Genomic DNA, 57,671 nt, shown 5'->3' with positions numbered 1-57,671 from the left:
GCGGCGCTGTGCCAGCCTCTACTCTTGTTTTGCGGCATGTGATGGGTGCGCAATCCGGGAGAAAATCCACTGCGCTTTCAATCGAGCAGCCGCAAGCAGTAAATGCCTAAATGTTGAGTCAGCGCTTTAGGTGAGTGGAAAACGAGAGCGGCTGCTCGAGTGCTCCTGAAATTCCGCATCCAAGTAGATAGCCATGCCGTCCACAGAAGTCGCACTTCCTGAAAAAACCACAGCGACGAGAGCGCCTGCTCAAAAATTTCGCTGGATTCTGTTGGCTGTTTCAATTTGCGCGGTTGCATTCCTCATCATCATGGCCATGAAGTGGCCGTTTACCAGAGAAGCCATGACCAAACGGCTGGAGCGCGCATCGTCCGCGCAGGTGGAGATGCGCGGGTTCCACAGCACGTATTTCCCTTTCCCAGGATGTGTTGCTGAGGACGTTGTATTTCGGCAGAAAACTTCCGCCCCGGGACAAAAGCCGTCCGAACCCATCATTACGATCCGCAAGCTAACCATTGAAAGCACCTTCTCCGGGCTGTTGAGCAAGCCGGGAAGGATTAGAAGAATCATTGCCGATGGTCTGCGCATCCACGTGCCCCATGAGGGTGCAAACCTGCACAGTGAAGAGAGCTCAGGCAACGATCAGACCATTATTGAAGAGCTTCGCGCGGACAACGCTCTGCTTGAACTGGCGACCGGCCAGAACGGCGAGAACAAACTCGTCTTCCAGATTCATCATGCCCTTTTCCATGAGATTGGAGGACGCAACGCAGTTCCCTTCCAGGTGTCACTGCGTCTTCCCGTGCCGCCGGGAGAAGTGGAATCCAGCGGCTCCATAGGTCCATGGAGAGACCAAAAAGGAACGGTGCGCAGCACGGCAATTTCAGGTAAATACGTGCTGACCCGGGCCGATCTTGGCGTTTTCAAGGCGCTGGGCGGAATTGTTTCTTCACGCGGTGAATTCTCAGGCAATCTGGAAAAGTTAAACTTGGCCGGAATGACGGACACACCGGACTTTGAAGTGAAAGAGAGCGGACATCCGTTTCACCTGAGTACCCAATTTCGTGGCGTGCTCGACATGAAAAATGGCGATCTGTTTCTGCCTTCGCTTGAGGCCAGACTGGGCAACACCAATTTGCTCGCCCATGGCAGCGTTTCCGGCAAGCCAAAGATCGTCACCCTTGACGTGACTCACGGCCAGGGAGAGATTCAGGACTTGATACTTCTCTTCTCTGACGCCAGGACTTCACCTCTTGTTGGCCCGGTTGTATTCCAAACTCACGCTGTGCTTCCACCGGAGCACAGGCCGTTCAAAGAGCGGGTGCGCCTGAATGGAAATTTCAGCATCGCCCGTGCGCGCTTCACGTCCACGAATACGCAGAAAGATGTTGACCAACTGAGTGAACGTGCTGAAGGGAAAAAAGACAAACAGAAGGATTACGACCAGGACGACGACGAAAATGGTTTTGAGCGTGTGCTCACTGACCTGAAAGGTGACGTAGTAATGAAAGACGGGGTGGCGACGTTTTCACCCGTCTCCTTCGCCGTGCCCGGCGCTGAGGCTGATATGAAAGGCACGTACAATCTGCTCAATAAGCGCATTGCCCTAGGAGGCAAAATGCGCATGCTCGCGACCGTTTCACAGGCCTCTACCGGAGCGAAATCAATCTTCCTGAAAATACTTGATCCTTTTTACAAGAAAAAGAAAAAAGGCGCGGGCGCGGAAGTGCCGATCAGAATGACCGGCACTTACGGCCACACGCATTTCTCAGTGGGGCTCAAGTAACCGCCCGAGTAGCTTTTACCGGGGCTTCAGGTCCTGCACCATGTCAACGTTCACCACGTCAATAAATCGCGGCGTTCCCGGAGGCATCTTGCTGGGATCCGTGAAGTCAAGGTCGAAAGAGTAATTACGGCCCGGCGGGTTATAGACCATGTTGCAGCATTTAAACGCGCCCACACCGTATTGCGAGAAATAGAGGCTCACGAGCGAACCCTCATAGTTTGAAGTCTGGCCGCCCCATTCTTCCAGGTAGCGCAGAAAGTTGTGGACGCCGCCATCGGTGCCAAAATCGTTACCGGCGCCGGAAGGACGCGGGAACGGAATACTCTTTCCGGAGGCGATTGCCACTCGATATGACGTTGTGCAGGCCTGCCTGCCCGTTCCGTTGCCGGCTGGACTGGCCAAAGAAGCGGTGGCTGGACAACTTGCGGTTCCCGCCGCGGTGCGCGGATTGAACATGCTCTGCTCATTGCTCCAGTTCTTTGAAAGCAGAGTCACTGTATCCGCGATGACCGCTGACGATGCATGCGGATCGCCGAAACCGGCGGCATCGCTCGCGTTGTAGTTACCCAGAATATAAGCAGGTTCTTCACTGGCGACGGTAAACCCGCCGGCGTTGGCGAGAAAGTTAATGGGCAGGTTCCCCAGTGTGCCGTTTTCAATCACAATGGCGTGGCGCGCGCCGCTCACACGATTCATGCGGCCCACGGTGGAGCAATCCAGCGCCGCGGTGGGATCGCCATTCGATACCGCAAAAGCATTGCCAAGGTTCCCGGCGCCATAGGTCTGCAGCTTGCCGTCGCCGTTTACATCTTCGCCGGCATCAAGAGAGCTATTGGAAGCGCCCGTGCCGCTGCTGGGATTAATGAAATCCTCATAGCCATAGTCGCCATGTTTGACGGTAATGGTTGCCGTGGGATCAGGATCAGCCAGCATGCCGCGATGGTCCGAATAATACAGGATGTATCCGTTCTGGCTCGCGGATTCCACGCTCTTACCGTTCGTTCCTATCGTGCCGACCAGCCATTTTTTGAGGTTGCCCACGTCGATCTCAGTGGAGGTCATAATTCCGCCAACAGAGCACGTGGTTCCCGTGAGTGGATTTTCGCGGCGCTCACCTTCACGCGTATCATAGAAATTCAACGGTGCCCACCAGTATTTCGTAGGCCCTGTTGTCAGCAAGGTTCCCCTGGAACTGCCAGGGTTTTCTCTGCGCTGTTGCAGAATCATGATGGCGTTGGGGTTCTCTGTGTTCGCCCGGCCATGTTCGGAATCAGGGGTCTGCAGTCCGCGCGAAAAGCCGAGGTCGAGCCATTCCTGGGTAACGTTCTGGTAGGTGCCGTCTGCCTTGCGAAACTCCACACGAACCCATCCGCCCAGAATGGACCAATCGCCAGTGGCTCCAGCAGGACGCTTCCAGTGATTGTCTACTGTGTCATTGGCCGCGCCAATGCAGCCAGCGGCAAAACACGTATTGGGTGTATCCAGTGAAAGATCGCCCGCCTCTGCTCCACCGGGCAGGTCTGCTGCTGTATCAGCAAACAGTACCCTGATTTGCGCCTGCGAGTACAAACGTGAGGAGCCCAGATTGCCGGTTGGATCTTCACCCGGCAACGGTTCACGGATGATCTCAATGGGCGCGCCATCAGCCACAAACGGCAAAGTCAATTGCGCGGCGTGGTGAACCAGATTGCCGAAGTACGTGCTCTGCGAAAACGTGTCCCATCCCGACGTGGGAGAACTGCCCTTGCCGCCAACCAGGCTGCCCTCAGTCACGGCCAGCGGACGACAGGAATTTGTGGGAGTGCCGCAACCGTTGGGCGCGGTCGGCACGTCGACTGTTCCGGTATAGTTTCCGCTCGTCGTCAGGCCGTTTACCAGTGTTTGACGAATGACTTCCCCATGGGCTGTAAGCTTGTCATGGAAAGTAAGCGTCGAACCGTTTCCCTCTGCCAGGTAAAGGTCGCCGTTGGTGTGGACACGTCCGCCGAAATCAAAATTCGGTCCGGCAAAATAACTCAGGTCACTATCTGAAAAAACGCCAAACTGAAATACGGGAATCTGCGCCACTTCAACGTCGCGCGTCATGTGCGCCTGGGCGCCGGAAACGCGCGTTGCAGTCACATCCAGGTTGATGGGTATGATCTGCGCGGAAAGGCCGGCAAAGTCGCCTGCGCTGATGGTCTGAACGTGGCTTTGCGGGCTGCCGTCAGCATTCGCCACCACGTTGAAAACGTACTTGTACCCAACGTCGGGGAGGACTGGCTTATCATTGCCTAGACCAGCGATGGTGGCGGCTGACGGTGATTTGGTTTTCTCGTAGAGCGCTCCCAGATCAGCCGTCATTTTTTCCATGCCGGCTTCCGCATCGTAATATGCCAGGTTACCTTCCTGGTCAGAGCCGCCAATGCGCTTTTCCGTCCGCACGGTGTATGACAGGGTTATCGCCATGGCTGAAAGCAGGACGAGAAACAGCAGCACGCCGATTAAAGCAAAGCCCTTTTCACGAGTTTTTCCAGACATCACCATACCTGCTCCTGACTTGTAAACGAACTCACTTGTACCGGTCGCGAAAACTCAAGTTCCGCGGACTTACGGCTGCGGCCAAAGTAAGATGACTCAAGGATTTCGTTGGTCCCACCTTGCGCGTTGAACGCAGATTCAGCACGACATTTACTTTTCGAACGAGACCCGGCGTGCCATTTGCGGTCTTGCTGTTAGTGATCAATGTGCTCGACGAGTTGTTTGCCGTATCGTCATACACGTCATACGTGACCTGCAGATTTTCTACGCCATCCATGACTGGGACCGGCTGCTGGCCGTTGACCTGTCGCATGAGTTGCCAGTTGTCATCGTCATTGCCAAAGGTGCCATCCGGGCCGGCATTTTGTTGCAGGTAATAGCTGATCACAAGAATTCGGGCAGCTGTTGTTGGCGGATATTTGTTCCCCGGACCCGGGTCCTGCAGCGCGGCAATATTTCCATTGGCTGCGTTGGGCTGATTGATGTTGAGCGGATCAGAATTGCCGAACACCAGAGTGTTGCTGTTGGCGAGCACATTGGTCACCATGCCGATGGCGCTGCCATGCACATTGCTGAGAATAATCAGATCGCCGATATTGACGCCGGCAACGTTCGCGAGATCAATCTGCGATCCTGCGGGCGTGATGTTGGAAGCCGTACCCAGGTTTAAAGTCCGGTCAAGATAAACAGTTGTGAGGGCATCCGGCGTGCCTTGCTGAACGTTGCCGTCATTTGGGTCGGGCAGCACGGGATACATGTGGTTCCCTGGGAAGAAGTGATTCCTGAGGAAGCAAACTCCTCCCGCACAAGCCAACAGTGATTTCGTGGAGTTGGCGCCGGTGGGCAGCTGAACACCGCCGACGGGCATTCCGGTTCCCGATAGGCTGAGATCTTTAAGGATGCTGTTGATTGCCGCGCGGCCATCCTGCTGCATTTCAGAGCGCACCGTGACCAGATCTGTGATCTGAAGCGCCTTGATAACCAAGCTGCTTCCAGCGGCGAGAACGATGCTTGCCACCAGCATCGCCACGAGCGCTTCCATCAGCGACAAACCTTGTTGGCCTTTTTTTATTTTGCTCATGATCTGCTTCCTAACGGTACTTGGAGATATAAGCGCTGATCTGGTATTGCCTTGTCCCGTACTGCGGGACCGTGTACTTCACCGTGACGGTGATCAGCCGCAAGTTGTTGTTCACCGTAGTCGTTCCAGTGAGAAAGACCGGGGACAAGATGATGCGGCGCTGGAAGTTGTTCAACGGCTGGCGAATATCATCCACCGTCCCCAGGATGCCGTCCGGGCCAGGAAGCATGATCGCGTCGATCTGCGAGCCGGCGCTGTTGCTGTCATCGTCCGTGTTGGCGATCCCGTCGGCTCCCGGCGGATCGTAGATCGGCGCAAAATCATCCAGGAATATGCCGCCATTGGCCTTGTTGTTGATCTGGCTGAAGTCAATCTGCGCCGAATCGCGCGCGCTGAAAACGCTTTCTAGTCCTTCTTTGGCCTTCGCCCGGGCAACCAAATCTTCTTGTGACATCTGCAGATTGCTCAACGAATACGCGAACAGAGAGAGCACGCTGAGAAGTCCCGTGGCCAGCACAATGGCGGCAACCATTGCTTCCATCAGGGTGAAGCCCCGCTCTTGACGGGCCTTGCGGCTTACTCCCATATCACACCTCCACCCGGCTTCGGTCCCAGTCTCCAGCCACGAATACGGCCGGTGGTGCCCAGGAGCGTGATCGCGCGTGCCCCCGTCAATTCATTAGGCCGAGCGACATAGATTACGCCGTCATTCGTCCGGCCGGCTGCGTCTAATGCGGAGCCATCAGGCTGGAAAAAAATTGTGGTGCCGCTTCCACCAGCGGCCCGGTCAAAATCGATTGCGACATTCCCGTTGCCAAGATTGTCCGGTGTAGGCGTGGGCGGAGTTGGCATTCCCGCCACAATTGTGTACTGGACATCCGGCGGCAAGGTGATGGTTTCCGTCTGCACCGGAGTACCATCGGCAAATGCTTGCGTGACCGATATTGTGCCGGGAGCTGTAAAATCCACACGGCAAACAGTCCGCTTGTCAATGGCAACCTGACGCGCAAAGCGCAGCTGGTCCAACGTGTTCTGGTAAGCGGTTTCCACGTGCGAACCCCGCACCGCGCCCGCAACGTTCATGACCGCCACGGCCCCGCCAGCCATAAGAATTGCCACTGTGACCAGAAGTTCGGTCAAGCTAAAGCCGCCCTGAGATTTGCTGATACGCACCAGGTTCTCTCCTTGCGATTCGTCGAGCCGAAATGGTTTAACTACATTTTGTAAAGAGAAAGCTGTTAAAGCCTGTGGGGAGATATCTAGAAGTTACTTTGACCTCAAAGGAGCGTCAATTGCCGCAAGGACACTGCAAATGCAAAGTTGGGCCATGTACTTTAGGTAGAAATAGTGTTTGTAGCGGCGCAAACTACAGAAGTTACGAGACTTAAGCTAGAAGTCGCCCAGCTGTCGATCGCCCGGTGTTTGAGTCGGTCGAGGACTTTGCTGGAAAGGTCCGCGGCCAGACTTTGAGGAGACAGGCCGTCGGATCAAGGCCGGCTGAACTTGCTCGTTCGCATTGCCAGCTTCACGCCGCTCCGCTGATAAGGAAAAGACTATCCCAGATACTTCAGGAAATCTTTCGGCGTGCTCTTATCGAAGCCCGGAAATACTTTGGTTAGATTCTTATTGCCAAGATGGTTAGCCACGGCTTCACTGAGAATCTGCCGGAAGTCTGTCGTTACGGCCAAATCGCGCTCTTCATAAAGTTGTTCTTGCTGCAGGCCGGGCCAGCGGCCATAGATCCTGCCGCCTTTTACCGGGCCGCCAAGAACAAACATCACATTGGCGTGACCGTGGTCGGTGCCGCGATTTCCATTTTCACGCGCCGTGCGTCCGAACTCTGACATCGTGACGATTACTGTGCCTTCCGCAAGGTCTCCCAAGTCGGTCCACAGCGCGGCAATCGACTGCGAAAATTCGCGCGTAAGATTGGCGATCTGTCCTTGCACGTTGCCTTCATTTACATGGTGGTCCCATCCTCCGATGTCGGCGAATGCCACCTCAACGCCCAGATTCGCTTTGACCAGTTGCGCTACCTGGCGAAGGCTGTCACCAAAGCGGCCGTTGGGATAGTTTGCGCCGGCGGCGGGCGAATATTTTTCCGGATCGGCAGAGCGCAGCATCTTTACCGCTTCAAATGTCTCGTTGCCCGTGCCATGCAACACTGAATCGACGGACTGCTCATACATGGCTTCAAAAGTATTGCTGGCCACGCTGGCTTTCGGCCCACGTCCGCCCACGGCAAATGCGCGAATGTTATCCATGGCGACTGCCGGGACCGAGCCGCTGAGCGTGCGCGGAAGCGCGCCGCCCATGGCCACGGCACGGAAAGGAGATGCATCAGCCTCCTTCACGCCTGCAATCGCCCGATTCAGCCAGCCGTCTTCAGTGGACTTTACCCCGGGAGTGCCTGATTCCATGTAATCCTGCGCATCAAAATGCGAGCGTGTGTTGTCCGGCGAGCCCGCCGCATGCACGATGGCGAGATGCTTTTGGTCCCACAGCGGCTTGAATGCGGACATCGACGGATGCAAACCGAAGAAGCCGTCGAGGTCGAGCACGCTTTGCCGAGGAATAGCGATGCTCGGGCGCATGTTGTAATACGCCTGTTCGCCATAAGGCACCACGATGTTCAAGCCGTCAGCCGCGCCGCGCTGAAAGAGCACGATCAGGCGCTTTGCGCCCGGAGCAGCGGTTTCCGCGGCATACACTGCGCGCGTAAGGAAACCGGGCACAACGCTGGTGCCCACAATGGCCAGCGCGCCGTTCTTCAAAAAAACTCTACGAGTGATCGACATGACGTTGCTCCTCAGCTTTCGGCTTTGGGATATCAGCCTTTGGCCCTTAGACTTTAGCCAGTTCTGTTCTGCTTGCCTTCAGCTAATCGTGCTTGCTCCTGCTTGCCTTTAGCCAATCCTGCACCTATCGAAAAAACAAAAGCTAACGGCTATTGCTAATGGCTAACTGCTTACCTTCTCTGAAATTCTGGCGAGCCCATAATCAGCCCGGCAATCGCGCCATAGTTTGATCTCTTATCCGCGTCGTCCAGTTTGCGCTGGGAAATCTGCGGATCGCCCAACTGTTTCTGTATCACTGCATGGGTCTGCGACGAAACATCACCCGCAAGTATTGATTGCTCCAGTAATGCGAGCGCCGATTGTGGATCAGCCGGTGCAGGGCCGGGGATCAGGGCTTGCGGATCGAGCGATGTTCCCGGCAGCCTGCCTGAGGCAAGTTGCAGCGCAAAGTTCATGCGGTTCAACAGCGCTGACGAGTTGACCCACGTTTCCGCCTTCATGGAATAACCCGTGGGCGGCTGCATCGCATAGAGCGGCATGCCCATGCGATTGAGGATGGCAACAAGTGGGAGCGCATTCTGGATGTCCGCGCCGGAGGCGCGCGCCGCGGAGGCCACAAACTCAAACGGCGTTTTCATCTTGGCGCGGTAGGCATCGGCGGCCCAGAATTCAGGCGAGTGGAACATGGTGCGCAACACTTCGCGTATGTCCCCATCCTTCTTCAAAAACGTTTCCGCCATGCGGTCCACCAGGGCTTGCGGCGGATTGTCGGAAACAAACCGCATCGCCAGCTTGCGCGAAATAAATTTGGCCGTCGAAGGATGATGTGCCAGCACGTCCAGCATCTCCTCGCCTTCTTTTTCACCGCTCTCGCCGATCTTGCGTCCCAGGACATATTTAGGCCCGGGCTCATGCGCACGCTCATTAAATTTAAATTCGCCGCCCAACTGCGGCCGCTCAATGGTCCACCCTGTAAGCACCTTGGCCAGTTCCGTAACGTCTTTTTGCGTATAGCCGCCATCCACGCCAAGCGTGTGCAGTTCCATGATTTCACGCGCGTAATTTTCGTTCAGTCCGCTTGGACGGTTCTTCGCTTGCGGCCTTGGCCGCGCAAAACGCCCGCGAGGTCCCCGGAAACGTCCGGGGCCATATAGCGCGAGCTCAGAATTCGGTCCCACGCTCTGCCAGTTGTCCAGATAAAAAAGCATGGCGGGACTCTTTGCTGTCGCGGCCAGAATATCTTTGAATTTACCCAGCGCGTGCGGACGGATCACGTCACGCTCATAAGCGCTCACCATGTAGCGGTCCGGCCCTTTACCGATGAAGACGTTGAAGTGGTTGAACCAGAAATCCGTCATCACCTCGTCAAGCTGGCGGTTGCTGTAGATGGCACGCAGCAGCTTAGCTTCAGCTAGTTCGCCCAGCACTGCCTGTGGCTGGATCATCGCTTCCACGGTCTCGCGCTGCTCTGGCTTCATGTCATCCACTAGCTGCATGGCGCGCGGGCCTTTGTAAGTCTTGGCCAGATCCAGGCGTTCTTCGACTGGCATTTTCAGGATGGCTTTATAACGGTCGTCAGGCGGCAACTTTAATAGACGATCTGTATCCAGGTCGGCATACATCGCGTCTTCACGCTTGCGCTGATCTGCGGTGGGCAAAGGCTCATTGCCAGCGGACATATCCTGTGATGCGTCTTTTTGATCGCCAACGCTTTGTGTAACTATGGCCGGTTGTGCTTTCGCCGCGGACATTTCAGGATCGCCCACAGCGGCATTGCCCATGGCGACTTTGTCTTGTTTATTCTGCTGGCGCTGCTGATAGGCTGCCATGCGCGACTCATAAACCGCTTTCTTTGCGGGATCGCGCGGCATGGACATGCGCCCGTTCTCAATCGCTTTCAGCACCGGTGGCGGAGGGAAATTTTCCACCATCTCCTTGGTGCTCATCTTCAGCGTACGGAAAGGCTCCAGCCGCGATTCCAGCGCGGCATCATCAATTTTTTCCGGATGCAGCTGTTCGTCAAACCATTTTTCCAGCCCTTCAGCCCGCACGCGTTCAACATCGGCGGGACGCACGCCAAAGGTAAAACGGTTGAGCGCGTGGACGATGCGCTTGTCGTCTTCCATAGGCGCCGCAGCGACGGAATCAGCATGTTTTGCTTTGGATTTCTTGTCGCCGGCAAACAGCACAGCGGTGGAGATCAGCACAATGAGGCCCAGCAGAATCAATTGCTTGCGCGCAGCGGGCATAGATGCTCCAGGAACTCTTCTTAGTCAGGAAATATTAACCCTACGGTAAGCAAAAGTTGTGAAGAAAGAAAGATTACGACAGGGTGACCCGCCCGCGCGTCATGCGGTTTTTCTAAAATCCCGACCCTGAGCTTGCCGAAGAGGAGGGGGACCCTATAGTCTGCAAAATCTATCACTCATGAACGCATATAACCTAAGAACAATAAATTACATGCTCACATCGTCAGGGGAAACAATTTTTATGAGGGTAGGGTTCCCTCGCTTCGCTCGGGATTACAGAAAACTACGACAGCGTTACCCGCCCGCGCGTCATGCGGCGATGCAGCTCGGAAACCATGTGATCGATATCCGGAGGCGAAATGTTGCAGGCCACACTGGGGTCAAGAAACATCTTCCGTGTGCGGGTTTCCCCGGCCGACGCCCACGGGCGCGGCGGCGAGACATGGCTTACAGCATCGCGACGCAGTTGCACCAGCAGAGCTTGAACAACTTCGCCATCCAGCTTGGCCGGCGCCAGCCAGCTCAATTGCGCGGCAGCCTCACCCAGGGCAAGCTTCTTGCGATACGGGCGCTCGCTCAACATGGCGTCAAATGTGTCCGCCACCGCCACGATCTTTACCGGCAATGAAACTTCGTCATTATGAAGGCGATCAGGATAGCCGGAGCCATCGGCGCGTTCATGATGTGAGCGCACTACTTCAGGGATCTTGGGCCACGGGAACTGCACAGTGGAAACAATGCGATGGCCCTGCACGGTGTGGTCTGCCATTTCCTGGAATTCGCCGGGCTCCAGCGCGCCGGGTTTGCTCAGTAGGTGTTTATCCACCGTCACCATGCCAATGTTGTGCAGGTAGCCGGCGGCGCGCATCTCGCTGGCCTCAGCGGCGCTCATGCCCAGTGATTCCGCTATGCCTGCCGCGTAGCGGCCCACGCGCAAAGAATGGCCGTGCATCTGTACGGCTTTCACATCAATCGTTGCGGCAAAAGCTGCCAAAGCGTCGTCCCAGAAAGAGTGGACAGAAGCGATCAATTTCAGATTGTCGGCCGTACGCTCTTCCAGTGACATCATTAACTGGTGGTTGTACATGGCCAGCGCGATAAACGGGGCCAGGTCGCCAATCTGCTTCAGCACCTCCGGCGTGTACTCCGCTCCGGCTTCACGCTCGCCCAGCAGCAGCGCGCCAATCAACTTGCCATGGACCTTCAACGGCGCAATGCACCGGAACCATACGCTGGAGATATTTCCCGTGGAACTTAAGAAGGTGTCACAGCGCTCGCGCGAAATTCTTTGTGGCCCGGTGACGTTGGTCAGGGCATGCACATGCTTGGAAAGCAGTGGGAAGACGGCGGTTTGGGGGAACACGACAAAGCCTTGCGCCGCGATGGACGCCAGCATGGCCGGTTTTTCCTGGAAGCGAAATAGCGCGCCTGAGCCGGCCCGTATTGCCGCCATTACCACTTCCAGCGCGCCATTGGCGGTCTGGGAAAGGTCTCGCTCACCCGTGAGCACGGGACCCAGTTCGGCCAGGACCTGGGAAGCGAGCAGCGGAGGCCTGCTAGTAAAAAAGGAGTCGGCCAATTTTTCGAGCGGCGCGATCTTCCAGAGCACCTTAGCGTAGCAGCTTAATTCCCAATCAGAAAGGTCTAAGTATCGGGATGGTTAACAGGAAAGGCTTTGCAGGCTTACTTTCTCCAGGAAGCCATAGATTTGGAACTAAAAACACTACACAGTTTGCCCGCAAGTCCAATCTGCTGTCGCGTTCTGCCTTTGGCACCATGTACGGAGACAGCTATGACGTTTGCGCGAATGGAATGCCTGATGCTGCTAGACTGCACCGCTCTAGTATTTGGCCAGGTGAGAAAGAGTACGCCGCCAATCTCGGTGGAAGAAGTCTTTAATAGGTCCGTTGACGGGTCTGAACGAGCGACCTTGGCGCTGGCAGAGAAAATGCCCGATTGTCGTTATAACTTTGTGCCTACCCGCGGCGAGTTCAAGGGCGTCCGCACGTTTGCTAAATTAGCAACGCACATCGCAGTCGCAAACTACCAGATGGGCGCCGCCTTGCTGCGAGAAACAGTGCCGATCGAACCCGGCCCGCACAACAATGGCCCCGATTCGCTTCGCAGCAAGGCCGACGTGGTGCAGTTTTTGCGGGAATCGTTTGTCTATCTGCACAAGGCAATGGCCACGGTCAACGAACACAATCTTATGGGGGTGGTGGAGCTGCCTGGAGGCGGCCGGGCACCTCGTCTTTCCATTGTGACCGCGGCTATCGCGCACCCGTGGGATATCTATGGGCAAATGATTGAATACCTGCGGATGAATGGCATTGATCCAGAAAGGAGCTGATCTGATCCGTCAAATGCCAGCTTTGCCGTAGTGCGTTTGAACAGGACCTGAGAAGCTGCTGTTGGTGTCTAAAGCATGAAGCGGCGACAAACAATCGCTCAATCTCTGCAGAAATTTGCTGGAATGATCTGACTCGAATGAAGCCAACTCCAACCTTTGTCCTTTGCGCTGTATTGTTCCTTTTGCTGTCTTTGCCTGCAATGGCACAGGCTGACAAGGCAGCGAACGCGAGAGAGTACCAGCCGCCAGACCTGCATTACCAGCTTGCCACTAAAGATGGCCGACTCATATTTCATTTAGGCGAGATCATTGAATTGGAAGAAGCCTACTCCGCCGAAGTGCCAGATAAATATCTTCTCCTCAGCCAGCCAAAGAAAGTCAACGGCCACGCCGCCCAAATGACCATTGAACCGAACCATGGTGTAATCGATCGGGTCCTGGATGAAGGCGTGCGCAGCGTTGAATCCATTATGCATGCGAACTGTGGTGGTGTTGGTGGTGGGATCGGGAGCGGCTGCGCCGATTGTGATACACAGTCGCGACTTTCATCTTCTCCGATAAAGATTCCGTTCAATTTGACGCGTCAATTCCAGATCACTCAACCTGGACACTACTTTCTTCAGACAAAGGCCGCAAACGTGGTTTTGGCGCCTACAGCGGAGCAACTGAATTCCCCGATCACTCTCACGTCCAACATTCTTGAAATCGAAGTCGTCGAAGACCCTCTATGGTCCAGGGAGACTCTTGCGGCAGCAATCGAACAGTTCGAAAAAGCAGAAGCAAAATATGTTTCTCACGGATGGGACAAATTGGCCATGAGTCAGATGGGTACCGAGGGAATCGGTGAACGCATAAATCTGGAAGGCGAGATGCAAGAGGCCGCTGAAAAGATGAAACTCTTGGATACCGAGGAGTCTCTTGCTGAAATCGTTCGACGTTATGATGGAGCCAACATCGGCTGGGATTATTACCGTTATATCCTCTACGATGGAATTATTCAGTCCAAACACAACTCTCTAGCCATTGATTTGCTGTCAGAAAGAATGCTGCAACCTGACTTCTGGGTGTCCGAGAGAGTAGTCGACCAGCTGACAGCGATGAAAGTCCAAAGTGAGTTTCCAGCGGCGTTTGATCGCAACGATTCTTCTTATAGGAAACAGTTTTATCCGGAAGCACGGAGAATCTTGCACGACTACGTCCTCGCTGTAGGAAAGAGTTTGGCCGAGAAAGATTCCAATGCTTACGCGCCCAGCTTGAATGTATTCAACCTCTATGCCCCGCAGGATTTTTGCACTGGCCATCCTCTTATTTCCAGAAGCGAGATGCAGGGGATCAACCAGCAAATCCGCGTGTACGAAGAGAGTTCAAAGTAGAAATTGCTCTGCCAGAAAACGAGAAAACACGGAGGCCCCGTTACCTACCTCCGTGTTCCTCTGTGCTATCTGTGGTTAAGTCTTTAGTTGCCCCGGCTCGCCGGCGGAACAATTCCATTCATGCGCAGGTATTCGACCATCTGGCCGTATTCGTCGGCGTCATGAATGACCGCTCCCGAAGCTACGAGCAGCCGCGGCTGTGTGCCCCGGAAAGAGGGCACCTGGTCAAGCGCATTTTGCGGTGTGATCATTTTGGCGGCCCGATGTCCCACAGCAAACGAGTCTTTCAGGAATTGGATGATCTCGGCTTTGGTTTTCAGCTCATCGGGGCCATTTCCACCCTTGATGTTTTCCGGCATCTTTTCTCCGGTCACGCGGCTCCAGAAGAAATAGTTGGCTGCGGCTGTGTGCTTTATCAGCTGAGCGAAGGTGCGGACGTCTTTGTAAGTGGCGTTAGGAATATTCAGGCTGGCCGGAGTGAAGTCAAACTTGTCCGCCGGCATGGCTTCCGCTGCGTCCACTACGTTCTTCTCGTATTGGCTTACCTGGCGGTCGACTAACGCGGAGAGACTGGTAATAGGCGCGGGTGTGGCTTGCGCTTGCGGCGCAGGTGAGGCAGCAGGGGCGGCTGGCTTTGTTCCGCCTTGGGCAAACGCGCTCACGGCAAAGATCATGATAGCCAGAAGACAAAACACTCTCATCTGTTTCATTTTGAAACTCCTCATATATGCAATCTCAAGCGACGAAGAAAGATATCACGGGCTTGGCCTCTGTGCTACCAAAGCAGAAACCACAAAGGACCCGAAGCAACACAAAGGGGCAACTTTAGTACGCGCGGCGCCCGAATTTAGATTTGAAATATCAAACTTTAAATCTCCCGATTTCATCGGGCTGTTTGGCATTCGTAAACACGGTCACTAAAAATATCTTTTAGCGCACCTACCTTCGTGTTCCCGTCCTTTGTGGTTAAGAGACTTAGTTGCCACCCCGGCTGGCTGGCGGAATGATGCCGTTCATGCGCAGGTATTCCACCATCTGCCCATAGTGATCAAAGGCGTGGCCCACGGCAAACGTGGCGCAGAAGAGCTTCGTTGTCTGTCCTTGTCCAAACGGGCTGGGAACCTGGGCAATCACATTTTCCGCGGTTAAAGACTTCGCCGCTTTGTGCCCAACCGCGAAAGAGTCTTTCAAATACTTCACAATCTCGGCTTTCGTCTTTAGCTCGGAAGGGCCGTTGTCTTCCTTGGACTCGATTGGCGACTTGTCGCCGGTAATCGCGCCCCACAGCAGATAGTTGGTGGCGGCTACGTGCCTTACCTCCTCGGCAAACGTCTTCACGGTCTTATATTCACTGCCGGGGATGTTGAGGGTGATGGGAGTGAAATTGAACTTGTCGTCGGGCATAGCCTCTGCCGCGCCCACAAATTCTCTTTCGAGGTTGCTGATTTCCTGGTCAACAACGGATGCGATGGTTGGAGGCGCAGTCTTCTTGGCCTGTGCATTGGGCTTAGCTGCCGGTTTGGCCGCCTGCGCAAACGCGCTCATGGCAAAGCAGGCCAGCGCGAGCAAACAGAAAATTCTAAGATGTTTCATGTTGTTCTCCTCTTTCTCTCATTTATGCATTGGTGGATTGCTGTAAACGATACCACGGCGAGAGCAGCAAGCCGGCAGTCAGAGCAATGGCCGCGAAAGTAAGCGTGAAGTGCACTCCCGCGCTGGACGCCACAGCTCCCCAAACCGCGCTGCCCAAAGCCAATCCGCCCTGCAGGACCAGCACGTACATTGAAATTACGCGCGCCCGAACCCAGTGCGGAGCGGCCGTCTGTGCGGCGAGGTTCAGCGTCGCGAGAATACTGATCCATGCCAACCCTGCTGCCGCGGAAAATGCCGATGCGACTGCGAGCGAAGGCGAACGCACCAGCCCACAAAGCGCAACGGCAAAAACTAATGTTGCGTAGGCGATGACTGCATCGGGCGAGAGCAGCCGCCTCGCGACGGCAAGAACTCCCGTCCCGCCGAGCGCGCCCAGTCCAAAGAAAGCCAGCATTGCGCCAAAGCCTTCCGCGCCAAACTTGCTGGCAATCAGCGGAAGCAATGCCCAGAACACGCTGGCAAAAATGGAAAACAGCAGCGTGCGCACCAGCACGGTGCGAATACGCGGATCCCGCCGTGCGTAACGCAACCCGATGCCGATTTCTCCCATGAACGTGGCGGCCCCATTGCGCGGCTTCGCTTGTGCGGGCTTCCAGTGATAGAGAAATAGAATCACGCCAAAGAATGAAACCGCGTTGAGCAGAAAAGCCCAGCCTGATCCGGTAGTGCCGCAACAGATGGTGGCAATTAACAAACCACCCAGCGCGGGACCAATGGCGCGGGCGATATTGAAGCCCGCAGAGTTGAGCGCCACCGCAGATGCAAGTTGGTTTGGTGGAACAAGGTCGGGAGTGAGTGCTTGCCATGCAGGATCGTTCATCACCGCGCCCACGCCCAGCAGGAAAGTAAAGACCAGGAGAATTTGCGGTGTCACGGTTCCCGTGAGCGTCATGATTCCCAAAACGGTAGCGGCCGCCACCATGGACGCCTGGGTAAAAAGCAGGAACTTGCGGCGATCAAAAATATCCGCCAGCGCGCCGGCCGGCAACGCGATCAACAGCACCGGCAAACTAACGGCTACCTGCACCAGGGCAACCCACATTGGAGAACTTGTGAGCGAAGTCATGAGCCAACCGGTGGCCACGTTCTGCATCCAGCTTCCGGTGTAAGAAATCACGGCGGCAATCCACAGGCTGCGGAAGAGCGGCTCACGCAGAGGCGAGAGAACGGAATCATGGATCGCTACAGGCTGAACTGAAACCGGACTTTCCATGGGTATAGCGGGCCTCGTGGGGCTGGCGGACATGACAAATCATTGGACTGCTTCTCCCACAGGATCGTGAGCAGGCTGCCCGGAAAACGGCCATTCCTTGCGCTGCCAGGAACGCACCAGGAAGAGAATGATCCCAACAAAGGCGATTGCCGCGCCAAAGCGAATTTCTTTCAGATTGGGACGGGCGTAAAGGATATAGACAAAGCCCAGCGCTGCCAGCAACGCGGGAATGGGATAAAGATACATGCGGAAAGGACGCGGGAATTCCGGATGTCGCGAGCGCAACAGCAGGAGCCCGAATACCTGCATAAGAAATTGCACCATAATGCGGATCACCACCAGCGCCGCGATCAGGTCCTGCAGGCGCAGCATGCAGAATACGGTGGTAACCAATCCCAGTGTCAGCAATGAGCGGTGCGGAAAATGATGTTTGGGATGCAGCTTGGCATAGGCCCGAAAGAAGTTGCCATCTTCAGCGGCGGCGTAAGGCACGCGCGAATAGCCAAGCATGAGCGAAAAAACGGAAGCGAACGCCGTCCACATGATGAGGAACGTGCCGAACATTCCCCACCACGTCCCAAATGTGCGTTGCAGCAGCGTGGAGGCGATGTAATAACGCGCTTCATTGGCGCCTATCTGGTCCAACTCCTGCCATGGCAGCACGCCCAATATGCTGATGTTCATCACCAGATAGAGTGCGCCGACAATCACAATGGAAAGCAGGATGGCACGGGGAATGTTGCGCTCCGGGCGCTTGATCTCCGCTCCCAGAAAACACACGTTGTAATAGCCCCAGTAATCATAAGTAGCCAACAGCATGGCCGCGCCCAGGCCGGTGATAAAGCCGGAAGAGAAATTAAACGCGCCGGGGGCAAACGTGAAAGCGCGCGCGCTATTAAAGTGGCTCAAGCCGGCCACGATCACCAACAGGATTGCGCCGAGCACGCCCACGGAAAGATAACGAGCAAGCTGTCCAATGACTGATACGCGACGATACAGAAGCCATAACGCGAGCAGACAACTTCCCATCGCAACAAACGTGCCATGAGTAATAAAGAGGCGAAATTCCAAAGCGCCCATCGGCCCCAATCCCAATGAAACTGTGTGATCGGCGACCACGTGCGCAAGAGACGGCCAAACAAATTCTGCGTAGCGCGCAATTCCCAGACAGCCGGAAGCAATAGAGAGCGGCGCACTGAAGATCAGCTGCCAGACGAAGAGGAATGACATCAGGCGGCCGAGCCGTTTTGCGCCGTAGCTTTCTTTTAGATATTGATATGATCCACCCGCCTGCGGCATGGATGCGCCGAGTTCCGCCCAGACCAGACCGTCACACATGGCCAGCCCCGCGCCCAGCACCCAACCCAGCATCGCTTGCGGGCCATGCATAGCATGAATAATGAGTGGGATCGTAACAAATGGCCCCACTCCGATCATGTCAATGATGTTGAGCGCCGTGGCTTCGCGCAGATTGACTTCGCGCGCCAGACCCGGCTGCGGCGGAGGACTCATTGCAACTCCTGTGTCGTTTCGTTCTGATAGAAAAGGTACAGTTCGAATACCGCAAGAGCGAGCCAGCCAGTGCCAAATATCCACAGGCGGCCAGCTAGCCAGCCATTCAAAGGATTCATGAGTGCTTTAACGAGGTAAAAAAGGGCCAGCAGAAAGAACAACAAAGATAAATAAAAACGTTGCCAGCGAGGGATGCTCAATGATTCCTTGTCCAACCTCCTTTTAAGAAGGATGAGCAGAAAACACGCGATGTATGCAATGGAAAAAACAGACGGATATTTTGCGGCAGCCATGGCGAAATAGAGGGCAGCCGCGGAAAGAACAACTACTCCGAACATGCTAACCGTGTCACGGATCTTTCGCGTGGTCATGCGTGGTACATACTCCTGAAATCGTGCATCGACAGCCTTACTTTTCCTGATGTCCCGCGCTGACCAGGTTCACAAACAGACGTATTGCTCCGGGAACTCCCGCAGGAAGCTGGCGAGAAAATCCATACGCGGAGAAAATGTAAATGCCTTTGCCAAAGTGTGCCAGCAACAGGCCGCCTTTTTGCGGCGGCTCGCCCGGGTCATTGCAGGCTAGCAGCGGCTTGAATTGCGGATCCCATTGAGACATGAAGTAAAGTCCGCGCTCCTGCACCCAGCCGTCAAAGTCTTTTTGGGTGATCTTGTTCGGCCAGTTAAAGACGCGCTCTTCCGGCGCAAGAATTTCCACCGGCTGCTCTTCCACTGAGACACGCACATTGGCCTCGGTCGCGGGGTATGGCGTGTAATGTCCTTCATTGAACGCGCCGGTGCTCTGGTTGTACTGGACGATGAGCGTTCCGCCGTTGTTCACATAGTCCAGCAGGCGGCGGTTGTGTTCGCGCACATCGGTCCGTGTGTCATAGGCACGAATGCCAACGATGATTGTTCCGTAGCGGCTGAGATCGCCCGAGGCTAGCTCCTGCGGCGTGATGATCGCGGTGTTCAATCCAACGCTTTGCAGCACGGAAGGAATTTCGTCGCCAGTGCCCATGATGTAGCCGACCCTGAGCTGCCCCGGCAGCTTTACGTCAACCGCTTGCACGTTTTCAGTCGCGGGTCGATAGGCGGGGTAGGAATCAAGATCGGGGCGAGTGATGATCTTGAAGCCTTCAGCATACTGTTTGCCGTTGTATTCCGCGCGCGCTGTGACCTTGTATGTGCCTTCATGCAGGTTCTGCGGCGTGATCTGGAACGCGTAATTATTCATGTCGCCATCATGATCCAGGTCGACGGCAATTTCGGCTGGTTCAACCTTCCAACCTTGCGGCGTATCTAGTTTAAGCTTGGCATGGATCGCGCTTTGCACATTGCTGCGGACGCTCACACCAATCTGCGATTTTCCCGTCCCGCCAACCGGAGCGACGACGACCGGCGATGTCAGCAACACGGAGATCGGCGGGCCAACCGCCAGAGGCCGCTCTGACTGGCCCAGCGTGGGATCAATGAATTTGATCTTGGCGACGGCAGAGATTTGGCTCGGCGCCGGCTTGTTGCCGTCCATTATCGAGAAATTTGCGAGGGCGTGTACTGGGTAAGGCGGCCAGGGCATGGTAAGCATGCACAAATTGCTGATGGTGTAGACCGTTTCCGTCTCCGGATCAGCGCGGGTGAAGTAGGGTTTTGTGTAGCGGGCATTCTCCGGAACGGTGATCCTAAACTGAACCGCGGCAACTTCGCCTGGCGTCAAAGTGGGCCGCGCATTTGAAGCAGGCGTGACCTGTTCGCTCTTCCAGCCCTCCGCTACCTCCACGCGAAAATCCTGGGGCGCGATCACTGTTTTGCCGCGATTGTATAGGCGCGCAGTCATGGTGAATGTCTGTCCGGGGACGGCCAGAGGCATAGTCTGCTCCATGCGGGGAAAGTAGGAAGGCCCCGGCGGCGGACCGGGAGGATCCACGGAGACTTCAAAGGAGATGCCCAGCGCCTCATTGGCGGCATCGCGGAACTGATTCTGTTTGGTCCAAAGCGCGATCTCAAGCGCGCGTTTGGCGGCGGGCGAGAGTCCCCGCTCACTGCTTATTTCGTTGATCAAATGTTCCGTCTCCGCTTTACCGCCAAGCAGGTCCGGCGCGCAGGCCGAAGGGTCTTGCAACGAAAGAGCTTTACTGGCTGCCTCGATATGTTTCTGCAAAGACTCTAGCGCTGGCCGCAGGAACGGAACCTTCGATTCCTCCGCGCCAAGCCGCGAAGCGAGCCCGACCAGCGAAGTGTCGATGCCATCAAAGAAATCTGCTTCATGCGCCGCCGGCTTGGGCAGCGTGGAATCCGTGAGCTTGTAATAGGTATAGCGCGGGCCTGGAGGGACGCGGATGCCGCCGGTGCCCTGTGACGTCTGGTGCGACAGGCCTTCCAGCGCAAACTGCGTGTACGACATGCCGAGCAGCGGAGAGTACTCTCCGATGTTGAGCTTGACCGTGTAGTCGTCGTCAGCCACATTGCCGCCCTGGAACATGCGCGGCGGATTGCCAACATAAAGCTTCTTTGCCTGCCAGGGCAGAAGGCCTTCTTTGATTTGATCGGGGAATTTGTTGGGGTCGGCGGCAGCCCGGAAAGCCTCCACGGTGAGAATAGCCGAAGCCTGGTGATGGCCATGACCATCGCGCGGCGTGCCGCTGAAGCGCGCGATCAGCACGTCCGGCCGGAAGGTGCGAACGGCGCGCACGAGATCGCCCAAGGCGATGTCATGCCCGTGCCACTTGTTGAAGGTCTCATCGGCGGTCTTGGAGAAGCCGAAGTCGGTCACGTGGCTGAAGCGCTGCTCCACGCCGTAATACTTGTCAGCTTCAAGAAGTTCCAATGTCCGCAGGATGCCGAGCTCATCAGAGCTTTCCGTGCCGAATTTATTCTGGCCGCCTTCGCCCCGCGTGACGGTAAAGAGCAAAACGCTCGCGCCTTTGCCGCGAGCTTCGAGCGTCAGCAGGCCGCCGTCTTCATCGTCCGGATGGGCGACTACCTGCATGATGCGCGCCGTGGTCTTGAGCTTGGTGAGCAACTGTGCCAGATGGAGCGAGCCCAGGTCTTCCGGCAGCGGACGTGTGTCTGAATGAAGGGTGGAAGCAAGAAGGAAAAGCAGGCAGGCACAAGCCAGGGCCTGGCGGATGAGCTTTAAGCGCATGGCGACCATTGTCTCTGTTAGAGGGCATTTCCGGCAAACCGGGTGCAATTTTGTGGCGGGCAAAGAAGCTCGTGCGCCAAGAAAGCCCACATCGTGGGTACCAAAAAAATGATTCAATCGTCTATGGAGAAGGGTATGGGTGCGAGTTATGGCCGGCTTACCGATGGGCTGGCCGCAATTGCGCCAGGAGGAACAAAATGACGATGCAGGCAACAGCACTGGGCACAGAGCCCCGCAATCTCTGGCGCAGCACAGGCGCGATAATTCTGGGATTTCTTGGCGTAGTTGTTCTTTCGCTTGGTACAGACGAGGTACTGCATTTGCTCAAAATCTATCCACCGTGGGGACAGCCGATGTTTGAACCGCGATTAAACCTTCTGACATTGTCGTATCGGATGGTTTACTCGGTGCTCGGGAGCTATATTGCGGCAAAGTTTGCCCCGCGCAATCCCATGCGTCACGCGCTGATTCTGGGAGCTATAGGATTCGTTTTGAGCGTGTCCGGAGCGATATTTGTCCTCACTCACACAAATATAGGCCCTGTCTGGTATCCGGTCTCACTGGTGGTCACCGCTTTGCCGTGTGCCTGGCTTGGTGGGGTTCCTGTATCAGAAGAAGTAGCTTCGCGGGGGTGTGCTGCCGGTATCAAAATAAGAATCGAAATAAAACAGGAGGGCCCTTCACATGTCAAAAATCACTCCCTTTCTCTGGTTTGATGGCCAGGCCGAAGAAGCGATGAATCTTTATATCTCGATTTTCAAGAATTCAAAGGTGGTAACAGTCGCACGCTATGGCGATGCCGGTCCAGGGCCAAAGGGCAGCGTAATGACAGCAGCATTTCAACTGGATGGCCAGGATTTTGTCGCCCTCAACGGCGGGCCGCAATACAAATTTACGCCGGCCATTTCATTCGTGGTGAACTGCGAAGCGCAGCAGGAAGTGGACGAGTTGTGGGAGAAGCTTTCGGCCGGCGGACGAACAGACCGGTGCGGGTGGCTGCAAGATAAATTCGGCGTGTCCTGGCAAATTGTGCCGACGATCCTGAGCAAGCTGTTGCAAGATAAAGACCCGGCAAAAGCAAAGCGAGTAATGCAGGCAATGCTGCAGATGGACAAGATTGATATAGAAAAGCTGAAGCAGGCGGCTGAGAAGGGATAAGTTAGAGCATTATAGGATTTCCCGGATTTTGCGCGCCAGTTCATCGAACTCGTAGGGCTTTTCCATGAAGGCTTCCGGCCCGGAAGGGTCGCTATCTTCAAATGCCCGATCGGCGAAGCCGGAAACATACAGGACCTTCATATCAGGCCGCTGGGTTTTAAGTTGCTGGGCCAGCTCATTACCGTTCATACCTGGCATGAGGACGTCAGTAAGAAGCAGGTCAATCTTATGCGTATATCGGCTGGAAATCTCCAGCGCCTTGAGCGGGAGGTTCGCCGTCAACAGGTGATAACCCAGGCCGCTCAGGAACTCTCGCGCCAGTTCCAGCAGAGGTTCGTGGTCTTCCACCAGCAGAATGGTTTCTGTTCCGCGTAGCGATTCAATGTCCTTCCTGGGAGCCACCGTCAACTCACTTGGCGCGTCCGGTTGAACGCGAGGCAGAAATACATGAAACGTGGTTCCCTTGCCGGGCTCGCTTTGCACACTGACGCCACCGCCGCTTTGCAGCACAATTCCATACATTGACGCCAAGCCCAAACCGGTTCCCTGGCCAAATTCACGCGTGCTGAAGAACGGCTCGAACAGCCGCGCTTTCACCTCCGGCATCATCCCCTCTCCTGTATCGCTCACAGAGAGCAAAACATAATTGCCCGGCATGAGATTGGGATATTGGGGCGCGCTCTCGTCATCGACGTCAACGGTGGAGACGGCAAAAGTCATCTTGCCACCCTCCGGCATTGCGGCCTGCGCATTGGAAGCCAGAATGGCCATGATCTGTTCAATCTGTGCAGGATCAGCCTTGATCCATGCAGGTTCGGCAGCCGGCAGCGTGATTATCTGGATGGTGTCTTCCAGCAATTTCGAAGCTATCTCACAGTTATCCTTGACGACAGCATTCATGTCCAGGAAGCGAAGCGTAAGCACCTGCCGTCGCCCAAATGCCAGTAACTGGCGCGTCAATGCGGCTGCACGCTTGGCTGAAGTCGAAATTTTTGCCACGTAATCCCTGGACGATGCAGATTCCAGCGACGGCAGCAAAAGCTCAGAATAGCCAAGGATCATGCTGAGCAGATTGTTGAACTCATGCGCCACGCCACCGGCAAGCCGTCCCAGCGCTTCAAGTTTTTCCGCCTGCCGCAGGCGCTCCTGGGAAAGCTTGAGCATTGCTTCCATATGAGTGCGCTGGCTTACGTCACGCACAATCGCGATCACGCTTTCCGCGCCGTGGGAGCTGTTTGGGCTCAGGCTGATTTCAACAGGGAGAAGCGTGCCGTCTTTTCTCTGGACTTCCAATTCCAGTCCCGGTCCCATGGGGCGCACCTTTGGATTTCCAGCATAGCCCGCGCGATATCGAGTGTGAACAGACCGCTTGCTTTCCGGAACAAGCATTTCGATCGTCTGGCCCATGAGTTCGGCGCGTGTATACCCAAAGATCTGCTCCGCGGCTGCGTTGACCAGAGTGATGCGCCCATTAGAGTTAACTTCAAGAATGGCGTCCGGCGCGGCTTCCAGCAGGCGGCCAAACCTATCTTCATTCGAACGCAGCGGCGGGGCCGGTTCGACACCAATACACACTTCGGGATTTGCTTTGGGCAAGGGCATGTCTAAGCTAGCTTTTCTTTAGAGTGCATCTGGAACCACCAAAAGAGATGTGACGGATGTCACAGGAGAGAGGCTGGGTTTCGAGGTTATCGCTACTCAATGGGACATGGCTTAGAACTTCAGGGACGCGCGTGGGAACGTGGAGTTCCCGCGGTCGCCGCAAATACAGTGCAGAAACTATATTGTTTGCCCACTTAATGTGGGCGCTGGCCACCCATGGCAGCGGCATCGAACTTGCGATATCCGGCCGGGACCTTGAAGAGCGCGGGATCCTGCGCACCTTCTTTGATGTTGGTGAATTCAGTAGTCATGCCGCCGGCGGTCTGGCTCTTGATGGGAAAATGTAACTTCTGGTCGATCCAAAAAGTTTCCTTGTTGCCAGTCTTGTCCGTGGATTCCCACTTGTCGGAGGAGCGGCCATTGACCGTCTCAGTTCCCATTTTTTTACAGGTAACGTCCTGCCGTCCGGCGCAGGGATCGCTGTTCAAATCCCTCAAATTGGGCATGCGTTGCATCATGGGACTCTTGGCGTCAGCGGGAAATTCCATGTACATTTGCGCATCCGGCATCAGCATGTAGGCCATTTTGCTGTCGCCATCCATAATCATGCTCATTTTGCCGCCAAAGGGGCCGCCCTGGCGCTGGGCCGTTTCAGCGATGTCCACACGCATCTTGGGAAGCGACATGAAAAATTTGCCTTTCATACCAGCGTTGCCAGTGGACGAAGTGGTTGACATGTCGGCGGAAAAGGGCTGCGGCATCTGGGCCAGAGCGGAAACGCTCCATAACACCAGGACGCAGGCGGCGAAAGTGACAGAGAGCCTCTGTTTCACGGTTGTGTTTCTCCTGACAACAAAAAGTGTTAAGGCCTTCTTATACACCAAAATCCGCAATTAGCAACCAGCGTGCTGCAGAATGCAAGATCGTATCGAATCGCTATGAAGAAGCATTGATAAGCCGAGCCATTTATGCTGTGGTAGTCGGCTTTATCCCCATGTCAATCAACTTTAATTCGAAGTTCCTGCAGTGTTCCATGGGTTTGCTATTTTTGTGCTGGATGATCTGCGGCCTTGCCGCGTGCGCGCAGGAAAAAGAACCCACCACAGACTCAGTTTTTGCCGATGCACCTTTTGATAAATGGGCGGCACAGGGAAACCACCAGGACATGGCGTGGCAGGTGCAAACGTCCGCCGACCGGCTTTCTTTCCATCAACGGCTGATTGCCACGATCCAAGTCCAGGTGCCGGGGCCGGAGTTGTTGAAGCGCAGCCATGATGACCACATCACTCTGCTGGTGGAAGTGAGGAACGGTCAAGGCGTGTCTGTCAGAAATTTTGGCCTGCTGGAGCTGAATAACCTGAAGCCGGAGATGAAGCGCAGTGACGTTGAATTCTCCTGGCAGGCCTTTGCGGTGCCGGGGCAGTATGAACTTTCCGTGGCGCTATGGGACAAGAAATCTGGCGAGCACAATTTTCTGCATCGTCTTTTTCATGTGGATGCCTACCGCAACGATCCGTTGCCGGAGATGTGGCGCGGACTTCCGGCTTTCGAATTCTGGTCAACCAAGCGCGACGGCCCGGATTACATGTTTCATGCCGACATCGAGGGGCGGCCAAATCTGTCGCTGGCCACGCGGCGACCAATAGACATGGAAGTGCTGTTTGACATGACGCCTTCGGCGGAAATTTTTCGTGGTAGCTATGGTCAATACAATCGCTATCTTGGCGCGGCCCTGCCCACGTTCAAGCTTTTCAATCAGATCAAGCTTAAAAACGGTTCCCGCGACGCTGCGGCGCTAGACCTGGTGCAGCGCCACATTGTTTTTGAACAGAATGACGGCAAAGATCTTGACTGGGCAACTTTGCGCAAGACCCTTTCTCCCGACAGCGGACCGGGAACAGTGAGCGTAAAGGACCTGCAAAACAAGCAACAGAGTCCGGTGTATCTGCGGGACGAGATCGTGCGCAGGCTGAAAGCCGGGTCGGAACAAGCGAGCAAATCTGGGGAAAGACCATTGCATGTCTTCATTTTGCTGGGAAGCCCGATGGATTTTTATACGTTTCCCAAGCTGCCGGAAATTGAAACCGGAGAAGAGAAGGATTGTGTCATTTACTATCTGCAATTTGAATTCACGCAGAGAGAAGGAGTCACTGGCGCGATCGGTAACGTGGAGAAGATGTTGAAGCCACTGAAGATACGGAGCTTTGAGGTGAGATCGGCGGACGATGTAAGAAGGGTGCTGGGCAAAATGTTGGAAGATCTGAGCAGGCTATAGCAGAAGACCAGACAATGTTTGGCAGTGACGCTCTGCATGTCGCAGTCCACGCGATTCTTAATACGTCACGTCCCTGGATCGAAAAAGGGCAATCCTTCACTGTGTAAATGGATCAACATTCGATCTTGATTCATAGTGCCGCAAATAAATGTCATGCAGCGCCGCCGATGCGTCATAAACCCTTCCTCGCGTTTCGCCTTTTGCGACTAATAAGCCAAGATCGACCAGGATTCTTAAGTCCCGGCTCGCAACCTGTTCGGATACTCCTGTCGAGTTCCTGTAGTGCGTGCGCCTGATGCGAAAACCAGATGCGGCATCGAACAACGCCGGAATCGACCTCTCATGGATGCCTTTTGTGACTACAAGTTGCTCAATTTCAGTCCAGACGCGCTGAGACATCCGGCTGCGCTGAAGAAGCCATGACGCCTGCCGAAAATGGGCGACGAGATTGAATCGAATCCAGGGCCGGCAGTCGTTTTCCGGATGAAACGCTCCCTTACCGACTTCTGCAAGAACGTCATAATAGTCCTGCGTGTACCTGCCCAGATATTCTTCGATACTGCAAAAAGGCGGTTCGATGATTTGCTCCCTTCCCAAAATCAAGGTTTGCAGGCAGCGGGCCATTCTGCCATTGCCGTCTGAAAATGGATGGATCATTACCAAATTCAGGTGACCCATCGCTGCACGTATCATTACCGGCACGTCAGACGTTTCATTCAGGGATGTAACGAGTTCCTGCATGAGCCTTGGCACCAACTCAGCGTCCGGCCCTTCATAGATATTTTGCTGCTTTCGTTCGTCACGGACATAAATGACGCCAGGCCGATACCTGCCCGGCTTCTTCCCCAGGTCATGCTGAATCATCATGAAGTGCAAACTGCGGATTAAGCCCTCACTGTAAGAAAAATGCGGATCATCGGCGAGTTGCAGAGCGTACGTCATTGCGTTTCTATATCCCACCGTAGCCTGCCATGTTGTTCTTTCAGCCGAGAGAGGCTCGTCATCGTCCACTGCGGCAAGGGCATCGTCCCTGGTGACATTGATACCTTCAATGCTATTGGAGTGCCTGATATTCCGGGCCAGAGTAGCTCGCCGAAGAGCCCCAAACCAGCGCCCCGGGGAGCTGATTGAATATTTTAGGGATTGGCGCATTGCCTTTATCTTTTCAAGCACTTCCAACTCTGATGCCAGCAACGCTGGAGCTCTAAAAATCATATAACGACCTTGTACATCAACATGATAATAATATATTATTATTATGTTATAACAATATAATGATTAAATTATTGTATTTTCGGTAAATCGCCACTTTCGAAAACTGAATCGGGATGAAGCGATTGTCGAGAAATGGAAAAGCAGTTAGGGGTCGCCCTTAGGCTCTCACTAGGAAACAAATGAAGGCAAAATATCGAGGGCTCTTAAGAAAAAATATGCTCGTCTAAAAGCGATTGAAATTTGGCTTTCATTGTTTGCAACGCAAAGTGGTCTCACAAAAGACAGATTGAAAATTGCAAAGCGCGCAAAGCAGCAGCCATCCGCCTTGCCAATACCCGCAACTTGCGCGATAATAACAACTTGCCCAGCATGTCCGGGCGTCAATCAGGAAAGGATTCAGTGCAACTGTGCTAATGATTCGATTGGCGCGCATTGGTGCGCGCAAGCAGCCGTATTACCGTGTGGTGGTGATTGATAAGGAGTGCGCCCGCAATGGTCGCTCTGTGGAAGTGGTGGGACTTTACAATCCCCGGACCAATCCCACTACAATCGACTTGAAACGTGACCGTATTGATTATTGGGTCTCAAAGGGCGCGCAGCTTTCTGATACCGTGGGGCGTCTGCTCACCAAAGCAAAAGCCGCACCGGCGCCGGCGGCCTGAGGCAAGAAGCAAGAGTCAGTTCTTTTCCGGGACACAGTCAGAGAAGTTTGGGCCCCAAGCTTAGCTAGGTGAAGGACTCCCCCATGACGGAAACGGGCGGCGATATGCGTATGCTCGTGGAGCAGATTGCTCAGGCTCTTGTAGACGCTCCAGAACAAGTTCAAGTGACCCCGGTTGAAGATGGCGACGCCACGATCCTGGAATTGCGCGTGGCGGCAACGGACCTGGGCAAGGTGATCGGCCGGCAGGGACGCACGGCCAAATCAATCCGCACGCTATTGGGCGCGGCCAGCATGAAGTACAAGAAACGCTACATGCTGGAGATTATTGAAGACGAAGACGACGAGGAAACTGGCCCGGCGGAATAGCTTTGCTGATCTTTCTGCCCTGATTGGGCCCGGCAGCGCGGATGACTGAAGAAGCTGAGTTCGTCACGATTGCCCGGGTGGCCAAAACGCAGGGACGCCACGGCGAAGTTGCCGCAACCTTGCTCACCGATTTCCCCGAGCTGTTTGAATCGCGCAGGAAACTTTTTGCGCTTGGCGACAGGGGGAAGCTAAGCGGCGCGGCTGAGCTGAAGCGGCGAAAGCTTGACCTGGACGAGCACTGGTTCCACAAAGGCATGGTGGTGCTCAAGTTTGCCGGCGTGGATTCCATCAGCGATGCGGAAACGCTGGTGGGAAGCGAGATCCAGATCCCACGCAGCGAACGCGCTGCACTGGGCAACGACGAGTTTTACGTAAGCGATCTAGCAGGCTGCACCGTAACGGATTCCGGCCGCGAGATCGGACGGATTAAAGATGTCCAGTTTGGCAGCGGAGAAGCGCCGCTGCTGGTGATCCAGGGCGAGAAGGAATACCTGGTCCCATTTGCTGCTGCTTACATTGAAAAGATTGCGCTGGAGCAGAAGCGCCTGGAGATGAAGCTTCCGGAAGGACTGCTTGAGCTGGATGCGCCGCTGAACCAGGAAGAAAAACAGCGGCAGCATGAGAAGTCTTGATCGGGTCCGCACAAATGAAGTTCGAGATCGTAACTATTTTTCCGGACTTTTTTAGCGGGCCGCTGGATTACGGCATTGTGCGCAGGGCGCGCGAAGCCTCGTTCATTGAAATAAAAATTCACGACCTGCGGGCCTTTACCACGGACCGGCACAAGACGGTGGATGACCGCCCGTTTGGCGGTGGTGAAGGAATGGTGTTGAAGCCGGAACCGCTGTTTGAATGCGTAGAGTCGTTGAAACTGGCGACGCGCGATCAACGACTGGCGGGCGAGGCGAAAGAGACTGTGGTGTTGCTCTCTCCACAAGGCCGGATTTTTACGCAGGCAGTGGCGGAAGAGATGGCCGCGCTGGAGCGGATTATTTTGATCTGCGGGCGCTATGAAGGCGTGGACGAGCGGGTGGCCGAGAGCCTGGCGGACCAGGAAATTTCCATTGGCGACTACGTTCTGAGTGGCGGCGAGTTGGGCGCGGCGGTGATGATTGACACCATCACGCGGCTGGTTCCGGGAGCACTGGGAAACGCGGCGTCGGCACGGCAGGAAAGTTTTAGCGGGGCTTCTTTTAGTAACCCCCAAAAAGCCGGCGTTGATGGGCCGGACAGCACATGCGGATCGGGCGGGTTGCTGGATTATCCGCATTACACGCGGCCGGCGGAGTTTCGCGGGATGGCGGTGCCGGAAGTTTTGATCGGCGGCAACCATGAGCAGATACGCAAGTGGCGTCGCGGCAAGGCGCTGGAAAAGACATTGCGTAATCGTCCGGACCTGCTGGAACGGCAGCCGCTGAGCGAGGAAGACAAAAAGTTTCTAGCTGAAGTCGGCAAGAAGAGCAAATAGCAACTGGCAATCAGCAAATAGCAACTGCATGGATCAACGAAGTTCGCTATTTGCCATTTGCTAGCTACTAATTGCTAAAATTAAAAGAAGAGATAAAGAAGGAATACGATCATGTCACAGCACCCAATAATGGAAAAACTCGCTGCCAAGCTGCAGCGCAAGGACATTCCTGACGTAAAGCCGGGCGACAGCGTCCGCGTTCAGGTCAAGATCAAAGAAGGCGACAAAGAGCGCGTACAGGCGTTTGAAGGCACCGTAATTTCCATGCGCAGCGGCCCGCAAGGCAGCTTTACCGTGCGCAAAGTCAGCTTTGGCCAGGGCGTGGAGCGTATCTTCCCGTTCAACTCCAAGGTGTTGGATAAAGTTGAGGTCGTGCGTTCCAACCAGGTGCGCCGCGCCAAACTATTTTACCTGCGCGCACTCAAAGGCAAGGCTGCACGCCTGCGTGAAGTCGATCATCGTGCCGTGGCCGCAAAGGCTGAAGCCGCTGAAACTGCCGCGCAAGCCGAATAATTTTCTTACACGCTCCAGGCTGCGGGAAGAAATTTTCCGCAGCTTTTTCTTTTTCCACTGTCGGCTGGGGCATAATGGACCACAGACCTTCTCGAGTTCACTGATCCTCATGGCTGATTCTGTTTCCACTCGTAGCGTCCCGTCTAAACTTTTTGAGGGAGCGTACTACTCCGTCACCGATAGCGAGGGTTTCAGCATCGCCAAAGTGCTGAAGCTGGAGCCGGAGATCGTTCACGTAAGGATCTACCAGCAGTATTTCCAACAGCGCCCGCGCTCGATTGATCCTGGCGCACTCGCTGTGGGAACCATCCGCGATAGAGACCGTCTTGGCATAGGACATTTGCCCCTTCGGTTGGCAACTTTTATCAATCATGAGCCCATGTTCCTGACGCATGCGGAAGTGAAACCCGAAGAGCTACAGGGTTACAATTTGTGGAAAGAAACCGCTGACGGAAGTGTCTTCGAATAAAATGTCCGCCGCTCCCCAACCCGCGCGCGTGAAGCGCAAGAAGCGCGTCATCCCGGTGAATCCGGCCACGGGACTGCCGTTTTCCAAGGGCACCATGAAGATGCGGCTGCTCAAGCGGCTCAAATGCACACAGAAATTTGAGAAACTGGCGTGGGAATCAGGCGCGCGCCTTGTTGCCGGCGTGGATGAAGTTGGCCGCGGCTGCCTGTTTGGTCCCGTCGTGGCAGGTGCGGTGATTCTCGAACCCGGCTATCGCATCAAAGGCCTGCGCGATTCCAAACTGATTGACCAGAAGACCCGCGAGACGCTGGCCGAGCGAATTAAGCAACATGCCATCGCTTACGCCGTAGCAGCCGTGGACGTGGCGCGGATCGACCAAATCAATATTTATTGGGCCTCACTGCTTGCCATGCGAGAAGCCGTGGCGCAGCTTTCTCCCGGCCCTGACCATCTTCTGGTGGACGCCGTCCGCGTGAACTGGGAGTGTCCTCAGACCAAGATCATCCATGGCGACGCGCTTTCCATCTCGATTGCCGCCGCTTCCATCATTGCCAAAGTCCATCGCGACGAAATGATTCGCCGCTGGTCGCCGGTGTATCCCGAGTATGATCTGGCGTCAAACAAGGGCTACCGCTCGCCCAAACACCTTGCCGCACTCAATGAGCTTGGTCCCACGCCGCTGCACCGTCTGTCATTTGCTCCGGTATGGATGTGCCAGGGCAGCCAGCAGGAAGCTTTTGAGTTTGAGGACGATGAACTGACGGAGGATGATGAGGCTCTGGCCGTCGATGGCGACTGAAACCCATAATTCCTTCTGAATTGGTGGAGTTGAGGAAGATGGGTGAAGAGAATGGAAGAATAGTCTGGAAATCGGACCCACGAGCGCAGGACACGGCAAACAGAGACGGCCCGGACCGTCTCTTGGATCTTCATCTTCTCCGAAGAAACTACCTTCTACTAGGCAGATCGAAAGAGCACTGCGATCACGGCCGGTTCGGTTGTACGTCGAGGATACCGCCCGTAGTACCTTCAATTTCCCTCCCTCCTGGTTCGGTGAAGAAGCAGCGGAAGTGATAGACGCCTCCTACAGTCAGCTTGCGCTCCTGAGAATCGAGCATTTCTATCGTGTTGTCATTGAAAGGAGAGAGGAACACTACACGGACTCTACCTTCACGACCTTTGAAGCAGATGGTTGTATCTTTTTCAATGATTGTTCCTTCTTCAACGGTACCGGGCGTCGCAGTAACCACTCCTGTTTCAGGATCGTAATCAAGCACGATCTCTATCACGTCGGACGACCCAGTGCCGGATCCGTTTGCAATCAGGGTTGGGGATACCATTTGGCCATTCCTCCTTAGTTATTTTGGTGCCATCAATTGTTTAAAGCGAGAATCCTGCCGAAAATCCGCCAGGTCTGGATGATGTTCTAACGCAATTCTCGCTTCCGGGGTGGCACGTGAGGCGACTTTGAAGGCCATCTCCCTGTTTCCCAGGGCTTCATAGGTTAATATCGCGTTCCGAATGAGTTGGTTGTCATTTGTGGGAACTTGCAACGCCTGACCTATTTCCTGTTCTGCATCGCTCTTTTGACCAAGTCTGGCCTGGGCATACGCCTTAAATGCCCGGATAGATCCACTGGAAGGGTTAATCTGAAGATTCGCTGATGTCAAACTAAGAGCTCTCTTATAAGCTGCGATTGATTCCTTAGCATGGCCTAGTCTACGTTGAGAATCGCCGAGGTTAATCCAATACAAATGGCTTGCCGGCTGCAGCGCCACAGCCTGCTGATAAAGGGGCAGGGCTTCAGCGTCGCGCCCCAGATAGACCAGTGTGGCCCCCAGGTTGTTTAGGTTAAATGGAGTCTCTTTCAGTTGTACCGCCGCCCTGAAAGCGGTCTCGGCTTCCGCATATTTGCCCAGCTCCGTCAATATGGAGCCCAGGTTGCTATAACCATCCAGATCGTTTACCGAGTGTTCTACTTCTTTCCTGTATTGCTGCGCGGCTTCGGCAAACTTGCCCTGGTAATAGTAAAAGCCTCCAAGATATTGATAGGGTTTGTAGTAGCCGGGATCGAGCTGGATTGCCTTATGGTAAGCTTCCAGCGCCTTGTCAAAGGTGCCCTGCATTTCGTAAGCGAACCCGGCCCGCAGCCATGCTTCCGCATTACTCGGATCGACCTCCAGCGCGCGGCGGCTATCTTCCAATGCTTGCGCGTTCCTGCCCAAAGCAATATTCAGGCCCGCGGACGCAGTCCGTACCCGGGGCGAATCCGGGTCCAGCATCTCACCGGCCAGCAAATAAGTTCGAGCAGCCTCCTGCGCTTGGCTGCTTTTCTCCACACTGTATTTTGCGATATAGGCATCCGCCAGCCCGGCAAAGGGCAAGGGTGAATGGCGGTCTGCGGCGGCAGCTTGCTGGAATTGCGCGATCGCCTGGTCATAGCTAAAGCGGCCCTGGCGAAGATAGTTGCGGCCGCTTTCATAGGCTGCTTTGGCGACCGGCGAGACCGCCTCTAGTCCTGCTGCTCGGGGCAGGTGCAGAGACCAACCCTGCAAGGCCACCGGGCAAGTCTTCCACGTCGGATTGAGCGAAGTGTCCGGAATAATGGCGAACCTCAGCATGGGTATTTGCGTCAACCACGGCTGCTTCTACGGCAACGCCATTGCTATCGCGGTGCAGTTCAAGCTGCAGAGCATGCGTTGCGTGCAGGATACTTCCCGCTTGCCCGGGAGTTGTAACACCCCGCATGGCAGCAGCTTCAGATGAGATCAAACGAAACTTTGGTTTACTCCCTGGCTCCCGGGCAAGCCTCTCAGTGACGTCATGCAAAACGCCCTGGCCAAAATTTTGCAGATCTGCTGTGCTCTGGACGGGAAGAATTGCCAAGCTGACGTCCGCAGGCCGGAAGTATTCATAGATTGGCTGCCACAGGAAAGCGCCGGTAGCAAGGAGTACCAGCGCCGCGATGGCAACCCAAGGCCGGCGGTAGAAAGGCTTACGGTCAAGAACAGCAAGGACTTTTTCGGCGGAAGGTCTTTTTTCTGGAAGGGTTGCAAGGCAGGGGCGAATAGCATCAGCCCAAATTCGCGGCAACTTCTTAATAGGCTTGCCGGGGACAGCATACAATTGCGCGTCGTCATGACTGTTGGCGGCTTGGGTGAATGGCTTTGATCCGGTCACCATCTCATGGAGAATTACTCCGAGCGCATAAATATCCGAGGCGGGCGATGCGGTGCCGTCCTGCTTCAATTCAGGCGCCATGTAGCTGGGAGTACCGCCGATGAGATCAGTGTTTCCATCCTGGTCAGCTGCCAGCCCGAAATCCGTGATCACTGCGCGCAGTTCTTTATTTGTTCCGGGAGAGAGGATTATGTTGGCAGGCTTTAAATCGCGGTGCAGAACGCCGCAACGATGGGCTTCAGCCAATCCGGCGCAAAGCTGGCGGGCAAACTTTAATGCCTCTTCATGTTCCAGCTTGCCACGGGATAGGCGGCTGAGCAGGGTTTCCCCATCGAGAAACTCCATCGTGAGGAAATCCAACTCGCCCAGATCCGTGTCCGCCGTATGTATCTCATTTACCAGACAGACGTTTGGATGGCGTACCTTTAGCGCACCACGCAATTCCGGCGAGAGACGCTCATACCCTAATTTGGCGCACTTAATGGCGATGCGCTGCTGCCGCTTGCGATCATAAGCTTCATATACGACGCCCATGCCGCCATCGCCGACTTCGCGTATGATTTCAAACCCGTCTGCAATCACCTGGTGCGGCTTGAAAGGACGATCCAGGGCCTCCAGATCGATGAGTCCAACTAAAGGATCACGCATGAAGTCCCCCATGCGTTCTTCCCACTCCACTATCTCGGATACTTCCGAATAAAGGTCTTGATCTTGATGACACGCGGCACGCAGATAGGTTTCGCGCTGACCGGGAGGGGTTCGGAGCGTCTCCCGCACCAGGCCCATCAGCCGCTCTTCTCTGTCTAGCATTTCCCCTCGCTCAATTTCTGATGAAGCCATTTTTTGCCGCGGTGCCATTCGTGTTCAACGCTTGCCTCCGTCAAGGCGAGCTTTTCCGCGGTTTCTTTCGTGCTTAGCCCTAAATAGGACCGGAATACCACCACGCTGCACCGGATGGGAAATTCTTTCTCTAGCTCATCTAATAACTCGTCGATCACTACGGCTTTTTCAAGCCAGTTGCGTCCTGCCAGAAGGCCTTCGGGTAACCCTTCCAAAGGCAGGGGCTTGATATGTTTCTTTCTGGCGTAATCGATAAGAAAACGCCGCATCTTCACAGTGACTATAGCGAAGAAATGGCCCCGATCCCGCCAATCAATCTTTCTGGCATTCAAAAGCCTTATAAAACATTCATTTACCAGATCACTTTTTTGCACAGAATGGTCAGGACGCTCGCTCCGCAGGCAGCGAGCCGCAAGCTTGCGGAGATCCGGCATGAGCAACCGGAAGAGTTGTTCTTCCGCATCCGGGTCCCCGTCCCTCCATCTATGGAGAAGCACGGTGAGGTCCTTATCGTTCGTGGACACAGTCTTTCTTGCCTCTTGGTGGTTCAGATCGGCCAATTATAGGTCTAAGTAGCAGAAGTGCAAGACTTTCCGTAGCTTCCCATTCAAAGCCGAAACTAGAACAGATTGTCGCCGGCCATGGCAAATGGAGCAATTGCAAGAAAGATTCCAGACAAGTTGGCGGAATTTCATTGTTCGCATCGCTACTTCAAATGAAACCGAGCCAATTTTTTACCGGGTACAAGCTACGCGGATTGAGCGCATCAGTCATCCGCTAAACGCAAGAAACCCGGTGCGAGGAGCGAGAAACCATGGCTTCCCCAGGTGTATTGCCTTCATTTGAATTCAATGCGACATATGTTCATTCACTACGGCAGAGAGATCCTGCTACGGAAGAACATTTTGTCTCACACTTCAGCCCCATGTTGCTGCGGAAGTTGCGCAAGCATCTGCGCTCCACCGAGTTGGCGCGCGAGCTGCGGCAAGAAACATTTTTGCGAGTCCTGACATTTCTTCGCTCGAACCAGAGCATTCGCGACCCTGAGCGTTTTGAATATTTTGTGCTCGGGGTGTGCAATAACGTGCTGCATGAGACATATCGGCGACAGAAGAAGGTGGCGCCTTTGGATCCGGAACTCGACGTGGTCAGCAACGCGCCCGGCCCAGATGCACGTGCGATGGCCGCTGAAAGAGCGGACCGCGTACAAAGAATGCTTTCGGGCCTGTCTCCTCGGGCCCGCGCCATCCTGAAGGCCACCTTTCTGGAAGAGAAAGACCGAGACGAGATCTGCGTGAAGTTTGGAGTCAATCGCAATCACCTGCGCCTGCTAATTTGCCGCGCGAAGAAGACACTCAGCCGTTGCGCGCGAGAGCAAATGAGCAAGAAAAGCGCCGTGCATTTGCGCCGCTCATCGAGATCTAAACGGAGAACCCTAGTTCAAGTCATCTCTTCGCGCCCATCGTCGCCGAAAAGCGCAATATCTCGCCCAGCAACGGTCTTTCTGCCGCCCCTGCACGCAACTAATGTCCCCACCACTGCCGGAACTTGGCTGTAAAGAACTTATGGCGTGACGCCTATCAGTTTGGCAATGGTGCATATGGCCAAATTGGAACTCCTTTCATCTTTTTCCGCATTCCAAATTGCCGGCGAAAGAATGTGATTAGGGAAATTAATTATGGTCAAGCTGTATCAGATGAACACCTGACTCGCACTACATAGATGACAGTTACAAATCACAAACTGAATGTGAGTACTCGAATCCTCCATTCAATTAAAAAATTGTTAAAGAACCCGGACAGCGCGGCGAGATGTTTGCGCCGGCTCCTGGGTCCGGCGCTTTTGTAATAAGCAGACCGCGGACCAGATCGCAAATCCGCAACCTCCTTTCACTGGGCCAGAACTTCCGGAGGGGCCTGTTTTCCGGACAGGAACCATTACAGGCCAGAAACGCGAGTAATTCCGTTCGCGCCAGGCGTTACAGCTAACTTACAAGCAAGCAAACAATAGAAAATTGTTTTGCCAATGAGCTCTTCCGAGCAGTACTCGGCTCAATGGCATGCATACTTGCGCAAATTTTAAGCATTGAAGGATGAGCTAAACATGATGACGGCACAACTCCCCCAGGGTGCAGGCTCCAGTTACGCCTGCTCCAGGCTTCCACGGTTCAGCACAACAAGCAGCACGTTTACAAGGGTGCTAGGCATCCTGCTTCTCAACCTGCTCGCCATGGCGAGCCCAGCATGGGCACAGCTGCCAATACCGGCATCGACGCAATTTGACATTTCAGGCTTTATTCAATCGGCTTCACTGGGCGGCCCCATTCCAGCCGCCGGCACCGCACACCAGGGCGGATCGATTACCGTGAACGGCCATGTGATTATTGTTCCGGCGGAAACGATTGTGATCCTGCCCGCAAGCGCGCTGACGTGGCAGGAACTTTTTGCCAACGCTCCAGCCCCGTATGGCTTGCTGGCCGCCGGCGGACCGAGCACAGGCATGGCCCTTTCAGACGTTCCAGCGCCTCTTACTACGTATGAAGCGCAAGTCGTTGGCAATCGTGTGCTGGGCGGGCCCGCGGGTGCGGACGTGTACATAGCCGGACTGATTTACATTTCCCAGCACGCCCTGAACACCGGCTCTGGATACATCAACTGCATCAACTACACCAATGGTGAGATGCGTGTGGGCGGCGTGATTGGCAATTGCGCCAGCGGCGCGCGCGTGCAAATTAATGATCCTGTAATCACTGCCGCTGGAGACGTTGCTGTAGGAACGGGACGTTACAGCCGCGGACAATCACCTGATCCGCACTTCCAGGCCGACCAGGACAATCCCACCATTGCTTCTGCAACGGGCTTCCCCATGTGCATGCCGCGCGTTCTGGCTGATCCATCGGTCCCCGGCAATCCGGACGATGCGCGATGCCCGTTGACGCAGAGGCCTCTCGCCGTCGCGCCCGCGGTTGGGTTTGCCACTAATTTCACAACGCTTCCTCCGGGTGGCGGCTCACCTGATCCAACCATTCAGGCACCGCTGGAAGTTGGCGACTGGATCACGTTCGCGGGAACAGTGGTTGCAGATCCAGGGCTCACCGCCGGCCAAACTGCCGGCCCATGGCCGGGCGACGCCAACACTTACATCTCCGCGCACACAATCAGCAACAACGTTGCTATCTACACTTTCCCGGGCACCAATCCAGCGTATGTTGCCACTGAAGTCACGATCATCGGCACTGGAGGACTTACGGTGCTGGGCGCTGGTGAAGCGGTGGTCCGCACGCGCTTTGAAGGAATGACGACTGACGTTGATCCCACCGGCTTGGCGCAGAGAATTATCCATCTTTATGGCATCGATTTCGATGGCATCACCGGAGCAGCCACGGACCGCGACTTTGGCACCATCAGCGTGGATCCTGGCCCGCCGATTGGTGCGGTGAAAGGGCGCTGGCGTTTTCGTCCGCCTTGTTTGCCTTTTGGCTCGGCTGCAACCGTGAAGAACTGCGTGATGAACGCCGCCGGCAACTTCCTGCCGCCGCCGCGAGAGATGCGCGCCGTGATCCAGGGAGCATTTACGGCGCCCATTACCGCTGCTTCGCCGCGGTCGGCCAACGGGATTGTTTACGGCCAGTACCACGCGCCGATTCTCGAATACATCTTCCCAGAGAACGTGCCCGGCGCGCCGATCCCAGAAAATAATTTCAACACGATTCCGTTCCTCGCACAGGGCGGATATACCTCGGCTGCGGGAACGCAAGTGGGGCAACTCAATCCGTGGCCCAGCAATGTTACGCCGGCTCCGGCTTGCACAGCAGCAATCGCCAATGCTGGTGGGCCTTATACGGTCGCATCGGGCGGAGCGGTGACCCTGGCCGGATCGTCACCGGGGACGGCCCCCGTAACTTTCTCCTGGGCTGCTCCGGGAGTGGGAACGTTGTCTAATTTATCGATCGCGAACCCGGTTTACACGGCGCCAGTGGTTGCTGCGACTACGGTCGTGCCTCTGACTTTCACCGCGACGAATTGCGGTGGCGCTTCAGTGGCGGCCACTTCTGTAACCATCAACGCACCTGGAAACCCGACCGTAAATTCTGTGGCTCCGCTCACGGTGGTTTCCGGCACGGGCGCAAGCTTTGTCGCCAGCGGATCTGATCCTAACGTTCCCGCGCTCACGCCGCTCACTTTCACGGTTGTTCAGACTTCAGGCCCGGCTTTGATCGGCATTGCCGTGACGCCTTCAAGTCCAACGACGGCGACCGTGAGCTTCACCGCGCCAGCCGTGGCAGTTTCTTCAACGGCGACGCTAAGCCTTACGGCAACCAACACGGCCCCGCTGACTTCAGCTCCTACGATTGTTTCCATCACTATCAATCCGGCTGTGATCGCGGATACTGTGCTGGTTACAGCGGCAGAGTACCGGACGAGCAAGCAACGGCTGATCCTCACGGCAACGTCGAATGCCGTTGGGCCAGTGACGTTAAAACTCCAACCGTACCTGACCAGCACAGGTCTGGTTTACAATCCGGCTGCTTCAGCCGGGGGATTGGGAGATACATTCACCCTGGCGGCGGGCGTTTTCACGCTTGACATTACAGGAGCGCCCGCGCCGGCCTGCGGCAATCCGGCGGCCTACGCTACTCCCTGTCCGGCAAAACCGCTGGATATTAAATCGAGCGGGGGCGGCGACAGCCTGCCTTTTGCCTTGACCAAGATCCGTCAATAGGGGTCTTTGTTCATCCAAAAGGGCTGGCGGGCTAAACACTCGGCAGCCCTATGAGTTAGAGCGCAGCCAGGAAACGACAACCCTTTGTCCGGGGTTGCCGTTTTGTTTTTGTAGCCATTTTGGCGATCACGGTAAGGGTGTCGAGGCGGCGAATGATGAGGGCTGAAGATAAATATCGAAAAACATGTCCCGGGAAGGCCGAAAACGGTGCATATATAAGTAGAGGGAGATTTTTCTCAGTCGAGCTTGACGAGCGGCGGCTGTAATTGACAAAGATGGTTCGAGTGATCGGACACCGAAAATAAATATTGAGAAAAACGTCTTCGAGGGGCCCAAAAACGACACTAGGCCGATAGCAGCGTTGGAGACGCCCAGGGGAGAAGCCTTCGCGACTTCTCCCGGGTCCTTTTGGGATTTACAAACCGCAGCCGGTTCCGAGCGTGATAGCTGGCCTTGATTACCACCTAGCTAAAAAGGTGGACATTGAGGCAACGTCTGAGGTGAACTGGTGGAAAAAATGTTTTGGCTCCAGCATGCCCCCGCAACGCCATCCCATTGCAGATCAACACCATTGTGCGATGCCCGATTGCCACTCACGGTATTGCCCGTACCGCCAGCGATGCTGATCCCGTTCAACCGATTGTCCTCAACAACATTATCGAGGATCGTGCACGCCTGGAAACGATTGTCTCCAGTCACAAGCAGACCGTTTCCACCATTAGCTCTGAGGAAATTATCTTCAATGTTCCCGCAGTTTCCAGGGTCCGTGACCTCAGCTTCAATGCCATTCGTCTCATTTCGGAAGATCATATTTCCACGAATCGTATGCGAACCCTCGCTTTCGAAATGGATCCCTACATGATTTTCAGTGATGACGTTCTGTGAGACCACTGGGTTCGCCCTTAGCAGTATAAGTCCGAAATCAGAGTGGTTTCGTATGATGTTGCGATAGACGAAGTGGCCTGGACCGGAGATAGTGATTCCTGCTTTGCCTCGGTCTCGTCCATCAATGGTGTTGTCGAGGATCCTGACACGGTTGGCGTCCAGATTAATCCCATTCATGTTCCGGACCAAATCAAGGTCGTAAATCATTACGTCCCCGGTGCCGTGATCAAGGTTGATTCCTATGCCAAAGTTTACGATGCGCCCGGGGCCTTTCACGATAATTGAGTCGCCACCCAGATTAACTCCCGTACCAGAACCTTGTCCGGTAATCTTGTGTCCATTGAGGTCCAGAGTCACCGGCGTGGCCGCCACAATGTGTATGCCGTCGGCCGGACACGGCCCTAAATCACGGGTGAGCTTGATGCTTGTCTTGATCACATCACCGCAAGCAAACGATGATGGTTGTGGCAACGCAATAGCTACAGATGAAATGGCTAGAATCACAGTCAAAAGCCATGCGTTCCGACAAACGTTTATTTTGAGAATCCTAATGTTCGACATTGTCTTACTTCCTTTCACTCCGCTCCGCTTCCAAGCGGAGCTTTTCAACAAAGATTTCCAGTAAGAATTGAATGATGAATCCCCGTATATGTCTGTGTTCCCCATCACCTATCAGGGGATGGCCGCTGCGCGCTGGCCTGCGGCGCGAGGATGAAGGCCTTCGTTTCCTTTTCCCAAACGTTGAAACGGCGGCGGCATGGTCGCTGGATAAATCCTCGGGGGCCTTCCACTCAGCCTTGCTCCCATTCGGTCGCGCGGCTTCGGTCAGGATGACAGGGGTTGAGAGTTTGGAGGAAATAAAAGAGGCGTCCTCTCGGAGCGTCTTCTCGGAACGCCGTCGCTTTAAAGATCGAGACGTAGCAGTGCTACGTCTCTACGCTAACTGTATGGCCATAGCGCCGCATGACGTGGGCGCAGTGACGAACAAATCTTTATAAGAAAACACAAGATCCCCCGGCCTATTTGCCCGCTGGTAAAAACGCGGCTCATTTAACGGCCGTCGGGATGACGAGCAAAAAAGAAAGACGTCCGTTGCAGGACGCCATTCAATCTTATTCGGAATCGAGACGTAGCATGCTACGTCTCTACGTTGAGATTTATTTTGGAACCGCTACGCCGTTAAAGTCCCGAGTTTACTGCTGCACGCCTACTGCCGGTTTTTCTGCCGGAGTGCCGCTGGCGGTGGTGGCGCGGGCGGCGAAGAAGTTATGGTCGTACAGCGCGCGGTAGAATTTGCCGCTGATTTCGGCGGCCTTGGGGCCAAAGGTCGGACGGCCACCCTGGAGAAAGACCACGGTGACGATGTGTCCGTACTGCGTGTCAGCGTATGAAGCGAACCATCCGAAGCGCGTACCATCTTTGGAGCAGGTGCCGGTCTTGCCCAGGATTTGCTCTTCACTAAAGTTCAGGCCAACGCGGCGGGCGGTCCCGTATCGAACGGCGCCGGTCATGCCTTCTGCAATTTCAGGAACGAGCGGGCCAATATCAAGCTGGCGCTTTATGCGCGGCTCAAAGTTGATGACCTGATCGACAGACGTGGGATGCTGGAGGTAATAGAGCGTGCCTCCGTTGGCGACGGCGGAAACGAGCGCGCCGAGTTGCAGCGGAGTCATGGAAATGCTTTCACCAAAAGAACACATCTTGCCGACGCCGCCCAGGTTTGCAGGGAGCTCATGATCGGGGAACGTGCCGAGATGCTCACCTTGAATGCCATAACCGGCAAGCTCACCGAGTCCGAACTGGTGGGCGTAAAAGCTGACCTTGGGGAAGCCGAGACGGCGCCCGACAGCCTCAAAGTAAGCGTTGTTGGAGTGCGCCAGGGCCTGCGTAAGACTCATGTGCGAGCGGCCGCCCAGAGAGATGGATTCCTGCCGGGTAATAACTTTTTCACTGAGGCCGGCCAGCGCCACAGCAACCTTGATGGTGGAGCAGGGCTGCGCGCCTTCACTGAGCGCAAGCTTCTGGTTGACCATGGCAAGAATGCGTCCGCTGGTGGGATCAATGGCGACGACGGTACCGTTCATGTTGCCCAGCGCATCAATAGCGGCCTGGCGCACGACGGGATCTTCACCTTCAACGATGTCGCCGTCGGTGATGTCGTCGGCAAATGAACTAGCAGTGAATGTTTCAACCCAGCGGTGGCGAGCATGGCGGCGATGGAGACTTGCGGTCTTGAGGGTCGCGCTATTGGCGGCTTTTGCGCGAATAGCTTTTGCAGTGGTAGTGCGCGGGGTGGCGGAGCGTGCAGCTACATGTCTTCTTGCGGCGCGCTGGTGGCGGAGCCGCGCCATGCGTTTTTGCGCACGGGCGCTTTCAGTTACGTGTCCGCTGGCCTTGGCTTTGGTGGTGGTGCTGCTTGAGCTGGATGCGAGCGCGAACGAACCGCTGGACAAACCAAAAATAGAAACGAAAAAGATGAGGAGCCGAAGACGAAATGTCATTGGAATCACTGCCACCTGGATACCCTGGAAAATTTCTTTGTCGCCGCTTGGTTTTCCGCGAATGTATCGTCAGCCACGAATAAGGGCCAGAAACTGAAGACCGACGCGGAAAATTTTGCTCTTATCGCGATAGTAAGTGAAACTTTGCATCGCGCGCAACTGTCAATTCTCCTAGTACTGAAGTAGTACCTTTCTCTTAGTTAAAAAGATGCAGCTGCTCTGCCCTTTGTTGCTGGCTGCATGCCGGTTGGATTTATCCGCAGCGGCCAGAAATCTAAAGTCTTTGCCAGTATTAACCCTAAGATCCTGCTGTTGGTTCTGCCTTAGATGCGCATTAATGTTGTTAATTTTTGTGGCAGCCGTTTGCGGCTGGCGGCTTTTTGGCGGCTGCCCACTTTTGGCTGGCGACCGCGCTATGGTTGAAAGATCGGGGACGCTGCGGTTTGCGTCCCGGTAAATGGTTGCTGTTGCATGCAGTTGCGATCTTGCAGGCGATGATCGCTCTGCCGGTCGGAAACTGTTAGTTGATCTCTCCGCGCTTGCGGATAAAGGCCGGCACGTCCAGGTCGTCCTGCTCGACGGCCGTCCGGATAGAGTCAGTCATGGTGGCCAGGTTTGGGCTTTCGCGCGGCGGAACCATCACGCGGGTGGGAACAGCTGCCTGAGCACCGGCCGCGTGGGCCGCAACCGGGGAACCATGAGGAACATGAGGTATATGGGTGGCATTTACCACTCGCGGAGCCGCTGTAGACTGCTGCACCTGATAGGCGGAAGCTGTGCGGGCCGTAGAGATGGCTGCTTGCGCCGCGTTCACAGTGCGGTCCTTGCGCGCCGGAACGTCGTTCTTGAAGCCGGTCGCGATCACGGTGATCTTTAGATCGTCTTTCATTTTCTCGTCCTGCACGGCGCCAAAGATAATGTTGGCATCTTCATGCGCGGCGGACTGAATAATGGTAGAAGCCTCATTGACCTCCGCCAGCTTGAGCGAAGACGAACCGGTGATGTTGATCAGGATTCCCCGCGCTCCGTCGATTGCTCCGGCTTCCAGCAGCGGAGACGAAATCGCCGCCTGCGCCGCGTCGGTCGCGCGACGTTCACCCTTAGCCACGGCCGTTCCCATCACGGCATAACCCATGCCGGCCATGATCGTTTTCACGTCGGCAAAGTCGCGATTGATGATGCCGGGAATCGTAATGATGTCAGAAATTCCCTGCACCGCCTGGCGAAGAATGTCGTCAGCAATGCGGAACGACTCAAAGAAGCCGGCGTTCTGCGCCACCGCCAGCAACTTTTCGTTGGGAATCACGATCGTTGTATCGATGCTGTCAATCAGTTCGGCCAGTCCGCGTTCCGCCTGCGCCATGCGACGGCGTCCTTCAAACGCAAACGGCTTGGTGACCACCGCCACGGTCAGCGCGCCCATCTCACTTGCCAGCGACGCAATGATCGGTGCGGCGCCTGTGCCCGTGCCACCGCCCAAACCGGTCGTGACAAACACCATGTCCGCGCCTTCCAGGGCTTCAATAATTTTGTCGGCATCTTCCAACGCGCCGCGACGTCCCATTTCAGGGTTGGCGCCCGCGCCCAGACCGTTGGTCAGCTTGGTGCCCAGCTGGATCTTTACCGGCGCACGCGACATCTGCAGCGCCTGCAAATCGGTATTGGCCACAATAAATTCCACGCCTTCAACTCCGGCGCAGATCATCCGGTTCACCGCGTTGCCGCCTCCGCCGCCCACGCCAATCACCTTGATCTTCGCGTTGGTCCTGGGGTCTTCATTGAATTGGATTCTCACTTCTCCGTCCGCTCGTTTCTGCTGATCGCTCATACATCACACTCCTGATCCGTTTGGTCCCGCTCGCTTGCGTCACCTTTGCTGGAACTCCAAGCTGCGCTCCAGCGTTGCGTTTAAGTTTTGCGTCCCACGTTCTTTCTCGGGTGACGCCTGATTCCCCCCGTCCAACCCAAACTTTTTCTGTAATCCCGAACGCGCGTTTTTTGCGGGTGAGGGATCGCTATTCCCTTTCAGTCACTCGCAGCGCACTACAATCACTTTCCACCCGATGTTCCCTGGCCGCTACAGAGCTCCCTCGCTCCGCTCGGGATTTCCTCCTACGCTCCCAGCTTTGCCAACAGTGCGCGCAGCTTGTGGCCAAATCCCTGTTCCGGATTCATCTTCGCCATCGTCGTCCGATGCGCATACATCGCCAAGCCGACCACAGTGGCAAATTCCGGCTCGCTCAATGGTTCAGGCATATCGGCAATCGGCGGCTCCGGCACCGCCAGGCGGATTGGACGGTCCAGCGTCTTCTGGCAGACTTCCGCTAATCCCGTCATACGCGATCCGCCGCCCGTGAGCACCACGCCCGCCGGACACAGTTCCATCACGCCGGCTTGCTTTAAGTGATCACGCATCAATTCGCACAGCTCCTGCGCGCGCGGCTCGAGTATCTCCGCCAGAAACCGTTGCGGCATCAGCCTTGACGGCCTATCTCCCACGGCCGGCACTTCAATTTCATTTCCTTCGGCCACCTGCGCGCTGATCGTATGACCAAACTGCTTCTTGATTTTTTCCGCCGCAACCAGCGGAGTTCTCAATCCAACGGCCACATCATTAGTAAAGTGGTCTCCACCGACTGGCACCACGCCTGTATGGGCCACCATGCCGTCGGAATAAACAATCATGTCAGTCGATCCCGCGCCGATATCGGCCAGGCACACGCCCAGTTCTTTTTCGTCGGCGCGTAGCGTGCTGTCGGCGGACATCAACGCTTCATACACCATGTTGTCCACGTGCAGGCCGGCCTTGTTCGCCGCCGTCACCACGTTCTGTGTGGCGCTGGCAGAGGCCGTCACCATGTGCAGGTTCACTTCCAGCCTTCGGCCCATCATGCCCGCCGGATCGCGCACGCCTGACTGGTCATCCAGGATGAATTCCTGCGGCAGCAGATGCAGCACTTCGCGATCATCGGGCAGCGTCACCGACCGGGCTTTCTCCACTGCGGTACGAATGTCTTCACGCGTCACGTCTCTGGGGCGCGAGCCCAGCGTTACGCCGCCACGGCTCGTCACTCCTTTAATATGTGAGCCTGCGACGGAGATCACGGCATTCCCCACCTGGCATCCGCCAACCTTTTCCGCTTCCTCCACCGCTTTATGGATACTCTGCACCGCTTTATCCAGCTCAACGATGATGCCCTTGCGCGATCCCCGGCTCTCCGCCATGCCGTGCCCGCGATATTTGAGCCCCGCGTCCGTGGCTTCGCAGATCAGCGCGACTGTCTTCGCGCTGCCCACGTCCAGCACCGTAATCAAGTTCAAAGGATGTTTGCCGTTGCCGTTACTGCTCATGAGTGCGTCCTTTATAAAAAAGCTCTTAGCTATTGGCTTTTGGCCTTTAGCTTTGTCTCTTGACTGCAAGCCCTTTGGCTTAGCCCTTCACTTGCTCGCGAAACTCACAAATCACAAAGATCGGGCACCGTGTCACTTACCAAATCACCTTTGCGCTCTTTGCGTCCTTGGCGGTGAACTCTTTTTCGCTTTCGCCGGTTTGGGCTTGGCTGCTTTTGCGCTTACCGGTTTAAACACCGGCTTTACTGAAGGCACATTCGCCCCGGCTTTCTCCGTGTCTCCGTGACTCCGTGGTGGGTTTGATTCCGCAGTCTTGTCCGGATTCACCACCACCTGTCCTTCATACCGCAGGTCCACGGACTGTACGTTCTGGAACTGCTGCCGCCACTCCGCTATGTGCGTCACATAAAGCTTGTAGCGCGGCAGAAAGTCTTCCTTGCCCAAGTGGACAACCATTGTCCCGCCCGGATCATTCGCCGTGACTTTCACGTTCTCCGGATCGGAAAGATCAACCTCGCTCAGCTGCTTGACGTAATTCGGGCTGCCGCTCGAAGTTGCGCTATCGCCATCGTTCCCACCAAGTTCGCTCACCAGCCGGTTGTAAATCTTCATCGCCGCCGCGCGCGACGAAAGCGGCTCGGTGTCCGTAATCCCGCGAATTACCGGGAAGGAATATTTGGTCTGGCGATTGGCGGGCAGGCCCATCACCACGCCATTGGCGTCGATCAGGCTGATGCGCGAGCCAATCTGGGCAAACGCCACCGGCGTACGCTCGTGGATGGTCACCGCGATACGGTTCGGCAGCAGCCGCATCACGGTCGCTTCCTGCACCCAGGGAATCTGCTCCAGTTGTTTCTTGCGCTCGTCCAAGGGGACAAAGAAAACGTTGCGGCCAATATCGGCGCCCGCTACTTCCATCACATGCGCGCGCGAGGCATTCTTCACGCCAGAAATTTCTACCGCATCGCTCGATTGAATACGGAAGCGCCAAGAGGTCATGCCATAGCTGTATGCCCAGGCAGAAATTCCGCCACACACGACAACCACCGCGGCAATCACGCCGGCAATCTTCAACTGGCTGGCGGCTTTTTTCGGGATCGCGTTGCGGCGCACCGGCACGCGCCGGTTTGTTCTTAGAAATTGCGCCTCTTCGCCATCCAGATCCAGGTCCAGGTCTTCACGGTTGATCAGCAGTTCGGAGTCATCATCGTCGTGGAGTGCAGCCGCCCTCGGCTGCGAGCGACGGTTCTGTGGCACGGGCACTCTTGCCCGTGACTCATCATCTTGATCTGACTGAAGGCTGATTGCTGAACGCTGAGTGCTCGTTTCCTCGCCACGTAGCTGTGACGACGAAGCACGAGGTTTCCCTCGTGAAGAGACGGGTTCGTATTGTGTCAACTCGATAGAGTCGCGCGCCATTAAGTCGCGGTCGACGGAGTTGTGCGCCAGCACGAACCAATATATCCGGTTTCTTTCCTTTTTGTTACCAGAATTTTAGGGTAACGCCGTTTTTTTTCGGGTTTAGGACGGAGTGAGCTTCAAAAGCAACAGGTTTGCGCGATCTACCAAAAGGTGACCAGCCCCCTCCACGATCTCAAGGGCGGACATAGCGAGCAAAGAGTCGATTAGTGCGTGGCCTGAAGTAGCTTTTCCTTGAGCAGGAAGGCGGCAAAGCGCGCAATTTCTGCTTCTTCAAAGTGTGGTTTTATTTCATGAACCTTCCTGGACAGAACGTCCATGGTTAGATTTTTGTGGCTTTCCCTCGCTTCACGATCCACATAAATTATCGTGCCAATAAGCTCAAGTTGGGCGCTGGAATACTGCCCAAACTTCTGCATTACCCAACGAATGTCTTTTTCGTGCTTATCGACAAAGCTTTCGGCTCTACGCTTCAGCCATTTGGATTTCTCCCCCGGGCTGATCTCATATCCATATCCTCCGGAATAAAGAACAGTCCTGGATTCAACTGCATGCAATGACTCCGCCACCGACAGGTCTGCCAGCACGGTCGAATCAAAAGGACCATACGAGTAAAGAGTGAAGCGGTATCCGAGCGGAACCTGGCGCAGGATCTGCAGAAAATACATGTATTTCATCAGTGCAGTCCGGCCGATCTGGCGATGGGACGAGTTTTCCACCAACGCGGGAATAAGAGCAAGGCGCTTTTCTTGCTGCTCTGTCATTTCTTCAATACCTCATCTACGATTTGTTTTGCCTTGGGCACATCCTCAGGCTTTACGTACAAGAACACCTGGTTGTTGGGCTTCATGCTTGCGACCACGCTGGAATGCTGTGACAAAGGGCTCACCCTGTTCTTGCCGATATCACTCAGAACCGGGACATCCAGCGGGCCCGTCTTATACCAACTCTTTTCGGCAGGCTCCTCTGCCATCACCAGACCTCCCAATTTCGATTTCACCTTGTGCAGTTGTTCCACATCATCAGCGGACGGCGCTTCCGGAGTGTGAAATACCTGCCTGAAGTGGTTACGGGACCTGATCCTTTCACCGTGCTCCCCGCCACCTCCCCCGTTCAATAGACCCAATACCTTCCAATCTTCCCATTGCAGAAACGCTGCCAGGCCCTCCCCGGCAGGACGGGGAAAATGGCCGCCGGGAAGAAGCTGTTTCATCGCTTTACGCAAATGTACATCATATGCGACACGGGTCTTGTGGAAATATACCTGCGTAAACATGAAGTATCGGGCCAACACTAATCCCTCGGCTGCGTGAATGCCGCCTTCAGAGATTCCCAAGCGAGGATCCTTGTCCTGAAAAGGAATAGCGCGGATAGTATTGATCAACCGGTGAAGATCGAATTTTCCGTATTGGACACCGGCGTGGTAGGAATCCCGCAATAGATAGTCCATTCGGTCTGCGTCCATCTGGCTGGTGATGAGATCGCGCCAGAATACTGTCTTCCGGGCACTGGAGCCGCCCTTAATCAGGGCCGTTATCTCTGCAGCGCGCAGATTGTAGTTGCTGTTCAGCGGGTGGTCCTCAATCGCGGCGCGAAGCTCCGCTTCGATGATGGCAACGGAATAGTCTTCGTGAACATACCTTTCCCCAAGGGAGCGTTCAGGGAAGAGTTCTTCGGCTGCATGTGAGAACGGTGCGTGACCGACATCATGCAGTAATGCTGCGAACCGAACCAACTGCCTGTCCCGCTCGAACCCTGCTTCGTTATATGCCAGTTCCGACTTTAAGAGCTCTTCGGAGTTCCTCACTATAGAGTCATACAGCATGGTGGCGGTATGCATGACTCCTAGCGAGTGCTCAAATCGTGTGTGCATTGCACCAGGGTACACATAGTCAGTCCAAGCCAACTGCCGAACTCTCCTGAGACGCTGAAAGGCCGGTTGGGAGATCACCGTCCACTCCCAATCATTGAGCCGGATAAATCCGTGGACTGGACACCGGATTTCATAAAGACGATGAGGACTCGGCATGACGCAAATATAATAGACAAACAAAAGGCAAACGTCGATGACTAAAATGAGAATTTGGCGCGGAATTATTCAGAATGTGCTTCTATCTCCGCCATTCCTCTTGATCTATTCGTTTCTATGAGGCGACTTGGGACTGTAGGCCCCACTGCCAGTGTGAGTTCTGCGGCGGGTCAGCCGGAATCTGGCGCGTTCCCTCATTTATCCGAGGAGATACAGCAGTCAGGTTTGCTCCAAGCGCAAAGTGCGGACACCGGGCAGGAACCGCAGCGTGATGAATCCACGGCCGTAGAGAATGCTCTTTGCACTCCTCTTTAAATCAGGTTAAAGGCTATCGTCGTCACATCACTCTTTTCAAGCTGGGCTGGTTTTCTTCTGTTTCGTTCAGCAGCCGGTGCTCTTGCCACAACCTGAAAGCGCTCCAGCCGTAGACTGAATGCGAATAACCATCAGGCCGCGTCTCAGACCAGCGGCGTATATCCATACCAATGGACTGTAATTCGCGCACACGCTTATCCACCCGCCGGCTGCAGAGCTGATAGAGCACGGTCCCCGGCACCGCTTCATGTCTGCCCAGCATGTGCAGAATGGCCAGCCGCTCTGCTCCGGCGCGGGTCTTCCGCATCAGGAATTTAATCGCCCGCTGTAGCACGGCCCTGTCATTAGGAGAAAGTTTCTCTATCTCCTCCGCGATTCCGGCCATGATCTTCTTCACCTTTTCCTCAATAGCGGAATAAGGATTCTCTTTGTTCTCTTGATTCGCCATTTTTCGCCTCGCAGCCACGACCCGCCGCCTACGAATCGGGGAGCGCTTGCAGACTGACGGGATTCAGATATTATAGCGAATATATGGCGAATCATCAAACCGCTTGGAGCAGGGCGGCTTTTTGTAGCTTTGAAAGGAATTACTCTGCAACAGGTTTGCGGTAGCCGCCGGTCAGCGACATCCAGCGGATTTTCAGCGTGTCCACGCCCATATAAAAGCCATCGCGCCAGGGATGTACTTTGGAACGCTCGTCATTGCCCCACGCCACCGGCACTTCAGCCACTTCCAGCTTCAAGTGGTGCGCGAGGTAAATGATTTCCGCGTCAAAGCCCCAGCGGTTGACCTTCTGCAGAGGAAAGATCATTCGGGCCGCGCGCTGCGTGAAGGCCTTAAAACCACATTGCGTATCGTGGTAAGGAAAGGTCAGCACGGCCCGCGTAAACAGGTTGAAGGCGCGGGACATGATCTGCCGCTTCAGGGGCTGCCGCTGAAATTGCAGTGAAGGATCGAGCCAGCGCGAACCAATGGCCACGTCCGCGCCTTTTTCCAGCGCGGCAAAAAGTTTGGTTGCTTCGGTGATCGGCGAAGACAGATCGGCGTCAGTAAAAAGGATCACTTTGCCCCGGGCGTTGAGCACGCCATTGCGCACGGCGTATCCTTTGCCCTGGTTGCCGGGGTTTTCGATCAGCCGCACCTCGGGATGGTCGGCGGCAAACTGACTGACAAAGCCGGCGGTATCGTCGCGCGAGCCGTCATTTACCACTACTACTTCAGCGCTCCATTTTTGCGCGCGGATGTGTTTCAGCACCTGCTCCAGCGATCCGCCAATGCGCTCGCGCTCATTGTAAGCCGGTACCACGATGCTGTATTGCGGCTGGGCTGCCTGTAAATTTTCGTTCGACAAGGGGAACTCTATGGCCAGGCTCATGCGGCTTGTTCCTTCTTTTTGAGCATGGAGAAAAATTCAGGTACCAGATTGGGGTCCCAGTAGCCGCGCGCCGCTTCTTCAATCATGGTGCGCTTGGCTTCTTCATGGGTCAATGCCGGTTTGTAAGGGCGGGCGGTGCGCAACGCGTCATACACGTCAACAACCTGGAGAACACGCGCCAGCAGAGGAATATCGTAGCCCGTAAGCCGGTCCGGATAGCCGCTGCCGTCCCAATGCTCATGGTGATGGCGGATGATAGGCAACACGTTCTGGAACGATTTCAGCGGACGGCAGATTGACTCTCCTATGACGGGATGCTGCTTCATGATCTCCCATTCATCCGGGGTCAGGCGTGTGCCTTTTTTGAGAATTTCATCGGGGATGGAAACTTTGCCCAGGTCATGCAGATAACCGCCGCGCTTCAAAGCGATGATGCTGTCGCCGTCGAGGCCAACATGGTGTCCCAGATCGGCGGCGTAATGTGCCAGCCGCTCACAGTGGTTGCCGGTGTACGGGTCGCGCGATTCAATGCCCAGCGCCAAAGCCACCAGCACGGCCTCGGCGTTTTCCAGTTCGTCAGTAAACTCTTTGAGCTTCAGCAGCGACTTGACGCGCGCAAACAGCTCTTCCGGATACAGCGGCTTGCTCAGGAAATCATCCGCTCCGGCCTCGATGCCGCGCACACGGTCGTCGCGATCAGAAAGTCCGGTGATCATCACCACCGGTATCAGACGGGTAAAAGGATCTTCCTTGAGTTCACGGCAAAGGTCATAACCGGACTTGCCCGGCATGACCACGTCCAGCAGGATCAGCTCCGGCCGCTCCGTGTGGACCATCTGCTTGGCTTCTTCCGCTTCTGTGGCTGTAATGATGTCGTAACCGCGAGAGGAAAGGAGTTCACGAAGAAGTAAGAGCGTGTCTAGTTTGTCGTCGACAACCAGAATTCTTGGCGCCCGCTGCTTAAAGCGGCCATACTCCTCCCTTGCCCTTTCCGATATGGGTGCCATCGCTAAATGAGAGGGTAGAGATGGGTCGAGGGTTGTATCGAGCAACTCTCGAACGCGTTTATCTTGTGAGTCGTCGTCCAAAAGCACAAAAACCCCGGTAATCGCCGCTGGCTAAAGTATATGGGCGCGCCCGCAACAGTTAGATTGGGGGAGATCTTTAATTTTATATGGGAATTGTTTCAAATTGAAAGTATCAAAGTCCGGCATCGCCATTCGTTAGGCGTTGTCACTGTGGAATCGGCCTTTAATAAGGCCTTTTCCCGCTTCATGCTTACAATTCCAAGTGACAAAAATCGCGATGATTAATCTGTCTAATACTCCAGAAGTGACCTCGCGGGTACTTCAAAAGCGGCCTCGCGCCCAAATTTCAACTCTTTTGGTGCAAGGTCATATAATTGGGCCACACTGTGCGCCCACTTTGCATATTCATCAGCTCTTTGCTGCTCTCCAGCAGCAGCTTTGCCGCTCCAAAAGCCCATACCGTCGTCCTGGGTCAGTGGCGAACTGTGGAGGTCCGCACGGAAGCCGGCGAAAAGCAGCCGCTCAGAGTTCGCGAGCTCTTGATCGACGGTCACCTCCGTGAGTTCACCACGGGCGCCACACATGAGGTCACTGACCGGCTTTTCGTTGTGCGGCGCGCCTACCGTATCAATGACGCTCTTCCTGAAGAAAAGAAGCCGCAGCAGTGGGTTTGGCGGTTGGATGGATGGATCAGCGTTGACCGCCAAACCGGGCATGTGGCGCAATTGAATCTGCCCGCTTTCGATGGCGACACATCACAAGCAAGCTGGTATCGTGATTATGCCGCTTATTGTGGCGCTTCCGACGACGCTTCCAAAAGCTATATGGTCGTTTCACAACTGGGCAGGCGCAAACCTCTTTTGCGAAAAGAATATGCTGGCCCGGGCTGTGCCGCGCCCACATGGGAACGCTCGCCCAGCCGTGTGACCTTCACCACCGCCGGAGAAAAAACCAGCTTTTTGGTTCATGCGCACAGCGCCGATCTGCAGCCGGAAACAGCAGAAGAAGAGGGCCCGCAACAATGAAATCTCTGCAGGAATATCTCGATGATGCCGCCATAGCGCACGGCCATCTTTGCGCCGGACAGGTTCTCGGCGTTCGCATGGCCATGTTTGGTCTGAAGAAACTTGGGCTTGAAGATCCCCAGGGTAAGGACCGCAAGCGCATCGTCACGTTCGTTGAAATCGACCGCTGCGCCACGGACGCGGTTATGGTGGTAACCGGCTGCCGTCTGGGCAAGCGTGCTCTCAAGTTTCGCGATTGGGGCAAGGTCGCCGCTACTTTTGTTGACGTAGAAACAGGCAAAGCGGTGCGTGTGGCCGCTCGCGAGTCATCGAAGGCCCTGGCCAAAAGCATGCATCCGGAAATCGAAAGCAAGAACCAGCAGCAGATGCTGGCCTATCGTGAAATGACCGACGAACAGCTTTTCCATGCGCAACCCGTCCACGTGGAGCTGCCGCCGGAAGAGTTTCCCGGCTATAAAGGCGAGCGGATCGTCTGCGCGCAATGCGGTGAAGGAATCAATTTTCGTCGCGAGGTCAAACTCGGCGCTAAGACCGTCTGCCGCGGTTGCGCCGGCGAGCGCTATTATGAGCCTATCGTTTAAGTACTATAAGGAGACAAGCATGGCAGAAAGCAAACAGGATTCCCTGGATGGCCAAAGCGTCAACAACGAGTGCATTTCCAATCGTAGAAGCTTTCTAAAAGGGTCAGCCGCTCTTACAGCCGGATTCTCCACTCTATTGGGAGGTGCTCTCTTCCTGCCAGAGATCGCTCAGGCTAGCGACGCAAATCTCAACGTCATTGGACCGAAACCAGGTTACGGGCCGCAGATGGGATCTTTCGTCTCCATGCTCACCTGGATGCGCGAGGCCAACGGCATCATCAATGCTACTAAAAATCTGACGGCGGCTGATCTGGACTACCTCATCGACCGCAATGCCAATACCATCGGCGCTCTGATGCTTCATCTGGCGGCCACTGAGACTTACTATCAGCTCAATACCTTCGAAGGGAAAAAGTGGAATACATGGCCCGCTTCCGTAAAGCAGCAGTGGGACCCGGCCATGAATCTTGGAGACGCGGGGCGGAAGACGATCAAGGGCCACGATCGGGACTACTACCTGAACATTCTTCAGGAGACCCGCGCGAAGTCACTGGCGGAGTTCCGCAAGCGTGATGATGCCTGGCTCCTGGCCGTCGACAAAGAATGGGTCTGGGGGCCGACCAACAATTATTGCAAGTGGTTCCACGTTTGCGAGCACGAGGCCCATCACGTAGGACAAATCGCATTCCTGAGAAAACGCCTGCCCGGCGCAAAACCAGATAATGAATGATCTGGTTTCTGCCGTTTCCCTTGATTTCCGGCTGGCGTGCTGTTTTGCGGAATGCGGGAACTTTTCGTCCCTCTGGAGCGTATGAACAGGCAGGGAGCACGAAGAGTGATTTCCAGCTCCACATCGGAAAGGAACATTATGCGCCGATCGCTATTCCATGCATTGTTGGGGTTCATTAGTCTTCTTGCGCTCGCGGGTTGCTCCGTCACCACGCACGATAAAGGCGATGGCAAAAAAGATGACGTCGATATCAAAACGCCGTTTGGCTCGCTCAGCGTGAAAGAAGGCGCTTCTGATGTTAAGGACACTGGTCTCTCGGCTTATCCCGGCGCCCGCGTTGCCAAAAGTGACGATGACGATGATCGCCATCACAGCGCCAACGTGAATATTTCCAGCTCGCTGTTCGGCCTGAAGGTGGTCGCGCTGAAATATGAAAGCGACGATCCATCTGACAAAGTGCTCTCGTTCTATCGCAAGGACATGGGCAAATATGGCAAAGTCCTGGACTGCACCGGCGGCTTCAGTATGAATTTTCACCACCACGATAAAGACGCCGACGTGACCTGCGATGATCGCACCGGGACTGACCACGGTTACAAACAAGAACTCAAGGTTGGAACAGAAAATAACCAGCGCGTCGTGGCCATCAAGCCCAAAAACTCCGGCACAGAATTTACTCTCGTCTATGTGCGCGCCTGGGGAGGAAACGATACAAATTAAACATGCCGGAACTCTGCGCGTTCCAGGAACTTGCAAAATATTAAGAGGATGGCCGAAATTTGGTCATCCTTTTTAACTGATCGCCGGACTTCGTTCCTGCATTGTAAAAAAGCATCCAAACCTGCCTCAGTCAGCATCATAGGAAGCGTTAAACGAACTGGCTTAATCCGGTTCCCAGATGTTGAGGCCCCTTTCGCATCTGTTGAGTTGACGCGGCTCTGTATTCATGTTGACTAGTGTTCAAGTCCGCGCGGGTTGGTTTAGAGCGCTTAGACCCTGAGAGCAAAAAATAAAATTTTACGGAAGACCTGACATTCATGGGATGGACTGTCCTTTGTGTAAGCAAAATCTCACCGGCCCAAATCACCCGGAACATGATTCTGGAAAGGGCCGGTTATCAGATTGTCGCAGTTAACGATCCCGATGAAGCCGTGCGGATTTTTAAAACCTCTGCGGTGAGTGCCGTTGTTTTTGGTGACTCTATTAACGGCGAACTGCGGTTTCAACTTGCTCGCGTTTTCAAGGCGCTAAACCGCGCGGTGCCGATTGTTGCTCTAAGTAAGACCAGTGGCTCACAGTTGCCGGCCGGACTGATTGACCAGCATCTGGAGTCGCTGGGCGATCCGCATCTGTTGCTGGAAGCACTACAGCGCGTGCTTTCGCGGGATGGTGATGGCTCAGCGCACCCTGCGCCAGATCACGATCATCATCGAGCCTCACAGGATAGTCATGGCTCCGCGAAGGCGGCTTCGTCCCATGATGGCAACGATGTATCGGCCAAAATATCTGGTTCCAAAACGCCAAAAAATTCAGCTGTCTGAGAGAAAAGCGAAAAAATATGCCGGCACGTAGTGTGCAGAAAAAGAAAAAAAATAACTCCCCTGGCCTGTCTTCTCTGGTGCTGGAAAAGGTCCCCACCGGAATACGCGGGCTTGACCAAGTCATGCATGGGGGCTTTCCCAAGGGCCGGACAGCGCTGGTTTGTGGCGGCCCCGGCGCCGGCAAAACGCTGCTGGGACTTGAATTCCTGGTGCGCGGCGCGCTGCTTTATAACGAGCCCGGCGTCTGCATTGCCATGGAAGAAACAGCCGAGGAGCTTGTCACGAACATGGCCTCTCTAGGCTATGACCTGCCTGCGTTGATCCGGCAAAAAAAACTGGCCATCGATTACGTACACATTGAGCGCAAGCTGATTGAAGAAACCGGCGAATACGATCTTGAGGGCCTCTTCATTCGCCTGCGCGCGGCCATTGAGCAGGTCAAGGCCAAGCGCGTGCTGCTGGATACCATCGAGCTTCTTTTTCTGGGTCTGAAGAATGACGGCGTTGTGCGCGCTGAACTCCGTCGCCTGTTCCACTGGCTGAAGGACGCCGGCGTAACCGCTGTAGTCACCGCTGAAATGGGTGAACGCACGCTTATGCGCTACGGGCTGGAAGAGTATGTGGCGGACTGCGTTCTTGTTCTCGATCACCGCGTCAATGAGCAGATCTCCACCCGCCGTTTGCGCGTAGTGAAGTATCGCGGCTCGTCGCACGGGACCAACGAATATCCTTTTCTGCT

50 protein-coding genes (1 of these 50 only partly in view) are annotated in these 57,671 nt (G+C 55.2%); 20 read left to right on the top strand and 30 right to left on the bottom strand.

Annotated features, from left to right (window positions below):
* The first annotated feature begins 193 nt into the window (after nt 1–193).
* Complete coding sequence (locus LAO76_16020; protein ID MBZ5492436.1) at nt 194–1,786, top strand: AsmA-like C-terminal region-containing protein; 1,593 nt, start codon at nt 194–196, stop codon at nt 1,784–1,786.
* Between the two features lie 15 nt (nt 1,787–1,801).
* Here LAO76_16020 and LAO76_16015 read toward each other — a convergent pair whose 3' ends face one another.
* The 7 genes from LAO76_16015 to LAO76_15985 all read right to left on the bottom strand — a co-directional run bounded on the left by LAO76_16015 (nt 1,802) and on the right by LAO76_15985 (nt 12,043).
* Nucleotides 1,802–4,306: a hypothetical protein gene (locus LAO76_16015; GenBank protein MBZ5492435.1), complete on the bottom strand. Its 2,505-nt coding sequence runs from the start codon at nt 4,304–4,306 to the stop codon at nt 1,802–1,804.
* Nucleotides 4,307–4,337: 31 nt separating this feature from the next.
* A complete protein-coding gene (locus LAO76_16010) occupies nt 4,338–5,387 on the bottom strand; it encodes a prepilin-type N-terminal cleavage/methylation domain-containing protein (protein ID MBZ5492434.1) in 1,050 nt (349 codons plus the stop codon).
* Between the two features lie 10 nt (nt 5,388–5,397).
* Nucleotides 5,398–5,973 carry a prepilin-type N-terminal cleavage/methylation domain-containing protein gene (locus LAO76_16005; protein ID MBZ5492433.1) on the bottom strand — a complete coding sequence of 192 codons (576 nt, stop codon included), beginning with the start codon at nt 5,971–5,973 and terminating at the stop codon, nt 5,398–5,400.
* Nucleotides 5,964–6,560, bottom strand: coding sequence for a prepilin-type N-terminal cleavage/methylation domain-containing protein (locus LAO76_16000; GenBank protein MBZ5492432.1), 597 nt, complete (start codon nt 6,558–6,560; stop codon nt 5,964–5,966). Before LAO76_16000 ends, LAO76_16005 begins: the two co-directional genes overlap by 10 nt.
* Before the next feature lie 380 nt (nt 6,561–6,940).
* A complete protein-coding gene (locus tag LAO76_15995; protein ID MBZ5492431.1) occupies nt 6,941–8,185 on the bottom strand; it encodes a DUF1501 domain-containing protein in 1,245 nt (414 codons plus the stop codon).
* A gap of 170 nt (nt 8,186–8,355) precedes the next feature.
* A complete protein-coding gene (locus LAO76_15990) occupies nt 8,356–10,434 on the bottom strand; it encodes a DUF1800 domain-containing protein (protein ID MBZ5492430.1) in 2,079 nt (692 codons plus the stop codon).
* 283 nt (nt 10,435–10,717) lie between these two features.
* Nucleotides 10,718–12,043: an HD domain-containing protein gene (locus LAO76_15985; GenBank protein ID MBZ5492429.1), complete on the bottom strand. Its 1,326-nt coding sequence runs from the start codon at nt 12,041–12,043 to the stop codon at nt 10,718–10,720.
* A gap of 183 nt (nt 12,044–12,226) precedes the next feature.
* On the opposite strand from LAO76_15985, the gene LAO76_15980 reads away from it, so the two are divergent.
* Together LAO76_15980 and LAO76_15975 are read left to right on the top strand one after the other, a co-directional pair.
* Nucleotides 12,227–12,784 (top strand): DinB family protein, encoded by a 558-nt coding sequence (locus tag LAO76_15980; GenBank protein MBZ5492428.1) that lies wholly within the window; start codon nt 12,227–12,229, stop codon nt 12,782–12,784.
* Nucleotides 12,785–12,921: 137 nt separating this feature from the next.
* On the top strand, nt 12,922–14,157 hold the full coding sequence (locus tag LAO76_15975; protein MBZ5492427.1) for a hypothetical protein: 1,236 nt from the start codon (nt 12,922–12,924) through the stop codon (nt 14,155–14,157).
* A gap of 83 nt (nt 14,158–14,240) precedes the next feature.
* On the opposite strand, the gene LAO76_15970 is transcribed toward LAO76_15975, so the two are convergent.
* From LAO76_15970 to LAO76_15945, 6 genes are all read right to left on the bottom strand, one after another.
* Nucleotides 14,241–14,867: a DinB family protein gene (locus LAO76_15970; GenBank protein ID MBZ5492426.1), complete on the bottom strand. Its 627-nt coding sequence runs from the start codon at nt 14,865–14,867 to the stop codon at nt 14,241–14,243.
* Nucleotides 14,868–15,132: 265 nt separating this feature from the next.
* Complete coding sequence (locus LAO76_15965) at nt 15,133–15,750, bottom strand: DinB family protein (GenBank protein ID MBZ5492425.1); 618 nt, start codon at nt 15,748–15,750, stop codon at nt 15,133–15,135.
* A 22-nt stretch (nt 15,751–15,772) separates the two neighbouring features.
* Nucleotides 15,773–17,023, bottom strand: coding sequence for an MFS transporter (locus LAO76_15960; protein ID MBZ5492424.1), 1,251 nt, complete (start codon nt 17,021–17,023; stop codon nt 15,773–15,775).
* Nucleotides 17,024–17,062: 39 nt separating this feature from the next.
* Entirely contained in the window at nt 17,063–18,535 is a 1,473-nt protein-coding gene (locus LAO76_15955) for an APC family permease (GenBank protein MBZ5492423.1), read from the bottom strand.
* The gene (locus tag LAO76_15950; protein MBZ5492422.1) at nt 18,532–18,906 is read right to left on the bottom strand and encodes a hypothetical protein; all 375 of its coding nucleotides are present in this window, start codon (nt 18,904–18,906) and stop codon (nt 18,532–18,534) included. The genes LAO76_15955 and LAO76_15950 overlap by 4 nt, the downstream gene beginning before the upstream one ends.
* A gap of 37 nt (nt 18,907–18,943) precedes the next feature.
* Nucleotides 18,944–21,679, bottom strand: a complete 2,736-nt coding sequence (locus tag LAO76_15945) for a PIG-L family deacetylase (GenBank protein ID MBZ5492421.1) — start codon at nt 21,677–21,679, stop codon at nt 18,944–18,946.
* A gap of 684 nt (nt 21,680–22,363) precedes the next feature.
* On the opposite strand from LAO76_15945, the gene LAO76_15940 reads away from it, so the two are divergent.
* Nucleotides 22,364–22,837: a VOC family protein gene (locus LAO76_15940; protein ID MBZ5492420.1), complete on the top strand. Its 474-nt coding sequence runs from the start codon at nt 22,364–22,366 to the stop codon at nt 22,835–22,837.
* A 9-nt stretch (nt 22,838–22,846) separates the two neighbouring features.
* On the opposite strand, the gene LAO76_15935 is transcribed toward LAO76_15940, so the two are convergent.
* Together LAO76_15935 and LAO76_15930 are read right to left on the bottom strand one after the other, a co-directional pair.
* A complete protein-coding gene (locus LAO76_15935) occupies nt 22,847–24,439 on the bottom strand; it encodes a PAS domain S-box protein (GenBank protein ID MBZ5492419.1) in 1,593 nt (530 codons plus the stop codon).
* Between the two features lie 194 nt (nt 24,440–24,633).
* Nucleotides 24,634–25,272, bottom strand: a complete 639-nt coding sequence (locus LAO76_15930) for a DUF4412 domain-containing protein (GenBank protein ID MBZ5492418.1) — start codon at nt 25,270–25,272, stop codon at nt 24,634–24,636.
* Between the two features lie 200 nt (nt 25,273–25,472).
* On the opposite strand from LAO76_15930, the gene LAO76_15925 reads away from it, so the two are divergent.
* On the top strand, nt 25,473–26,714 hold the full coding sequence (locus LAO76_15925) for a hypothetical protein (GenBank protein MBZ5492417.1): 1,242 nt from the start codon (nt 25,473–25,475) through the stop codon (nt 26,712–26,714).
* Between the two features lie 96 nt (nt 26,715–26,810).
* On the opposite strand, the gene LAO76_15920 is transcribed toward LAO76_15925, so the two are convergent.
* Nucleotides 26,811–27,866, bottom strand: a complete 1,056-nt coding sequence (locus LAO76_15920) for a Fic family protein (protein ID MBZ5492416.1) — start codon at nt 27,864–27,866, stop codon at nt 26,811–26,813.
* Nucleotides 27,867–28,342: 476 nt separating this feature from the next.
* Here LAO76_15920 and rpsP point away from each other — a divergent pair, with 476 nt between their 5' ends.
* The 7 genes from rpsP to LAO76_15885 all read left to right on the top strand — a co-directional run bounded on the left by rpsP (nt 28,343) and on the right by LAO76_15885 (nt 32,208).
* Nucleotides 28,343–28,591, top strand: coding sequence for a 30S ribosomal protein S16 (rpsP, locus tag LAO76_15915; protein MBZ5492415.1), 249 nt, complete (start codon nt 28,343–28,345; stop codon nt 28,589–28,591).
* A gap of 104 nt (nt 28,592–28,695) precedes the next feature.
* Nucleotides 28,696–28,959 (top strand): KH domain-containing protein, encoded by a 264-nt coding sequence (locus tag LAO76_15910; protein ID MBZ5492414.1) that lies wholly within the window; start codon nt 28,696–28,698, stop codon nt 28,957–28,959.
* 41 nt (nt 28,960–29,000) lie between these two features.
* Nucleotides 29,001–29,591 carry a ribosome maturation factor RimM gene (gene rimM / locus LAO76_15905; GenBank protein MBZ5492413.1) on the top strand — a complete coding sequence of 197 codons (591 nt, stop codon included), beginning with the start codon at nt 29,001–29,003 and terminating at the stop codon, nt 29,589–29,591.
* A gap of 14 nt (nt 29,592–29,605) precedes the next feature.
* Entirely contained in the window at nt 29,606–30,427 is an 822-nt protein-coding gene (gene trmD, locus LAO76_15900) for a tRNA (guanosine(37)-N1)-methyltransferase TrmD (GenBank protein ID MBZ5492412.1), read from the top strand.
* 129 nt (nt 30,428–30,556) lie between these two features.
* The gene (gene rplS / locus LAO76_15895) at nt 30,557–30,940 is read left to right on the top strand and encodes a 50S ribosomal protein L19 (protein MBZ5492411.1); all 384 of its coding nucleotides are present in this window, start codon (nt 30,557–30,559) and stop codon (nt 30,938–30,940) included.
* Between the two features lie 109 nt (nt 30,941–31,049).
* Entirely contained in the window at nt 31,050–31,409 is a 360-nt protein-coding gene (locus LAO76_15890; protein ID MBZ5492410.1) for a hypothetical protein, read from the top strand.
* A 94-nt stretch (nt 31,410–31,503) separates the two neighbouring features.
* Nucleotides 31,504–32,208, top strand: coding sequence for a ribonuclease HII (locus LAO76_15885; GenBank protein MBZ5492409.1), 705 nt, complete (start codon nt 31,504–31,506; stop codon nt 32,206–32,208).
* Nucleotides 32,209–32,392: 184 nt separating this feature from the next.
* Here LAO76_15885 and LAO76_15880 read toward each other — a convergent pair whose 3' ends face one another.
* Genes LAO76_15880 through LAO76_15865 form a run of 4 tightly spaced genes read right to left on the bottom strand, consistent with a single transcriptional unit; the run spans nt 32,393 to nt 35,989 of the window.
* Nucleotides 32,393–32,749 (bottom strand): hypothetical protein, encoded by a 357-nt coding sequence (locus LAO76_15880; GenBank protein MBZ5492408.1) that lies wholly within the window; start codon nt 32,747–32,749, stop codon nt 32,393–32,395.
* Between the two features lie 18 nt (nt 32,750–32,767).
* Nucleotides 32,768–33,970 (bottom strand): tetratricopeptide repeat protein, encoded by a 1,203-nt coding sequence (locus tag LAO76_15875; protein ID MBZ5492407.1) that lies wholly within the window; start codon nt 33,968–33,970, stop codon nt 32,768–32,770.
* Nucleotides 33,888–35,399 (bottom strand): serine/threonine protein kinase, encoded by a 1,512-nt coding sequence (locus LAO76_15870; GenBank protein ID MBZ5492406.1) that lies wholly within the window; start codon nt 35,397–35,399, stop codon nt 33,888–33,890. Before LAO76_15870 ends, LAO76_15875 begins: the two co-directional genes overlap by 83 nt.
* Nucleotides 35,393–35,989, bottom strand: a complete 597-nt coding sequence (locus tag LAO76_15865; GenBank protein ID MBZ5492405.1) for a sigma-70 family RNA polymerase sigma factor — start codon at nt 35,987–35,989, stop codon at nt 35,393–35,395. Before LAO76_15865 ends, LAO76_15870 begins: the two co-directional genes overlap by 7 nt.
* Before the next feature lie 254 nt (nt 35,990–36,243).
* Here LAO76_15865 and LAO76_15860 point away from each other — a divergent pair, with 254 nt between their 5' ends.
* Both LAO76_15860 and LAO76_15855 read left to right on the top strand, forming a co-directional pair.
* Nucleotides 36,244–36,987: a sigma-70 family RNA polymerase sigma factor gene (locus LAO76_15860; GenBank protein MBZ5492404.1), complete on the top strand. Its 744-nt coding sequence runs from the start codon at nt 36,244–36,246 to the stop codon at nt 36,985–36,987.
* A gap of 545 nt (nt 36,988–37,532) precedes the next feature.
* A complete protein-coding gene (locus LAO76_15855; protein MBZ5492403.1) occupies nt 37,533–40,151 on the top strand; it encodes a hypothetical protein in 2,619 nt (872 codons plus the stop codon).
* Between the two features lie 468 nt (nt 40,152–40,619).
* Here the strand turns inward: LAO76_15855 and LAO76_15850 are convergent, their stop codons facing one another.
* The 10 genes from LAO76_15850 to LAO76_15805 all read right to left on the bottom strand — a co-directional run bounded on the left by LAO76_15850 (nt 40,620) and on the right by LAO76_15805 (nt 53,034).
* Nucleotides 40,620–41,546: a right-handed parallel beta-helix repeat-containing protein gene (locus LAO76_15850; GenBank protein ID MBZ5492402.1), complete on the bottom strand. Its 927-nt coding sequence runs from the start codon at nt 41,544–41,546 to the stop codon at nt 40,620–40,622.
* 683 nt (nt 41,547–42,229) lie between these two features.
* Complete coding sequence (locus LAO76_15845) at nt 42,230–43,537, bottom strand: penicillin-binding protein (GenBank protein ID MBZ5492401.1); 1,308 nt, start codon at nt 43,535–43,537, stop codon at nt 42,230–42,232.
* A gap of 520 nt (nt 43,538–44,057) precedes the next feature.
* Nucleotides 44,058–45,365: a cell division protein FtsZ gene (ftsZ, locus tag LAO76_15840; protein ID MBZ5492400.1), complete on the bottom strand. Its 1,308-nt coding sequence runs from the start codon at nt 45,363–45,365 to the stop codon at nt 44,058–44,060.
* 284 nt (nt 45,366–45,649) lie between these two features.
* Nucleotides 45,650–46,888: a cell division protein FtsA gene (gene ftsA / locus LAO76_15835; GenBank protein MBZ5492399.1), complete on the bottom strand. Its 1,239-nt coding sequence runs from the start codon at nt 46,886–46,888 to the stop codon at nt 45,650–45,652.
* 144 nt (nt 46,889–47,032) lie between these two features.
* Complete coding sequence (locus LAO76_15830; GenBank protein MBZ5492398.1) at nt 47,033–48,145, bottom strand: FtsQ-type POTRA domain-containing protein; 1,113 nt, start codon at nt 48,143–48,145, stop codon at nt 47,033–47,035.
* A gap of 368 nt (nt 48,146–48,513) precedes the next feature.
* On the bottom strand, nt 48,514–49,071 hold the full coding sequence (locus LAO76_15825) for a hypothetical protein (GenBank protein MBZ5492397.1): 558 nt from the start codon (nt 49,069–49,071) through the stop codon (nt 48,514–48,516).
* A complete protein-coding gene (locus tag LAO76_15820) occupies nt 49,068–50,336 on the bottom strand; it encodes an HD domain-containing protein (GenBank protein MBZ5492396.1) in 1,269 nt (422 codons plus the stop codon). The genes LAO76_15825 and LAO76_15820 overlap by 4 nt, the downstream gene beginning before the upstream one ends.
* Nucleotides 50,337–50,673: 337 nt before the next feature.
* Nucleotides 50,674–51,099, bottom strand: coding sequence for a hypothetical protein (locus LAO76_15815; protein ID MBZ5492395.1), 426 nt, complete (start codon nt 51,097–51,099; stop codon nt 50,674–50,676).
* A gap of 139 nt (nt 51,100–51,238) precedes the next feature.
* Nucleotides 51,239–52,027: a glycosyltransferase family 2 protein gene (locus LAO76_15810; GenBank protein MBZ5492394.1), complete on the bottom strand. Its 789-nt coding sequence runs from the start codon at nt 52,025–52,027 to the stop codon at nt 51,239–51,241.
* Nucleotides 52,024–53,034 (bottom strand): response regulator, encoded by a 1,011-nt coding sequence (locus tag LAO76_15805; protein ID MBZ5492393.1) that lies wholly within the window; start codon nt 53,032–53,034, stop codon nt 52,024–52,026. Before LAO76_15805 ends, LAO76_15810 begins: the two co-directional genes overlap by 4 nt.
* Before the next feature lie 407 nt (nt 53,035–53,441).
* Between LAO76_15805 and LAO76_15800 the strand changes: the two genes are divergently transcribed.
* The 6 genes from LAO76_15800 to kaiC form a co-directional block, all read left to right on the top strand.
* A complete protein-coding gene (locus tag LAO76_15800) occupies nt 53,442–54,080 on the top strand; it encodes a hypothetical protein (GenBank protein MBZ5492392.1) in 639 nt (212 codons plus the stop codon).
* Complete coding sequence (locus LAO76_15795) at nt 54,077–54,661, top strand: TraR/DksA C4-type zinc finger protein (GenBank protein ID MBZ5492391.1); 585 nt, start codon at nt 54,077–54,079, stop codon at nt 54,659–54,661. Before LAO76_15800 ends, LAO76_15795 begins: the two co-directional genes overlap by 4 nt.
* Before the next feature lie 19 nt (nt 54,662–54,680).
* On the top strand, nt 54,681–55,391 hold the full coding sequence (locus LAO76_15790) for a DUF664 domain-containing protein (GenBank protein MBZ5492390.1): 711 nt from the start codon (nt 54,681–54,683) through the stop codon (nt 55,389–55,391).
* A 138-nt stretch (nt 55,392–55,529) separates the two neighbouring features.
* Nucleotides 55,530–56,111 (top strand): hypothetical protein, encoded by a 582-nt coding sequence (locus tag LAO76_15785; protein ID MBZ5492389.1) that lies wholly within the window; start codon nt 55,530–55,532, stop codon nt 56,109–56,111.
* 317 nt (nt 56,112–56,428) lie between these two features.
* On the top strand, nt 56,429–56,932 hold the full coding sequence (locus LAO76_15780) for a response regulator (protein MBZ5492388.1): 504 nt from the start codon (nt 56,429–56,431) through the stop codon (nt 56,930–56,932).
* A gap of 17 nt (nt 56,933–56,949) precedes the next feature.
* Nucleotides 56,950–57,671, top strand: the 5' portion of a protein-coding gene (gene kaiC, locus LAO76_15775; GenBank protein MBZ5492387.1) for a circadian clock protein KaiC. 739 nt of this gene lie beyond the right edge of the window; only the first 722 of its 1,461 coding nucleotides appear in the window; the start codon lies at nt 56,950–56,952; its stop codon lies off the right edge, out of view.

It is taken from the genome of Terriglobia bacterium (assembly GCA_020072645.1).
GTDB lineage: Bacteria > Acidobacteriota > Terriglobia > Terriglobales > Acidobacteriaceae > Angelobacter.
This window is presented reverse-complemented; position numbering and strand designations above follow the sequence as displayed.

What these genes read in the sequence shown, in the direction of transcription:
- LAO76_15855 (MBZ5492403.1), top strand. Translation starts at nt 37,533, where the DNA reads ATGATGACGGCACAACTCCCCCAGGGTGCAGGCTCCAGTTACGCCTGC.
- LAO76_15810 (MBZ5492394.1), bottom strand. Translation starts at nt 52,027, where the DNA reads ATGAGCCTGGCCATAGAGTTCCCCTTGTCGAACGAAAATTTACAGGCA.
- LAO76_15860 (MBZ5492404.1), top strand. Translation starts at nt 36,244, where the DNA reads ATGGCTTCCCCAGGTGTATTGCCTTCATTTGAATTCAATGCGACATAT.
- LAO76_15790 (MBZ5492390.1), top strand. Translation starts at nt 54,681, where the DNA reads ATGGCAGAAAGCAAACAGGATTCCCTGGATGGCCAAAGCGTCAACAAC.
- LAO76_15965 (MBZ5492425.1), bottom strand. Translation starts at nt 15,750, where the DNA reads ATGAAACATCTTAGAATTTTCTGTTTGCTCGCGCTGGCCTGCTTTGCC.
- LAO76_16010 (MBZ5492434.1), bottom strand. Translation starts at nt 5,387, where the DNA reads ATGAGCAAAATAAAAAAAGGCCAACAAGGTTTGTCGCTGATGGAAGCG.
- LAO76_15945 (MBZ5492421.1), bottom strand. Translation starts at nt 21,679, where the DNA reads ATGCGCTTAAAGCTCATCCGCCAGGCCCTGGCTTGTGCCTGCCTGCTT.
- LAO76_16015 (MBZ5492435.1), bottom strand. Translation starts at nt 4,306, where the DNA reads ATGTCTGGAAAAACTCGTGAAAAGGGCTTTGCTTTAATCGGCGTGCTG.
- LAO76_15825 (MBZ5492397.1), bottom strand. Translation starts at nt 49,071, where the DNA reads ATGACAGAGCAGCAAGAAAAGCGCCTTGCTCTTATTCCCGCGTTGGTG.
- LAO76_15920 (MBZ5492416.1), bottom strand. Translation starts at nt 27,866, where the DNA reads ATGCGCCAATCCCTAAAATATTCAATCAGCTCCCCGGGGCGCTGGTTT.
- LAO76_15785 (MBZ5492389.1), top strand. Translation starts at nt 55,530, where the DNA reads ATGCGCCGATCGCTATTCCATGCATTGTTGGGGTTCATTAGTCTTCTT.
- LAO76_15780 (MBZ5492388.1), top strand. Translation starts at nt 56,429, where the DNA reads ATGGGATGGACTGTCCTTTGTGTAAGCAAAATCTCACCGGCCCAAATC.
- LAO76_15995 (MBZ5492431.1), bottom strand. Translation starts at nt 8,185, where the DNA reads ATGTCGATCACTCGTAGAGTTTTTTTGAAGAACGGCGCGCTGGCCATT.
- LAO76_15960 (MBZ5492424.1), bottom strand. Translation starts at nt 17,023, where the DNA reads ATGGAAAGTCCGGTTTCAGTTCAGCCTGTAGCGATCCATGATTCCGTT.
- LAO76_15910 (MBZ5492414.1), top strand. Translation starts at nt 28,696, where the DNA reads ATGCGTATGCTCGTGGAGCAGATTGCTCAGGCTCTTGTAGACGCTCCA.
- LAO76_15880 (MBZ5492408.1), bottom strand. Translation starts at nt 32,749, where the DNA reads ATGGTATCCCCAACCCTGATTGCAAACGGATCCGGCACTGGGTCGTCC.
- LAO76_15935 (MBZ5492419.1), bottom strand. Translation starts at nt 24,439, where the DNA reads ATGCCCTTGCCCAAAGCAAATCCCGAAGTGTGTATTGGTGTCGAACCG.
- LAO76_15820 (MBZ5492396.1), bottom strand. Translation starts at nt 50,336, where the DNA reads ATGCCGAGTCCTCATCGTCTTTATGAAATCCGGTGTCCAGTCCACGGA.
- LAO76_15980 (MBZ5492428.1), top strand. Translation starts at nt 12,227, where the DNA reads ATGACGTTTGCGCGAATGGAATGCCTGATGCTGCTAGACTGCACCGCT.
- LAO76_15970 (MBZ5492426.1), bottom strand. Translation starts at nt 14,867, where the DNA reads ATGAAACAGATGAGAGTGTTTTGTCTTCTGGCTATCATGATCTTTGCC.
- LAO76_15950 (MBZ5492422.1), bottom strand. Translation starts at nt 18,906, where the DNA reads ATGACCACGCGAAAGATCCGTGACACGGTTAGCATGTTCGGAGTAGTT.
- rimM (MBZ5492413.1), top strand. Translation starts at nt 29,001, where the DNA reads ATGACTGAAGAAGCTGAGTTCGTCACGATTGCCCGGGTGGCCAAAACG.
- ftsA (MBZ5492399.1), bottom strand. Translation starts at nt 46,888, where the DNA reads ATGAGCAGTAACGGCAACGGCAAACATCCTTTGAACTTGATTACGGTG.
- LAO76_15955 (MBZ5492423.1), bottom strand. Translation starts at nt 18,535, where the DNA reads ATGAGTCCTCCGCCGCAGCCGGGTCTGGCGCGCGAAGTCAATCTGCGC.
- LAO76_16020 (MBZ5492436.1), top strand. Translation starts at nt 194, where the DNA reads ATGCCGTCCACAGAAGTCGCACTTCCTGAAAAAACCACAGCGACGAGA.
- LAO76_15990 (MBZ5492430.1), bottom strand. Translation starts at nt 10,434, where the DNA reads ATGCCCGCTGCGCGCAAGCAATTGATTCTGCTGGGCCTCATTGTGCTG.
- LAO76_15885 (MBZ5492409.1), top strand. Translation starts at nt 31,504, where the DNA reads ATGAAGATGCGGCTGCTCAAGCGGCTCAAATGCACACAGAAATTTGAG.
- LAO76_15870 (MBZ5492406.1), bottom strand. Translation starts at nt 35,399, where the DNA reads ATGCTAGACAGAGAAGAGCGGCTGATGGGCCTGGTGCGGGAGACGCTC.
- LAO76_15890 (MBZ5492410.1), top strand. Translation starts at nt 31,050, where the DNA reads ATGGCTGATTCTGTTTCCACTCGTAGCGTCCCGTCTAAACTTTTTGAG.
- LAO76_15925 (MBZ5492417.1), top strand. Translation starts at nt 25,473, where the DNA reads ATGGGTTTGCTATTTTTGTGCTGGATGATCTGCGGCCTTGCCGCGTGC.
- LAO76_15805 (MBZ5492393.1), bottom strand. Translation starts at nt 53,034, where the DNA reads ATGGCACCCATATCGGAAAGGGCAAGGGAGGAGTATGGCCGCTTTAAG.
- LAO76_15975 (MBZ5492427.1), top strand. Translation starts at nt 12,922, where the DNA reads ATGAAGCCAACTCCAACCTTTGTCCTTTGCGCTGTATTGTTCCTTTTG.
- LAO76_15815 (MBZ5492395.1), bottom strand. Translation starts at nt 51,099, where the DNA reads ATGGCGAATCAAGAGAACAAAGAGAATCCTTATTCCGCTATTGAGGAA.
- ftsZ (MBZ5492400.1), bottom strand. Translation starts at nt 45,365, where the DNA reads ATGAGCGATCAGCAGAAACGAGCGGACGGAGAAGTGAGAATCCAATTC.
- LAO76_15845 (MBZ5492401.1), bottom strand. Translation starts at nt 43,537, where the DNA reads ATGACATTTCGTCTTCGGCTCCTCATCTTTTTCGTTTCTATTTTTGGT.
- LAO76_15940 (MBZ5492420.1), top strand. Translation starts at nt 22,364, where the DNA reads ATGTCAAAAATCACTCCCTTTCTCTGGTTTGATGGCCAGGCCGAAGAA.
- rplS (MBZ5492411.1), top strand. Translation starts at nt 30,557, where the DNA reads ATGGAAAAACTCGCTGCCAAGCTGCAGCGCAAGGACATTCCTGACGTA.
- LAO76_16005 (MBZ5492433.1), bottom strand. Translation starts at nt 5,973, where the DNA reads ATGGGAGTAAGCCGCAAGGCCCGTCAAGAGCGGGGCTTCACCCTGATG.
- LAO76_15795 (MBZ5492391.1), top strand. Translation starts at nt 54,077, where the DNA reads ATGAAATCTCTGCAGGAATATCTCGATGATGCCGCCATAGCGCACGGC.
- trmD (MBZ5492412.1), top strand. Translation starts at nt 29,606, where the DNA reads ATGAAGTTCGAGATCGTAACTATTTTTCCGGACTTTTTTAGCGGGCCG.
- rpsP (MBZ5492415.1), top strand. Translation starts at nt 28,343, where the DNA reads ATGATTCGATTGGCGCGCATTGGTGCGCGCAAGCAGCCGTATTACCGT.